Origin of the sequence: Photorhabdus sp. HUG-39 (assembly GCF_963878365.1) — a bacterium.
GTDB classification, from domain to species: Bacteria; Pseudomonadota; Gammaproteobacteria; order Enterobacterales; family Enterobacteriaceae; genus Photorhabdus; species Photorhabdus kayaii.
In genome coordinates this window covers 1-57,671 of record NZ_CAWNWY010000029.1, presented here as the reverse complement: position 1 = coordinate 57,671, position 57,671 = coordinate 1, and the positions used below count along the sequence as shown (strand labels likewise).

The window sequence follows — 57,671 nt, the reverse complement described above, 5'->3', positions numbered from 1 at the left end:
GCACTTAATGTGTGTGGTGGATTAGGTAATTACTAATCATGGACGATATTTCTTTATCATCTGATTTTTTGGATCTTTGGATTATAAAAATCGATGATATTGATTTAGCTTCTATTGAACAGTTAATTCACCGTTCTGATATAGTTCGCCATAACCAAATTTGTTTAGCGGATAGAAGAAAAAAATTTATATTTAGACGGGTTGCGTTACGTTATGTTTTAAATCAATATTTATCTGATTATGAAATCATAACGAATGATAACGGTAAACCTTATATATCCACGGAGCAAGACTTCAAATATTATTTTTCTCTGAGTGCATCAGGAAACTATTGTGTCATCGGTTTTAGCTCAAGGGAAATAGGTGTTGATATTGAAGTCACTCCTTCTAAGATAAAATTTTCTGAAATTATTGAACGTTTTATTAAGGATAAGGAGTTGGAATATATGAAAGGTGTAATGTTAAAGCAACTATCAGGAGTGAGTCCCGGATTTAAACATTATTATCACTTAATGTCATTATACTATTGGGTTAGGCTTGAAGCATATATTAAATTATTTGCTTCGACTCTACATGAGAAATTATTGGCTAATAACTCTGATTCTGTTAAAGATATGAAAGGATTAGAGGCGAGCACATTATTGATTCATCATCAGAAATTTGTTTGTGCCTTATCTCAAAAGAAGATAATTTCTACACCAAATATCAAGGAAATAAACTATTCCGAAATTATAAGGAACAAAGATGAGTAATATTATTGACTTAAGTGTTCCTATAGATTGTGATTTTTGGGAACCTGAGAAAGTAACCAAGGGAGTCGTTGATCATAAAGAGGGTGCTAATAAATTAGGTGAAAGTTATTTATATTTCCATACCAGTGCATGGTGGAAAAGAGCCTTTATAAAACTATTCAAACGCAAAAAGTGGATCATTGATCACAATGATTTTCCTGATGGTATGGGATTATCACTGATGTATTATCAATTGACCACACATACCGGAACGCATATTGATGCTCCCTATCACTATGGGTGGCATAAAGGACAAGATCAGCCAGCAACAATTACTGATATTCCTTTGGATTGGTTTTATAGCCATGGTGTATTACTTGATTTTAGTCATGATAATCAGTCAATTGATAAACAGTCAGTAGAAAATCAATTAAAGAAAATTAATTATAAAATAAAAGAAAATGATATTGTCCTGATCAATACCGGAGCTGATAAATTCATGGGGGAAAAATCCTATTTTACTCACTATAGAGCGATTGAAAGTAGTGCTGTTCAATGGCTAGTAGAGCAAGGGGTAAAGATTATTGGGACAGATGCATTTAGCTTTGATCGGCCATTCATAGAGATGATTAACGATTATAAAAAAACGGGGAATAAAGATTGCTTATGGCCGTCTCATTTTATCGGGCGTGATCACCCTTATTTACAGATAGAACGGCTTTGTAATTTAACCAGTATTCCGAAACCTTATGGATTTAAAGTGTGCTGTTTTCCAATAAAATTAGAGAAAGCAGATGCTTCATGGAGTCGAGTGGTCGCAATATTATAATAATATGTAATTATATGGTAAGGCGGGGAGAATATGAGCAGAAAAGAAATTTCATAGATCATACAATTATACCCTATGGATTTCAAGATGGATCGCGACGGCAAGGGAGTGAATCCCCGGGAGCATAGGTAACTATGTGACCGGGGTGAGCGAGTGCAGCCAACAAAGAGGCAACTTGAAAGATGACGGGTATAAATCTAATGACCAATATGCCTTAAATATTTAAAAGAAGGGGATTAAGGTATAAGTTGTGCATTGCATGATTTAAATTCACAAAAATAAATCTCAGTGTAAATTAATGACTAGAGGTGAGTAGATACGCCGTTTGATCGTAAATTCCCGTGATCAAGGCGATATATACCTTATGGATTTCAAGATGCATCGCGGCGGCAAGGGAGCGAATCCCCGGGAGCATAGAGAACTATGTGACCGGGGTGAGTGAGTGCAGCCAACAAAGAGGCAACTTGAAAGATAACGGGTATATAAGATATAAGTTAGCAAAAGATATACTATCTTGGCTATATTGTTTGGCTATATTGTACTGTGAGCGGGTATGTCGGCTCTATGATAATAAATTTGTCATCTCCTTTCTGGATGATTTTTAAGAATAAATTGAGATATTAATAAAAAGCTTAATTATTCTATCCATGTGCAGAGCGAAGGGAGTTAACTTAGTTTGGTTTAGACTGGAGTATTCATATTATTCTTGCGGTTTAAATAGATGAAAGAACAGTGAAGAACCAAATAAGTATTTAAATAGAGTTATGGTTTGGTGCTTATTTTAAAGAATTTTGGTTAGGAGATGAAAATCAAATATATATGACAAATGTGATTTTATAGATATACCCAATGGATTTCAAGATGCATCGCGACGGCAAGGGAGTGAATCCCCGGGAGCATAGATAACTATGTGACTGGGGTGAGCGAGTGCCGCCAACAAAGAGGCAACTTGAAAGATGACGGGTATAAATAAAGTAGTTTAATATCACTACTTACAGATAATGATTTTCTTAAATGAAAATGGGTAGCTTTTATATTAATAAAACTTGCCTGAGTAAATGTTTATTCTATTTATATCGAGATAATTATTGTGATAATAAATAACAGAAATGAATCTCAACCACGTAGAGTTGTGGTGACAGGGCTAGGTGTTGTTGCACCGACAGGTGTTGGCGTTAATGAATTTTGGAACAATATTCATAACGGGAAATCGGGAGTGAGTAAATATGAGTGGGGAAGAGAAAAATTTGGCTTTAAAAGCGGAGCAATAGGACAAGTTCACGGTAGTGATGGCAATAACAAAGAATTTGTTCTGAAAAGTGAGCGTAAATATCTTGAGTTTGCGCTAGAAGCCTCTGAGATGGCAATGCAAGATGCAAACTTAAAACCCTCAGACATTGATGGCCGGCGTTTTGGTGTTGCGATAGCAACAGCGATTGCCGATGCTGCGGGAATGGAAGAGTGTTTACTCAGGATCACTAAAGGGGGTAAAGAGAATATTCACCCTGATTTAATTAAATCAGAAGATTATGACAGCTTTGATTTCAGCTCTGCCGCAACTTCTGTTGCGAAAAAATATGGTGCGTCTATGTCCGTCAGTAACATATCAACCGGATGCGCGGCAGGACTTGATGCATTAGGCATCGCGATGGAGCATATCCGTTATGGCAGAGCGGATATTATGCTGGCTGGTGCAAGTGAAGCGCCACTTTGTCCACTCTCTATCGGCTCTTTTGAAGCTTTAGGGGCACTATCATCAAGAGAGTTGGAAAATCAGCAAGCAGCGACTTGCCCTTTTTCCCTTGAGCGGGATGGATTTGTGATTGCTGAGGGGTGTGGAATATTAATTTTAGAGTCTTATGAACACGCTAAGCAGCGTGGAGCACACATCTATGCTGAATTAGCAGGGTATGCATCCGTCAATAATGCTTATCATATGACTGACTTACCCGCGGATGGAATGGCAATGGCACGGTGTATTGATATGGCGTTGAAGGATGCCCAGATATCGCCATCAACGGTAAATTATATTAGTGCTCATGGTAGCTCTACAGCGCAAAATGATATTAACGAATCAAATGCGATTAAGTTTGTTTTGGGAGAAAGTGCATTTGATATTCCAATTAACTCATTAAAGTCAATGACAGGTCATGCTTTAGCTGCCGCTAATGCGATAGAGTCTGTAGCATTATGTCTTGAAATAGAAAAGCAGTATGTTCACCCAACAATTAATTATCAAACGCCAGATCCTAATTGCGATTTAGATTATATTCCTAATCAAGGTTGCTCATATCCAATTAAGACCGCGTTAAAATTATCAAGTGGTTTTTCTGGTATTCACAGTGTTATTGTTATGAGGGCAGTAGACAATGCGTAAAAGAGTTGTCGTTACCGGTGTTGGTGCAATACATCCTGATGGCAATGATGTCACCGCTATAAAATCAAAAGTCATTCAGAAGTTATTGGGCCAAGAATCGAAAAATAATACGACCGCAAGTTCTGTAATAAGAACATTGAGTGATTTCGATGGCGCGAAATATATCAATAACCGCTTAAGACGTAAAATTGATGAATTTTCGGTTTATGGTATCGTTGCCGTTGAAATGGCATTAAAAGCGAGTCGATTGGATGTAGATAAGCTTGATCCTAATCGCGTTGGAATATATGTCGGAAACTGTTTTGGTGGATGGCAACATATTGAGGATGAAGTTAAAGCGCTCCATATTGAAGGCATAAAGGGAATGGGACCTTATGTTGCCACGGCATGGTTCCCTGCGGCACTTCAAGGGCAATTGTCACTGCTTTATGGTTTTAGTGCGCAATCTAAAACGTTTTCTACCTCCGATGTGGCAGGGATGCAAGCAATAGGCTATGCGGCGGAAGCAATTTCTAATGGTGTTGCGGAAGTGATGTTATGTGGTGCGTCGGAACATCTTTCCAGCCCATTAGTTAAAAATTTACTGGAGAAAGCGTCAAACCAGAGACACTCTGAGGTTTTTGGCGAAAAACGGCCAGGAGATTTTTCGGAGGGCGCTGCATTTCTGGTGCTGGAAGAGAGACAACACGCTTTAGAGCGTGGTGCTTCGATATTGTGTGAATTAACCGGTTTTGTTGATTATTTTTCACCTGATAAAAATACAAGAAATAATACCTTAGAATATACTGCTGAACTATTCAACCATAATGAGAATGCTGTATTTATTATGGATGGAATATATGATGATGAAAAAGAAATAACGAGTAAGGCTTTCTCAAATAAAGAGATAAAAACATCATTTATAAATCTGAGGCCTTATTTGAATAATCAATTTTCAGTCAGTGGCGTGATTGATTCAGTCCTGGCGTCATCCTTCTTGTCAGAAAATCATGGGGATGGGGAACAACAATCTAATAAAATTAATGAGTTTTCAAATGCTAACCAAATAATAATTCAGCGTTTCAGTAACCAAGGTCATGTATGTGCGTTGAGTTTTTCAGCTATTTAATCTCTAAAATATGTAATTACGCGAGGAAAAATATATGAATAATAATCCAGAAGTAAAAATAAAAACGATTTTGTCTCTTTTTCTTAACATTAATATTGATGATTTCAATATGGATGCAAACCTTGCTGATGCCTATGATATGGATTCTACGGAATTAGCTGACTTGGCAAAAGAGATTGAGAAAGAGTTCGGTATTTCTGTGACGAAAAGTCAATTCAGTCATTGGGAGACAGGAAGAGCGGTTCTTGATTTCGTCTCATCAAGTTTAAACGATAAAAATTAACTGCTAATTAAAGGGAAACAGAAATGAAACTAATCTCTATGTTGTTACATTCAGGGCGTGATAACTTACATCATGATTGTATTATCACTAAGGATTATCACTATACAAGAAAAGAGGTAATATCTTCTGTTTCCCATTTAATTGATGATTTACTTAGTCGAGGAGTTCAAAAAGGTAATAAAGTCATTGTTATATTTGAACATGATGAATTAGGTGTTTTCTTTTTAGCTGCGGCTAGTGCTATGGGGCTGCATTTATTAATGCCCTATAATTTATCATCAGCGACAATCGATGAATGGATTAATTTTACCAATGAAGTGCAATACGATTTTGTGGTTTACCTTAAAAAAGATAAACATTTTGTTGGAAGATTAAAAGAAAATAACATTAATGTGATTGATATTTCAGATCATAAGATCCGGGTCAGTGATGATATCGCGGAAATCCCAATGATAACTTATTCTCCGCAATCTATTGCTAATTTTATTGTCCTGTTCACCAGTGGAAGTACAGGTAAACCGAAAGCCATTAGTATTTCAGAATCATTAGTATGTCGACGAATTTATTCAGTGACAGAGAAATTAAAATTTACTCAAGATGCTAAAATATTCATGTCAGGTTTGTTGAATAATACGACGGGAGTGATTTTTTCTTTCGGTTCATTATTACATCAATCAACACTTTTTATACCGGAAGACAGAAATGTAGAGAGATGGCCTGATTATCTTTCTCGCAATAAAATAACTCATATTATGTTACGCCCAGAGTCGATGAAGTTATTCATTAAATCAACCGCAGAACATAATATCGATCTCTCTGACTTACAGGTTGTTGCTTATGGCGCCGCAGCTATGCCGCCTAGCGTACTGGAAAAAGGGCGTCAATTAATTGGCTGTGAATGGATGCAGGGATATGGGTTAAGTGAGACTTATGGTCCTTTCTGTTGGGTAGATGAGCAAGATCATCGTGATAAAAGATATCTCAATTCAATTTATTGTGTTGGCAAAATTGATAATACATTGGAGGTAGCGGTTAAACCTATTATAGGCTCATCTGATAATATTGGAGAAATTATAATAAGGGGTGAAAGTATTATGGAAGGATATTATGATGTTCTTTCTGGAGAAATAACGCCTCCTGATGAGTGGTTTGCCACGGGTGATCTCGGTTATATAGATGAAGAGGATTATTTAATTTTAAAAGGACGTAAGCAAAATACTTTTATGAGTGCTAACGGACATAGAATTTATCCTGAAGAGATTGAATCTATTTTATCCCGGATACCCAATGTGAATGTAGCTACGGTTGTTGGTTTTTCTTTCCATGAAAATGGTGTTGCGATTGATCAACCGGTTGCCTGTATAAGTGGCGAGATATCGAAGAAATCATTACCTGAAATTGAAGATATTATTTCATCATTTTTAAGTCGTAAATTAAGTCGGGAAAAGTGGCCGGACTGGTTCTATGTTACTGATGAATACTTTCCAAAGAGCCATAATGATAAAATACTGAAAGCAGAGTTAATTAAGTCAATCGATCCTAAAAAACTATTTACATTGAGGAATCAATAATGAATTATGTAGAATCACATTCAATTATTTGTAATGCTCAGGTAGAAAATGTATATCAAATCATTTTAAATTCTGATAAATGGCCGGAAATATTTGAGCCTTGCCAGGAAGTAAAAGCTCTCTTTAGGGATAAAGAGGGTGAAAAAATAGAGGTCAAAGCTTTACTTAACGGTATTTTAATGCAATGGGAATCAAATCGTAAATTTTATCCAGAAACATTCAGCATAAAATCAAAACTGAATCCCTCAATGACATTAGTTAAAGAAATGGAAACGTTATGGCGCGTGGTTAAAATCAATTCTCAGCAATGTGTGCTGTTGTTGGAGCATTTATATGATCTTGAGTCTGAAATAGCCGGGTTAATTGATGGTGTTGAAACAATAGAGCAGGCTCACCAATTTATGAGTAAAGCTATTGATACTAATTCAGTTAAAGAGCTAAATAATATAAAAAATATCGTCGAATCAACAGAGGGAGTGGGAAAAGTATTAAAAGGAACGATTACTCACTCAGTCGTATGTGAGGCGCCGGCACAGCAGGTTTATACTTTGGTTAAAGATGTCTCTTGTTGGACAGATATTTTTTCATTCTGTGATGGTGCAGAAGTTTTAAAGAGATCAGGTAATGAAGAATTAGTTGAAATCAAAGCAAAACAAAATAATAAAGCAGTAAGTTGGCAAACGCAGCGATATTATTTTGATACTATTTACCGGATTGATTATGTTATGCCTACACCGATGCCATTATTAAAAACAATGAATGGCAGATGGAAAATCATTCCTATTAATGATCAACGCTGTATTCTAACAGTACAAAGGAACTGGGGTTTATTAGAAGATGTCAGTGGTATCGTTGATGGTGTTGATAATCATGACCAGGCTAATTCCTTTATTATCTCATTTATCAATGATAATACTCGAATGGAGATGGATAGTATAAAGAGTCAGGTAGAAAGTCATAAAAAATCAAATTTATTAACTTTCTCTGCGGGATATTATATTCCTCACCAAGTTGATGATGTTTATAAGATCTTTTTAAATATCGATGACTGGAACAAGATATTACCGCATTGTGATTTAGTAAAAGTCATTTACAATGATGATAAACATCAAGAATTTAATATGGAAGTATCAACACCAAATGGAAATGAGACTTTCCGTAGTATACGATTCTGTGATGCGGATAATTTATTGATTGAATATTTTCAACCAGAGCCGCCTTTAGTATTAAAGTCCCATAGTGGCTCATGGCGTATATTAAGTAAAGGAAGTGGTTCGTTCATTATTTCTAGTCATGATGTTGAGTTAAATCATGATTTATGTGCAGTTAAATTTGGTACGGAAGATAAAGTGAAACAACGAGAGATAGTAAAAAATGCTATTTCAGAAAATAGTGAGAAAATGGTTTTTGCCTGCAAAGAGTGGTTAGACACTCGTATTTAGTAAATCAAAGGAAAATAAGATGAATAATAAAAATAAACCCAATAGAATTTCGCCAGAACTTCTTGCTACTTGTGGTTATTTTATGCCAAGACTATTTTTCCTAAATTCTCAATATGCTCCCCAGGTTCATTGGGGAGATGTTGTTGCGGCATTGAGTCATTTTCCGGTGGGAAATTTAGACTTATCCTCTGAAGAGTTTTGGTATGAATGGATGATTAATTGGTCAAAAGTGGGTGATAGCTATATTAATATCGCTAACTCGGCTAAGAGTGAAGTCAGTCATGTTCGTGCTTTGAGGAGTGCCGCTGCCTGTTATCATTGGGCGGAATTTATGTATTTTAGTGATAGGAGTAGAAAGATACAGCTCAGAGAGTATATTCGTTCATGTTTTTTATCTAGTATAAAATATAGTGATTTGCTGGTTGATCACCAATATATTGTCGTCGATAAATTTCATATGCCGTTCTTCCTTATATTCCCTAAAGGGTATAAAGAAGAAGAGAATCATCCTTTGCCTTGTGTTATTTTATCCAATGGATTGGATTCAATGACTGAAATTGAAATATTATCTTTGGCCGAATTTTTCTTAGGGAAAAATATGGCGGTAGCTATATTTGATGGACCAGGACAGGGAATAAATCTTGGAAAATCGCCAATAGCTATCGATATGGAATTATATGTTAGATCTATAGTTAAATTATTAGAAGATGATACCAGAATTAATAGTAATCTTCTTTGTTTCTTAGGAATTAGTTTTGGTGGTTATTTTGCTCTACGCGTTGCGCAAAGAATTGGCGATAAATTTTGTTGTATCGTCAATTTATCTGGTGGGCCTGAAATAGCAGAGTTTGATAAGTTGCCAAGAAGGCTTAAAGAAGATTTCCAGTTTGCATTTATGCAAGATAATAGTCGTATGCAGTCTATTTTTGACGAAATTAAACTGGATATCTCTTTACCTTGTAAAACCAAGGTTTTTACTGTTCATGGTGAATTAGATGATATATTTCCGATCGATAAAGTGAAAAAATTAGATCAATTATGGGGTGATAATCATAAGTTATTATGTTATGAATCAGAGGCTCATGTTTGCTTAAATAAAATAAACGAATATATGATACAAGTTTCAGATTGGGTTAGTGAGCAATTTTGGCTAAATGGCTATAAAAAAGGCTAACTTGAAAGATAACGGGTATATACCCTATGGATTTCAAGATGGAGCGCGACGGCAAGGGAGTGAATCCCCGGGAGCATAGGTAACTATGTGACCGGGGTGAGCGAGTGCAGCCAACAAAGAGGCAGCTTGAAAGATGACGGGTATATAAAATTTGCACAGATTCATTAGATTATCCAGGATGATTATTATTGACAGAAAAAATAATTATCAAATCTAAAACATAAAGTTATTAATCAACTGAGGTATTGTTATGGGTAAATATTGGTTTTGCTTTTATCTTTAGTAAACGCAATAGTGTACTTATGTAATATTATCGTTTGACATTAATAATCTGATATTAAAAATAAATTAAAGATAAACTAAGGATTATTCATCTTGTCTAAAGAAATTTATTTTTTCAACAGAAGTTAAGGTTAGACCTATTTGAGTATGCCTTTTAGTTCCGCGGCTCTTTTACATTAGTAATAAAATCAAAACATCTTCCCAGGCATTACGAAGCGATATGTCAGAATAATAAGGCCATACTTTTTCTGCTGAGGTATTAACTGGCAGTATGAGAATTGACTTTAATATTTGTGTTTTCTTATATCATTAATACATAGTAAGAGCCTATCTCAATGGGCGTAATTGTTGCAGGCAGTTTGAACACGGACAGCGCGGAAAAACCGGAGCGTACACGTAGTACGTGAGGATTTTGAGCACTGCCCAGGTTCGCTCTTTATGGCAAAGAAGGGCAAATAAAATAGCCCTATTGAGATAGGCAGTAAGTTTACTTATGATAAGTTATCTTGTTGAGTGTGAATTTTATTTTTTGTATTAATTAATAGTATATTAAACTTTTAAGTATTTACGCTATGTATGATGTTCGACACTTACTTCAACCTTGTTTCGGCGTAATGAATCGAACATTTACTCTTGACAGAGTTTGGTAATTATGTAAGACGGCAATAGTATTTTCGTCAATCCTGACAATTGATGGCTATATTAAATATAGGATTTCGAGTTGATGGTTTTATAGAGAAATCTCGACATTGTTCCATGATAGATAATTAAGAATAAATAGCTATACCCTATGGATTTCAAGATGGATCGCGACGGCAAGGGAGCGAATCCCCGGGAGCATAGATAACGATGCGACCGGGGTGAGCGAGTGCAGCCAACAAAGAGGCAACTTGAAAGATAACGGGTATATATTGGGTAACTGGCTAGTAACTCAATACTATTTATTCAGTAAAGCCTTTCCTATTTGATTTTTATTAAAATGAGGAGTACGGAAATGTCAAGAACCGAAAGACTTATAGTATTATTGCAATACTTGAGACAAAGAAGGTATCCTGTCAGTGGTAAATTACTCGCTAGTGATTTAAATGTAAGCTTGCGCACGCTTTATCGAGATATTGCTTTATTAAATAGTCAGGGAGCAAATATAGAGGGTGAACCCGGTTTGGGCTATATATTACGGCCCGGCTTCATGTTACCTCCTTTAATGTTTACGATGGATGAAATTGATGCCTTAGTTTTGGGCAATAAATGGGTTATTGAACAGAATGATGTTGTTTTGTCTAAGTCTGCTCATAGCTTTATATCTAAGATTGCCGCAGTATTGCCTGAAGAACAGCGTGATCAGCTATATTATTCGCCAATGTTTGTAAAAACAGAAGGTTACAGCAAAGTTACAAATAATAACTTAATGTTATCTGATATCAGAAGAGCGATATACCATAAATCAAAAATAGTGATAACTTTTCTTGACTTAAATAATGCACATACTGTGAAGACGACCTGTCCACTGTCGGTCTTTTTCAATAATGAATTCTTTTTAGTTTCTTGGTGTGAATTCAGCCATAATTTTCTTAAGTTACAAGTAGGAAAAATAGAGAAACTAGAAGTATTGTCTGAAAGATATATACAAGATAGAATATTATTACTAAAAAAATGGAGTGAGAAAGAAGGATTGTCTGATAATAATTTATCCTAAATAAATGATTACGAATGAGTAATTTATATGGGTATTTATCCTATAGATGTTTAATTGTTCTTTCTATTAAGTATATAGTTGCAAATATAGAGTAAATTCTGATGATTATCTGGACTTTCTGCTGAGGGTTCGAAAAATTTAGTGATTTTATTGGGTTTGCTAAGATTCGGTTTTGTTTGCTAAAAATTGGGGACGAGACCTCTTAAGGGATCGAGTGGACAAGAACGATTATTAGGAAAAAGCCGCCCTAGAGTGCCGATTGTGAATGGTAGGATAAATCACTTAATTTGGTAATCTGGGGCAACGAACAATATAGGGCGAGCTTGTGATTGAGGATAATAAAGTTCAAGAATTTTCCCAGGGTAAGATTTTAATTCGATTAAACAAAGATCGTGATGCCATCACGATCTTTGTTTTGTCGACTTACGAGCTTGTCTTTATGTAAGAGTGCTATCGATATTTTCCACATGATGCATTTTTCTTACATAAATAATGAAGTGGAAGAAAAGCTACCATTTCCATGCATCCGGGCTGGTGCCAGTGGGTAATACACTAATGCCAAAATCGCTAATCACAACAGCGACATAGATATCATCGTCATAACAATTTAATTGATATCTTCTCCCTTTTGCCGTCCATTGCCAATAATCATTTTTCCAACTTTCTGGATAGAATTCTTGGATAAGTGAAGCGGTTGCTGGATGTAACCCATCAACATTGAGAGTGCTCGTATTTCCAGAACTGCTCCAAATCACATCACCGATTAAGTTTTCATTGGTAAGATTAATAACGAAAAAATAATGATTATTAATTCCAAGCATTTCACCTTTTTCTTTTTCCTCAGTTTCTCTCATCTTCAACTCCTGGTTAATGAATAAAATGGGTGATTATTATAGAAATAACAATAGTTTCTCTGATATACCCGTCATCTTTCAAGTTGCCTCTTTGTTGGCTACACTCACTCACCCCGGTCACATCGTTATCTATGCTCCCGGGGATTCGTTCCCTTGCCGTCGCGATACATCTTGAAATCCATAGGGTATATTTCTATTTTTATTGTGATAAATTCAATAGACTAACTAATAATTACCGTAGGAATATAACCATAATAAATATATTTTTATTTGATATTGTTTTGTTTGGATGATTTTTATTGATCTGTTAGTTACAGTGTTTTATTACTATTCTGGATGGTTTTTTGCCTATGAAATAATTGCATTTATGAGTAGTAATCAGAAATTATATATAATTTATTTTTATATTAGCGTAAAAATACAGAATATAAAGTATATCATCATGAATATTTTGCATGAACATTAAGTGAAGGTTAATTGTACATTGAAAATATCGAAGAAATAAAATAGGCTATCTCTCTTTTTATATATTTTTAACAGTTTGTTATCTTGGTTTTTTATTCGTGGCAAACATGGTAGGAATGGCATAATCAATATGTCTACTCCTGAGACTGTAATGGGAAAGAATATTTTTAATATTCTTTCCCAGGATGAAGTTATTACCCTACAGAGTATCTACGTGTCATTCTTCTGTAATTTTCTACTCTTCCTGTCATGACATTTTCTATGCCAGACAATATTCCAGAACAATTATGACAAGCAGGGAAGTCTTGATTTGTTGCACCAACGAGTCGTTGTGTGAATATGTAGCTCTGACTCAAATGACTTGATATATTTTCTCCCTTTTTAGCAAGTTCCGTGACCATATAATTTAAGGCTTGTACTTCAGCATGCAGGCCCGCAATACCGGCCATTTTAGGTAAAATGTTTTTGTTTTCCTTAATATGTGCTTTGATCCGCTGTTCAACTAGTGGGTGTAATGCAGTGCCTGATTCTTTATACGCTTTTTGTATACCCGCGATAAATTCTTTTTCATTAACAACACGATAGCTGCCAAGATCCATATTTGGCCTCCAACGTTTGGAAGTTTGAAGTGTATTGGGGTGGTATTGTTCGAAACCGGGCTTCGCTTTTTCGCTGATAAGTTGCACACCGGGGAAGGTATTTTTTGCACCTAAGCTGCCACTCAGATTTAAAAATTTATCTTTATAGGTATCGTGCTCTCTGTTGGTACCATGACCCATAATACCGGCATGGGCGGCATATCCTTTTAATTTTGCATTTGTATACTTCATATCTCTGGATTTTTGCTCTCTATTTTTTGGTTTCATAGGTTTGAGCGTTTCTTCATTTCTTTTTGTTTCTTGTAATATTTCACCGGTGCTTTTGGTGAAATATTTATATCTCTGCTCAACTCTTGGATTTTGTTTATATAAAAGTGGAGAAATATCAGGTTTGTTTTGTGGAATGGCTAGATCAAGCCAGTCTAAACTTGATAGCCCCATATTGTCCGCAAGAGTAATTGGGTTATTCATCACCATACAATAGAGATTTAATCCATCGATAGTGCCTGCTGGGTCCGCACTTAGCCATCTTCCCACCCACGGCTGATAATACCGATAGCCGTAATAATACAGCCCGGTGGCATCCCGTTCTTTACCGGAATACCGGATCGTTTTGTAACTGGCTTCTGTCTGGTTTCTTGCGGCCCATAGCGCTGTACCGCCAAATGGGTAGTACTCCTCTTGACTGATGATTTGCCCGTCGTTATCTAGCTCAAGTTGGCTGGAACCAATCAGATTATCGTAACTGTAACGTATCTGATTATTGTTGATGTTTTCTGGTTTGCCGCTCTCCCAGTGCAGAACCCGCACTTGCGCGCGACCGGCTTCACCCACTGTAATAATCTGCAACTCTTCCGTTGTGGTAGCACCGTTTTGGGTTGTACGCAGTTCCAGTCCCGACAGGTAGACAACTCGTTGTTGTCGGAGGATATTCTGCATTTGCTGTTCACTGACTTTTAACAGCCGCATCCCGTCGTTGCCATAGAGATACCACTCTATGTCGCTGCCACTGTCGGTGTGGTTATCCCGTTTTACCGGTGTCATCTGTTGTAGTTCACCTCGTGCATTCCAGTTTAGGTTTTGTCCCGGTAGTAATGTCTCCTGATGACCACCTGCCTGAAACAATGCATCCACTTTGGTTGGATCAGTGGTTAAGGTATTCAGTACTGCACGGTTGCTGCGGTTCGAGACGGTTATATCTGTGGTGTAGTTGTTTTGGCTCGCGGGTGAGCTATGCCGGATTTGGGTCAGGTTTCCACCACGGTCATAGGCATAAGTACGGGTGTAATTGGTATAAGTGTTGTTATCGGAAGGCAGTGCTGTAGAGGGGAGATTCTGATTCTGCTGGCCGATATTCGCCATTTCGCGCCCTGTTGCGCTAATAAGCTGATACAGGGAATCGTAGGTATAGATATTCTCTGGTACCATTTTCTGATTGCGCCAGAAGCGGGTCGCTTCTGCATCGTTACGGAGACTGATTATGTTGCCAACCGGATCATATTCATAACGTAAGTCTTGCAAAGCCTTGCTATCGCTTGAACGACGGGTTGTGATGCTCATCAGTCGCTGGGTTTCCGGCTCGTAACTATATTCGGTGATGATACCGTTACCGTGTTCTTCGCGTAGTTTTTGTCCTGCGGCTGAATAGGTTAGGGATTTGATGATCACTTGCTCACTCTGGCCTTTCACCGTCAGCCGACTGCCTTTCAATTGTCCAGCGACATTATAGGCCAGATGCTGGATGTTTCCTTTGGCATCGGTTTGTGTCAACAGAGCACCGGTGGCATCCGTTTTGTTTTCGGTGGTGTATACATCACTACTTAATTTCTTATCCCAGATCTTTTTATCATCCCCTAACCAATTTGCTTCTTGACCATCAACCAGTAGCTGACGGGATTGTGATAAAGCCTCTCCGGTCAGGGAAACTCGATTCAGTTGAGTCGCTCCTGCTGTATCGTAGTGATGTACACACTGACCAGCAAGATTTTGGTCTTTTTCTGCCGGTGTGTTTCCAGCCCAGATGAGACGTTCGGTGATATGGGATGCCCTTTTCTCTGGCTCTTGTTCTGTTACGGATAACAGACGACCGGGCAGAGAGTTGTCTTCATATTGTCGGGTCTGTTTGACACCCGTTGCAGTTACAGTCAGGACAAGACGGTTTTCAATATCATGAAGAGTGACAGTATTACCCGCATCGACACTCTCTGTACGTAGGACGTTGCCCGTTAAATCATACTGCCAGAGAAAATTGGGTTTTACCGAATTATCTTTCTGCCAGGCGTCATACAGGCGTGGGTCAATACTTTGGTGCAGGTGTCCGAGAACATCATACTGATGACGGGTGATACGGATATCACTATTTTTTTCTGCGGTAGCTCGGTGATAACGGATTTCACGGACATCCAGCCCACGGTTATCGTGAACAGTGATAGTGGGGGTATGTTGATAAGTTTTGGGGTCAAAGTTGTTCATAATTTCCCTCTTTGTGGTGTTAACTCATTGTAGTGTTGAATAATTTTTTGTCTGCGTAGCAGAGAACGAATGCTAAGTTCAGCTTCTCCACATTAATGAGGATAACCTTTCTATTGAGATACCAGCGGTATGCAAGATTTCAGGAGATAAGTAGGAATAATCTCATTCAGAAGTATGCTGCTCAAAGGTGCTGCTACAACCGAATAACAGTAGCAAGTATAAGTAGAGGAGTACAAGTATTGTAGAAAACAGCGTTAGGATCTTTTGTTATCGCTTATGGCTGTTTTTTCTGTTCTGTCAAAAAGGAGAAATAACCTATCCTTATTTAACATATAGTTACGTGTGGTGAATATTAACTGGAAGTATAGTTATTGGTTATAAATGTGAGTTATTTTATTGGCTAAATAATTTTTGATGTTCGTCCATATACGAAACTCGGATTAGTTAGTCTGGGGTCAATTAATGACGCCAGATAAATCGGATATATCAGATTATTGTGTTAAGCAGATATTCCAATCAGTATCACTGATTTAAACTTCATTTGTACGTCCCTTGCGTTGGAATAAATGCCTATTACGATATCGTAAGACACTTTCAGTGATTATTATCTGGCTGTTTGTTGAATTTCTTAAATAAAAAATTAATTAAAATTAAGAAGCCAGATTTCAATTTGTATGAGGTTTATATTGCATTTATATTTCATTTGTATTTAATTTATATATGAGATAAAACAATAAATTTGGAAAATAATGTAATTATTACATGGGTTAATATTTAAATACATTATGAGTTAGATATTAGTTAATTTGCTATTGTTATTTTAACAAAATAAATAATATTATATTGTGATTCTTGGTTAAATTGTTAAATGAAATATTGGCTTTATGAATTATAAATACAAATATTATATTTTTAGTATTATAAATGGAAATTTAAGGTAAAATTAAGTGTTATATTTTGTATATTTTAGATATTTACAAAATAAAAACTTTTTGTTTTTTATTGAAATATCATTATATATAATATTGCTTATTGGCAATTCTTATTTTTATTGTTATTGAAATATTTTATTCTTCACAAGAGTTATAATATACCCTATGGATTTCAAGATGCATCGCGACGGCAAGGGAGCGAGTCCCCGGGAGCATAGATAACTATGTGACCGGGGTGAGTGAGTGCAGCCAACAAAGAGGCAACTTGAAAGATGACGGGTATAGTTGATAAAGGAATATTAACATGAATGATTAATAAAGTAGGTAAATTAATTATATAAAAGCAAATTTCTATCATGTGTATAGAAATATGTTTTTTATTTTTAACTTTTTGGTGGTTTTTATTTTGATAAAAAATTTGATTGGTATTGGAAATATCATAAATTGCTTACTTTTAGGTATTGTATACCCTATGGATTTCAAGATGCATCGCGACGGCAAGGGAGTGAATCCCCGGGAGCATAGGTAACTATGTGACCGGGGTGAGCGAGTGCCGCCAACAAAGAGGCAACTTGAAAGATGACGGGTATAAATATTGATAATATAAATGTAGATCATTAATCTGTTTTTCTTATTTTGTTGTGAATAATTCTGAAAATTGCTCATCATTGAATGGAAATAGACCATATAATGTTTTACCCGAAATAGCTTTCTCGTTGAAAATAATAAGATGACTACTTTGAATTTGATGGTTTTATTTCAGGTTTAGAGACTTTACCTGTTGGAAAAATTGACGAGAATAAAGAAGTAACGTTGTTGATTATCATGCTATACCCAATGGATTTCAAGATGCATCGCGACGGCAAGGGAGCGAATCCCCGGGAGCATAGATAACGATGTGACCGGGGTGAGTGAGTGCAGCCAACAAAGAGGCAACTTGAAAGATAACGGGTATATACCCTATGGATTTCAAGATGCATCGCGACGGCAAGGGAGAGAATCCTCGGGAGCATAGATAACGATGTGACCGGGGTGAGCGAGTGCAGCCAACAAAGAGGCAACTTGAAAGATGACGGGTATAAATAATGATGTCTAAATTCGTCGATAAGGTTATTAAATATAAATTTGTTATTACATTAGTGTTTATTAAATCATAGTTGTTATGTTTTTATTATTTTTCTTACAAGGAATTAACAAAATTAAATGTTAGTTTTATCAGAACGGTGACCTGTTTTTATTTGGTTAAGGAGTTGTATTCAACATGTCATTATTTTTTCTTCGGCGGAATTTATTTGCCGGAGGTTGAAACAACGTACCTATTATTTTAGGGGCAGTAAATACCCTTTTTTCTTTAATTTCTGGAGACGACTTTTGACCTCTCTTGCTTATGTTGATGCCCTTTGTGCGCTTGATCATCCTTATCGGGTCGATAGCGTTTGCGACCAATTATTTGATGCTGCCATGCGTGAATTGACTCTGTACCACTGTGAAAATACTCCCGGTTATTCTCAGTGGTTGAAGGCTAACGATCTGGAAGTGGAAAGATTGGAGAAACTGGACGATTGGTCGCGTTTGCCGCCTATTTTCGCTAATTATTTCAAACGCCAATTGTTGCTCAGTACCGCTGGTAGGAATGCATTGGAGTTGACTTCTTCCGGGACAACCGGCCAAAAGAGCCGTATGCGTTACGATGCACGTAGTATGCGTGCAGCTCAAAATATGGTTGAACGGATTTTCGAGTATTACGGTTGGAATACGCCGCAGCAGCCCTGCAATTACTTGCTGCTAAGTTATGAGCCTGCCGGTACGGTTACGTTGGGAACCGCGTATACCGATCAGTATCTGTGCAAGTATGCACCGGTAAACCAAGCCTGTTATGCACTGCGCCACAACGGAAAAAGCAATGAGTTTGATCCTTTTGGCGTTATCCGATCCTTACAAGAATTTGCGGCACAAGGGCTGCCGGTGCGTATCTTGGGCTTTCCGGCATTCTTGTGGTTCACACTGGAGCGGATGCAGGAAATGGGGTTGCCGTCGGTGCAGCTGCATCCTGAGTCACTGGTCTTTTTAGGTGGAGGTTGGAAAACGCACGCTGATAAAGCTATTCCAAAATCCTTACTGTATCAGCGTTTGGGGGAACAACTGGGTATTCCTGACGAGCGGTGCCGGGATGGTTACGGTTCGGTGGAGCATCCAGTGCCTTATGTTGAGTGCCGAAATCACCATTTTCATGTGCCGGTCTATGCCCGAACCTATATCCGCGATACAACTAACATGGCGGTTCAACCCTATGGTAAGCCAGGTTTTCTGCATTTGGTATCACCTTATATCACTTCCAGCCCGGCACACAGTATTGTGGTGAGCGATTTGGCGGTGCTGCATCCGGCCGCTGAATGTGGTTGTGAGTTAGCTACCGATTGGTTTGAGTTACTAGGTCGTGCCGGTACCAGTAAAAGCCGCAGTTGTGCGATTGCCGCTTCTGAGTTGATAAAGGAGTCCTGAAATGTATTTAGTGAATGGTAAGGTTATCTCTGACTTGGAGCCCGCTAGCGTATTGGCGGAACTTAAAGGTAATTTGGCTGAGACGCTGGCTTGTCCCCCAAGTGTACAACAGGTATTGGCGTGTGCTGAGCGCTTCGTTGATGATCTCGATACTGTTGCTGTTAAGCTTGCGCTGGATAGAGCCACCATCACCGCGTTACGTCACTTCTGTCATCGCGATGCTTTAGAGGCAAAGTTGCGGCACGAACTGGGAGAACAGCCCTTTTCTCTGCGTCGCTTTGACTATACACAACCCCGTTTTGAAACTTGGCAACCGTTGGGATTGGTGGTGCATATTACGCCGGCCAATGCGCCTTTGCTGCCATTTATGGCCGTGTTAGAGAGCTTGCTAGTGGGTAATGTCAACTGGTTACGTCCTAGTAGCAGTGACCACGGCCTTAATGCGCAGATACTGGCTGAATTCCTACGTCATGACCTGAGCGGCACGTTGGCACCTTATATATCCGTGTTGCCTTTGCCATCTGATCAATTATCAGAATTACTGGCGTGTGCTGATGCAGTATCTGCCTGGGGCAGTCATAGCGCCCTGACCGCTATTCGTAGCCAACTACGACCCGGTTGCCGTTGGATAGATTGGGGACATCGTATCAGTTTTGCTTATTTGGAGCCGATGGCTGCCAGTGATGCTGATTACGATGCATTGGCTGATGATGTTTGCCGTTTTGACCAACAAGCGTGTTCCAGTCCACAGTGTTTGTTGGTAGATAGCGCTGACGAGAACGTTTTACGGGAAGTTGTTGGTGCTGTGGCTGCCGCACTGGCACGACGCGCGTCAATATGGCCAGCTTTACAGACAGACATACAGGAAGCGGCGGAAATCAGCAGTCAGATGGCATTTTTGAAGTTGGATCACACTTTTGCTGAATTCCGCGGTTCGGTAGAAGAGGGCAATGGCTGGCGAGTAGCCTGGATACAGCGTCAAGAGCTTGCTCCATCGCCTCTGTACCGTACTTTGCAAGTCCGTCCGGCACCACGTGCACAATTGGTTGAGATTTTGTTGCCGTGGCGCCCCTATTTGCAAAGTTGTGCTCTGATAGCGAAAGAAAAAGCGCTGCCGATGTTGAGTCGTCAGTTGTTGGCCGCTGGTGTTAGCCGGATATGTCAGGCTGGAGCTATGCATGATGGCTACGAGGGTGAGCCACATGATGGTGTTTATGCATTGACTCGGCTGGCGCGACGTGTCTCCGTCAGTTTGAAAGCTGAACAACTGCCAGGCCATGTCACGTTGGATAAATGGTCGGCCAATCCGCCGGAACTGGCAGGGATTCCAGTGATGGATAAAGCAAAGTTTCAGAGCGGCGGTATGACGGCAAAAGCACAGGTGTTTTTCCGTAGCGGTGGCAGTAGTGGTGAGCCAAAGTTGGCGGGTTTCAGCCATCGAGATTATCACAGTCAAATGCAGGCTGCGGCAGATGGCTTATTTGCTGCTGGCCTGGAGCCATCCCAAGATCGGGTAATGAATTTGTTTTATGGCAGTAACTTGTATGGCGGTCTGATGAGTTTCTTCACTGTGCTGGATAAATTATCCGTGCCGCATTACCCGATGGGGGGGCCAATAGACGATGATTTTAGCCAAATCAGGCACTTTATTGTCACTCAGGGAATCAATACGCTGGCGGGAATGTCAAGCACTATACACCGATTGTTTGAATGTGAAGAGGCTGCGTTACGCGCCTATGGTGGGATACGCAAAATTTTTACCGGTGGTGAGCATATTGGTGAAGAGCGACGTCGGTTTCTGTCCAGTTTTGGTGTACAGATAATTCAATCGGCGATTTACGGTTCCGTGGATGCCGGTCCGTTAGGCCATGCTTGTGCTTGTTGCCAAGAAGGGGAGTTCCATCTGTTATCTGATATTCAATGGCTGGAAATCTTGGCTCTTGATAGTGATCAGCCTGTTCCGACAGGGGAAAGCGGTCGACTGGTGTTTACCCCTCTGGCACGGGAAGGGCAGGTGGTCCAGCGTTATGATATAGGTGACTTAGGTTATTGGCTCCCTGGCCTCTGCGCCTGCGGATTACCAACGCCGCGGTTTAAACTGGAAGGCCGTCATGGTGCGTTATTACGGGTAGGTTCTATTTTTTTGAACCCAACAGAATTATCCGCTGGGCTACCATTTCCGGTGCAGTGGCTGGTAGGGAAAAATTCCAGTGGTTGTGATTATATCTATATATTAGCCGACGGGGATGCTAAGCAGGTACGTATGCATCTGTTGCAACATGGGATGCTGAATCAGGTCGTCAGTGGTGGATTGCTTCAATTGGACGTTATCCCTACACCGGCTGGACAGTTCCATCGTCACCCGCAAAGTGGCAAAACGCCGCTGGTGCTAGATAGCCGATTCTGAGACCAATAATACTACTTTTTGGGTAAATCATGACACTATCATTACACGATCTGGTTGAATACGCCCGCAATCATGCGCCTTTTTTTAAAGATCTTTATCGTGATCTGCCGCGATCTGGTTGGGCGCTAACTGATCTGCCATTGATCAATCCTGCTGACTATTGGCAGCAATCACAATCGCTGGAAAACTGGTCGGTATTAACTGGCCCTGTTAACGGTGGTCATGTTTTTAAAACCGGTGGCTCTACCAGTGATGGTCGATTGTCGGTGTTCAGTCATAGCGAATGGCGTGCTTTTGTGTGCGCATTTGGTCAAGGGCTTGCACAGCAATTACAGCCAGGTGACCGCGTTGCTAATCTGTTTGTGGCTGGTGATTTGTATACCAGTTTATTGTTTATTCACGGTGCCTTGTCCTATTCACCGGTGCCGGTGGTGGAGTATCCGTTTACCTGGTCAGTTGATGATCGAGCACTGGCCGATGCGATTGTCAGCTTGGGGATTAATGTTTTGGCTGGGGTGACGGTGCAACTATTACGTTTTGCCAGTACCTTGCAGCAGTGCGGTCAGTCTATGCCCGGCATTGATCGCCTGTTGTATGGCGGTGAAAGTTTGTTTCCAGAGCAACTGACACTATTGAGTCACGTATTTCCGAATGCGCGTATTGGTTCAGTTGGTTGTGCCAGCGTTGATGCGGGTCTCATTGGGGCGGCGTCTCCCGATTGCTATTACGGCGAACATCGGGTTTTTGATACGGAAACTATTGTTGAAATTATTGACGAAGTTAATGGTCAGCCGATTACGGCGCCCGGCCAAAATGGCCTATTGGTTGTGACCAACCTGCAACGACGCTTGATGCCGGTTATCCGCTACCCGACGGGTGACATGGCCTGTTGGTGTGAAGAGTCAGGACTGCCGCGCCGCAAATTCGCTTTGCAGGGGCGAGCGGGCAGCGCTCACCGAGTGCGAGTTTGCTCACTGTCCATTTTTCCTGACCATATTGCGCGTTTACTGCAACAGCAAGAGGGCATACTGGCTTGGCAGTTATTGCTGAGCCGTCAGGGTGGCATAGATAAGATAGAACTCTTGTTAGCCGGCGATTCATCACTGGCACCATCGACAACATCAGTGCATCAGGCGTTGCTGGTGGCACAACCCGCTATAGCAGAGTTATGTGATCAGGGATTACTGCATATGGAGGTCACTTACTGCGCTTTGGAAAATATGGTCACTCATCCACGCTCCGGTAAATTGATGCGGGTAGTTGATCATCGTGGTTATGGTGTTGAAGAGAAGGCAGCGTGAGCATGAATCCAGAAATGCCATTAATTCGATTATTCCGGGAAGAGGATTCTACCGGTGTTAGTGCGTTATTTCGGGTTGTTTACGGCGAAGATTATGTCTACCCGGAAGTCTATTTACCTACCATGCTTGGCCGTTATAACGCGGCAAAACAGTGGTATTCCGCTGTTGCGGTACAGGATGGACACGTGTTGGGGCATGCCGCACTGTGGCGGGATGAACGCTGCTCATTAAGCGCTGAACTGGCGTTGATCGCAGTACATCCACAGACGCGTGGGCAGGGTATTGCTACCGCTCTTGGGCGATATTTGTGTGATCAGGCCAAAGAAATAGGGTTAAGCATACTCACGATTAAGCAAGTGTCGTCACATAACTACAGTCAGCGTCTGGCCCAAAATCTGGGGTTTCACACCACGGGATTGTTGCCGGACTATGTAACATCACCATTTGATCAGGCGCGACCGGAAAGCATAGTACTGGGTTGTTTACCTTTACAAAGCTGGCCATTTCCAGAGTTACATTGGCCTTCCGGTTGGCAAAGGTGGTTGACATCGGTGACTCAAGTGTTTGGTCAAGAGCCTCTGCAACCGGAGGCGTTGGCTGATGCAGATTTCCGTATAACCAATCATGGACGTCGGTTGGAAGTGTGGATAGAAAAGCAGACAACCGAGCGGGTAAAAGAGGTGGCAGAGTTACCGGCACATAAACTGATATATGTGAAATTGCCGGTAGGGGAAGGGACTCTTCAGGCAATAGAAATTTTGCAGCAGGCAGGATTTGCCTGTACAGGGTTTGTGCCCGGTTATCATCACCATTGGGAAGCTTTACTGGTTCGGGGGCATAGTAGGAAAGAGTTAGCCTTAAATTGTCAGTTTGCTCGCAGTTTGCATCAACAAAGTATGTTTGCTTGTGCAACTGCATAGCCTTTCTGTGATTATCAGAGGTAATCTGGTAAAGCCCATCAAAGCTTGAATAGTTTTGCAGATGATTGACAAAGTGTTGGTCTTTTGGTCAGCACTTTGAACGGATAGTGGTTAACAGTCTGACCATAATTTGAAAAAATCTGCGGTGTACTTCTGCCAATTCGTCACTGCTGCTTAAATTCTCACTTTTGATAATTAATTGTACCAAAAATGTTGCAAAATATGATGAATTACAAGTATCAATCGACATTATTTCTCTAAATTTCAGAATATTCCTATATGTTTTTAAGTGAAATTCATTGCACTATTGATTATTTATTAATCCATAAGTGGCAAAAGCATGATGATGATTTCAGTTAGATTCACTCTTCATGTTGTAAATCATTGGAGAAGTGAATAAATGGCAATAGGGTATTTCCTGCTCGTTGGTGATAAAACAACCTGTGGCGGTCAGATTATTACCGGTGACCACACAATGACATTTAATGGGCGAGCAACCGCTCGTGAAGGGGATAAGGTTACCTGTGGCAAACATCCCGGTACTTACGTGATTGTTGGTGGTGTATCCGATGTGTTTGACATGGGGCGCAAGCTGGCTGGCACGCTGGATAGTGTCAGTACTTGCCCCTGTCGCGCTCGGTTTATCAATTCGGAGATGGACAGCTATGAGATGCAGGATAAGACTGCTGACCGGGTTGTCGCTCCCACGAATATGGCGCAACAGCATTTCTCTTCTCCGGTAAAGGATGTGGGAAGCCCGCCTGCAACGCAGGTACCTCCGCCGCCGATACCGGTGTTTACGAAGTCCTGCCAGCGGGGTAAAGGGTGTACTGACGCTGGAACTGAGCCTGAATCGGCAAATAACTTTGGCAGAATGGCGATATATCAGGTGCCGTCATCTCCTGCTCCGGTCACGGCGCAAAAGCCTGAACCACCTCCGCAGGACAAGAAACACCCGCCGGAACCGGATAAGCCGCGGGATAAAAAATTACCGTGGTATAAGCGGTGGTTTCGTAGTGGAAAAGATAATGCCGAAGCGGCTGCTACCGCTGTGGCCGCCACTACCCGCAGCGCGGTAGCGGAAGGGGAAACGCTGGTAATGCGTTACATTGGTGGTGGCGCTATCAGTGCTGGACGTTGGCTGGCGGCACCGAATCCGGTAACGGTTGGGTTAATGGGGCTGTTTTATTCACCGTCGTTGAATCAGGGGGAAGAGGATTACTTAGATCCGTATCGCCTGAGACAGATAGCGGAACAGTATGGAAAAGCACCAACTCGTGTACGTTTTCGCTGGATCAGAGATGAAAAAAGCGGCAGGATGACGGTTCAGGGATATCACGTCAGCCCGGAAGGCGGTTTGGATAAAGTGCCGGTTCGCATGATGACGCTGAATCGGACCACCGGTAATTACGAGTTTTGGGAACCGGGAGAAACCCGGCCGACGATTTTATGGACGCCGAATGAACAGGAATTCAAGGCTCCAGCCCATACCGGGAATGAAGAACAGCCGTTTATTCCGTCGCAAATAACCGTGTTGCCGATCCCGGATAAAGTGGGCAGCGATATTGAATCGTTGCCGATGCCGGAAGAGAAGGATTTCCGCGATTATATTCTGGTATTCCCCATTCCGAATATGCCGCCGGTGTATGTGTATCTGAGTAAACCGCCGGTGAAATTGTTTGAAGTGGATTTGTATAGGAACTTTGCGGGGCGGCTAAGGAATGGAACACATGCGGATCATATGCCTTCGGCTGCTGCGATTCGGGCTAATTTAATGAAGCTATATCCAAATGCATCACCTACTAAATTAAATGAAGCAAATAAGGATGCTGCTGCCATTATTATTCCGGCAGAGGTACATCAAAAAATCAGTGCTACTTATGGAGGGAGAAATACTCCATATCAAATAGAGCAGGACTCAAGGGATTTACGAGCAGCTGTTGATAGAGACTTTGATACAATAACTCCAGCATTAAAGGATTATGGTGCAACAGAAATGCAACTTAAAGATGCTCGGGCCAAAATTCATAAACTTAATGAAGAACAAGGGGTATACAAATGACAATCAACGTAGAGGCATTAATAAACAGTTTGGGAAAGTCTTATCAGGAAATTTTTGATGAAGGATTAATTCCTTATAAAACCAAACCAACAGGATACCCTGGAGCTCCAGATATTACTTTAAGTATGGCTAAAGAGGGTATTCATTTAGCGTTTAAAAGAGATGGTAAGATTTTATTTGCTGTAGAGCTTTTTCTGCTTGATCAGAAGAGACCTTCATACCAATTCCCTAATGAATTACCTTCTCCTTTGGAGCCTTTGATGATCAGGAAATGGGTTCACGAGCAGTTTGGTGAGCCAGAAAAGGCTCTTCCGCCGCGAAAATTTCTAAAGAAGGATGTTGGTTGGACGGAACTGTATACGCTACTGGATTTTCGGATACCAACCAGTATGCAGGTTGATTATGACCTGTTTGAGCGTGTTGATTCTGTAATGTTTTTACCTACCTCAGAAGTGCGTTGGTAATCAACAATAGGTGGGCGGTTATTTTTAAAAGCCAATTCATTATCGAACAGTTTGGAAAGTTAAATCTTAGATGAATTGGCTGAATCGAGAATAGAGGTTATATGAATAATGGTGATCAACGTTGAAGCCATAATCAATAGTTTGGGGAAAACCTATCAGGAAATTTTTGATGAAGGGCTAATTCCTTATAAAACCAAGCCATCTGGTTATCCCGGAGACTCTGATATATCTCTTGATATGGCTAAAGAAGGGACTTTCTTATCATTTGATCGAGAAACTAAGACATTCATAGAGATGACTTTAACTTTACTTATACCTGAGCGTCCCAGTTTTGTTTTTCCGAACAACATGCCATATCCCTTAATTAAGGAAATGAACCACCAATGGGTAGATAAGAATTTAGGTAAACCAATTAAATCAGCACCTCTATTTGAAGCATTGACATATAGATTTGGTTGGACATATCTTTATTCCTATCAGGGTAAGTCGGAAATTAGTATGCAAGTATTGCACGATGTTCTAGATCGAGTCAGTCGAGTTACATTTCTACCTACAAGTGAAGTGCGTTGGTAGTTAGCAGAAAGGGAAGGTTCTTTTTAACAGCCAATTCATTTGCGAGCAGTTTGGGAAGTTAAATCTCAGATGAATTGGCTTAACCAAGAATAGAGGTCATGTAAATAATGATAGATGTTATTGAAATTATTAATAGTTTGGGGAAGACCGCAGATATGTTAGTTGAAAATAAACTTATTCCAGAGGAAAAGTTTGAGTTTGCTTTCGAAGGTTATTCTAGATTTAGTGTTGAACCAGAGGCGGGTCTTACTTTAGTTTTCGATGCTATATCAAAAGTGTTGATTTCTGTTCAATTCACATTAATCAACACTGTTGATGATACTGGTACATATAGTGGTGATATGCCTGCTCCATTTCTTCACAAAATGAATAAATCTATCGTCAGAGAGTTTATGGGAGAACCCGATTACAGTGGTGGACCGGAGAGAATTCCGGTAATTGGCTTAATAGGCGGATTTGATGCCTATACTCGTAAACTAAATGATCAGTACCCAAATACAGAAATTCGCTTCCTTTATCAAACTGATCTTCGTGTGGATGCACTGTTATTTGAACAGTCGGTAAATAATGATTGATGTTCTTGCAATCATAAATAGTTTAGGACAGACAACCGATATGTTGGTTGAAAAACAATTTATCCCAGATAATAGATCATGAGTATGAATAATGAAAGTCAACGTAGATGCACTAATAAATAGTCTAGGAAAGTCTTATCAGGAAATTTTTGATGAGGGATTAATTCCTTACAAAACTAAGCCATCAGGTTTTTCTGGTGGTGAAGTGGTATGTCTGGATATGGTCAGAGAGGGAGTTTTTCTGGCGTTTTATCGGGAGGGAAAGCATTTAAAAGAAATTACATTGACTCTATTTGATGAAAAGAGACCCTTATATCAATTTCCGAATGAGCTACCATCTCCTTTGGTTTCTCAAATGTCACGACAGTGGATTCATGAGCAGTTTGGGGAGCCTGAAAAATCGCAGCCTCCAGAGGTAATAATGAAGCGTCAATTTGGATGGGCTGATTTATACACTGTGTTGGATTTTCGCATACCAACCAGTATGCAGGTTGATTACGATCTATTGGAACAAGTGAAGTCAATTGCATTCTTGCCTACATCAGAAGTTCGTTGGTAATCAACAATAGATGGGAGGTTATTTTTAAAATCCAATTCATTTGCGGATAGTTTGAAAAATAAAGTTGTAGATGAATTGGCTGAGTCAAGAATAGAGGTTATATAAATAATGACTATTAACGTTGAAGCGTTAATTAATAGCTTAGGGAAAACCTATCAGGAAATTTTTAATAAAGGGTTGAACCATTATAAAATTAAACCAAGTGGTTTTTCGGGTGATGAGGTTATTTTCTTGGAAATGGTAAAAGAGGGGGGCTGGCGTTTTATCGTGAGGGGATGAATTTAAAATAAATTACATTAACCCTATTAAAGCTTTTATATCAAGGATGGATTTAACTCAATAAATGCAACTTTTCAAATGGAAGAATTAATTGCATTTAATCGAAAATCATTAACCATTAATAGCGAATTGAAAAGAAATCCGCGCGTAAAATAATACTATCCGAGCAGATAGGTATTAAATCGCTTTCTCGCCGGTTATTTTATGAAGAAAACGATAAAAATAACCCAATAAAAAAAGGATAAAACGGTTAATGTGGCAGGATTTAAGCCCTGGGAAAAGGGGGATGATTATCGGAATATGTTCCCGGGGATTCACTCCCTTGCCGTCGCGATGCATCTTGAAATCCATAGGGTATATATTGTTTAAAAAATAATGAAAATACACCAAGAATATTAATTATATTAATTTTTTTGTAAATTAATTATAAATATACGTAAATGTTTATTCTAAATAATTATATAAAGGTAAAGTTATTTTATTGTCTGTATTTTGTTTTTTAATGTAAGCAAGTTTTGTGATTTATTATATTTTTCCTCACACATCATCATCGTGTATGGCGTCTTTAGAAGGCAGGGCGACCTGATTTTCTTAACACATAAGATGATGATTGTTTTTTGCGCGAAAAACCTGTTCCTCATGATAAACCTCAATTCAGGAGTCCGTATGAATCAACTCGCCAGTCCCCTGATTTCCCGTACCGAAGAGATCTACAACCTGCCCGGTAAATTGACCAATCTTGGTTATACCTCAGTGTTTGATGTGGTACGTATGCCGCGTGAGCGTTTTATTCGTGAGCATCGTGCTGATCTCGGGCGCAGTGCTGAAAAAATGTATGACCTGGCAGTGGGCTATGCTCATCAGGTGTTACACCATTTTCGCCGTAATTCTCTTAGTGAAGCGGTTCAGTTTAGCCTGAGAAGTCCGTTCTCCGTATCAGGTCCGGATTACGCTAATCAGTTCCTTGATGCAAACACGGGTTGGAAAGATAAAGCTCCGAGTGGGTCACCAGAAGCGAATGATGCCCCGGTAGCTTATCTGACTCATATTTATCAATTGGCCCTTGAACAGGAAAAGAGTGGTGCTAGTGCCATTATGAATACGCTGGTGGAGCGCCGACCCGATATCGGGGCTTTGTTAATTAATGATAAAGCGATCAATGAGGTTGTACCGCAATTACAATTGGTTAATGAAATTCTGTCCAAAGCCATTCAGAAGAAACTGAGCTTGGCTGATCTGGAAGCGGTAAACGCCAAACTCTCCACCACCCGTTACCCGAATAATTTGCCATATCATTATGGTCACCAGCAGATTCAGACAGCTCAGTCGGTATTGGGTACTACGTTGCAAGATATCACTCTGCCACAGACGCTGGATCTGCCGCAAAACTTCTGGGCAACAGCAAAAGGAAAGCTCAGCGATGCGACTGCCGGTGCTTTAACTCGACTACAAATTATGGCGAGTCAGCTTTCGCCAGAGCAGCAGAAAATCATGGTGGAAACCGTCGGTCAGGATTTCTATCAGCTAAATTATGGTGATAGTTCGCTTACGGCGAACAGTTTCAGCGATATGACTATACTGACCGGCCGAACAAGTTTGACTGTACCCCAGGTAGAACTGATGTTGTGTTCAACTGTCGGGGGTTCTACGGTGGTTAAGTCTGATAATGTGAGTTCTAGTGACACGACAGCGACGCCATTTGCTTACGGTGCCCGCTTTATTCATGCCGGTAAGCCGGAGGCGATTACCTTGAGCCGCAGTGGTGCGGAGGCTCATTTTGCTCTGACGGTTAACAATCTGACAGATGACAAATTGGACCGTATTAACCGCATCGTGCGCCTGCAAAAATGGCTGAATCTGTCCTATGAGGATATTGACCTGTTGGTGACTTCTGCTATGGATGCGGAAGCAGGAAATACTGCGCTGTTGATGAGTAACAATACGCTGCGTATGTTGGGGGTGTTCAAACATTATCAGGCGAAGTACGGTGTGACCGCCAAACAATTTACTGGCTGGCTGCGCGTGGTGACCCCGTTTGCCATTACACCAGCAATACCGTTCTTAGATCAGGTGTTTAACTCCGCTGGCACCTTTGATACACCTTTTGTGATAGATAATCAGGATTTTGTCTATACATTGACCACCGGGGGAGATGGGGCGCGTGTTAAGCATATCAGCACTGCACTGGGCCTCAATCATCGTCAGTTCCTGTTATTGGCGGATAATATTGCCCGTCAACAGGGGAATATCACGCAAAGTACACTCAACTGTAATCTGTTTGTGGTGTCAGCTTTCTACCGTCTGGCTAATCTGGCGCGTACATTGGGGATAGATCCTGAGGCTTTTTGTGCCTTGGCGGATCAATTAGATGCAGGTACAGGCATCGTCTGGCAGCAACTGGCAGGAAAACCGACAATCACGGTACCGCAAAAAGATTCCCCGCTGGTGGTGGATATCCTGAGTTTGCTGCAAGCGCTAAGTGCGATCGCTCAATGGCAACAACAGCACGATTTACCCGTTGAAACCTTACTTTTACTGTTGAGTAGCGGTTCTACCTTTACCGGGCAGGGCACTGACGATCAATTGAACTTTATCCGTCAAGTGTGGCAGAACTTGGGCAGTACATTGGTGGATGCAACATTGTTATCCCGTAGTGGTGCGCCATTAGTTGATACCAGCGGCCACGTTATTGACTGGTTTGCTCTGCTCTCGGCAGGTAATAGCCCGCTTATCGATAAGGTTGGTCTGGTGACTGATGCTGGCATAGAAAGTGTTATAGCCACGGTGGTTAATACACAAAGTCTGTCTGATGCAGATAAGAAGCTGGCAATGACTACTCTGACGAATACGCTGAATCAAGCGCAGCAAACTCAGCAAGGTGTCGCTGTCAGTCTGTTGGCGCAAATTCTGAATGTGAGTCAGTCACTGCCTGCGTTGTTGTTGCGTTGGAGTGGGCAAACAACCTATCAGTGGCTGAGTGCGACTTGGGCATTGAAGAAAACCGTTAAAACTGCGGCTGATATTCCCGCTGACTATTTGCGTCAATTACGTGAAGTGGTACGCCGTTCCTTGTTAACCCAACAATTCACGTTGAGTCCTGCAATGGTGCAAACCTTGCTGGACTATCCAGTCTATTTTGGCGCTTCCGTAGAAACAGTGACCGATATCAATTTGTGGATGCTCTATACCTTAAGCCGTTACAGTGATCTGTTGCTCCAGGTGGGTAAAGCCGGTGGCGGGTCGGAAGATGATGTACTGGCCTACCTGTGCGCGGCTAATGCTGCTACGTCGTTGAGTCAGGCGGATGCTGCGCAGACGTTGGCAACTCTGTTGGGTTGGGAGGCTAACGAACTGCAAGCCGCTTGGGCGGTATTAGGTGGGATTGCCAAAACCACTCCGCAACTGGATACGCTTCTGCATCTGCAACAGGCACAGAACCAGACGGGTCTTGGCGTTACACAGCAACAGCAAGGTTATGTCCTGAGCCGTGATAGTGATTATACCCTTTGGCAAAGCACCGGTCAGGCACTGGTGGCTGGCGTATCCCATGTCAAGGGTAGTAACTGAGTGCGTTCACTATCTGAGTGGATTTGATTTTTCCGTACGGCCCAATGAGGCTGTTTCTAAACCGCCATTTAAGTAAGGCAGATAATTATGTTATCGACAATGGAAAAACAACTGAATGAATCCCAGCGTGATGCGTTGGTGACTGGCTATATGAATTTTGTGGCACCGACGCTGAAAGGCGTCAGTGGTCAGCCGGTGACGGTGGAAGACTTGTACGAATATTTGCTGATTGACCCGGAAGTGGCTGATGAGGTTGAGACCAGCCGAGTTGCTCAAGCGATTGCCAGCATACAGCAATATATGACTCGTTTGGTCAACGGCTCTGAACCGGGGCGCCAAGCAATGGAACCCTCTACCGCTAACGAATGGCGTGATAATGATAACCAATATGCTATTTGGGCTGCGGGGGCTGAGGTTCGAAATTACGCTGAGAACTACATTTCCCCCATCACCCGGCAGGAAAAAAGCCATTATTTCTCGGAGCTGGAGACCACGTTAAACCAGAACCGACTCGATCCGGACCGGGTGCAGGATGCTGTTTTGGCGTACCTCAATGAGTTTGAGGCAGTGAGTAATCTGTATGTGCTCAGTGGTTATATTAATCAGGATAAATTTGACCAAGCCATCTATTACTTTATTGGTCGCACTACCACTAAACCGTATCGCTACTACTGGCGTCAGATGGATTTGAGTAAAAACCGTCAGGACCCGGCGGGAAATCCGGTAACACCGAATTGTTGGAATGATTGGCAGGAAATTACCTTGCCGTTGTCTGGTGATACGGTGCTGGAGCATACAGTTCGCCCGGTATTTTATAACGACCGGCTGTATGTGGCTTGGGTTGAGCGTGACCCGGCAGTGCAAAAGGGAGACGACGGCAAAGATATCGGTAAGACCCATGCCTATAGCATAAAGTTTGGTTATAAACGCTATGATGATACTTGGACGGCGCCGAATACTACCACGTTGATGACGCGACAAAATGGAGATGGTGATCAGGATATATCACGCACTAGTTTGTCGATTGATGAAAATGACATTGTGCTACGAGATGTGAATTTGTTGGCTACCACCGACTTTAGTATTGATCCGACGGAGGAAACTGACAGTAACCCGTATGGCCGTCTGATGTTGGGGGTGTTTGTGCGCAATTTTACGGGAAGCCCATCTCAGAATCGCCCTACTGTGTATGGCTACTTGTATTGTGATTCAGCCTTTAATCGCCATATTCTCAGGCCATTGAGTAAGGATTTTTTGTTTAGTACCTATCGTGATGAAACAAATGATCAAAACTGCTTGCAATTCGCGGTATACGATAAAAAGTATGTGATCACTAAGGTTGTTCCGGGCAAGCCAACAGAAGATCCTGAAAATACGGGTTGGGTAAGTAAAATTGATGATCTGAAACCGGGTACCGCCGGTGCCTATGTGTATATCGATCAAGATGGTCTGACACTCCATATCCAAACCACGACTAATGGGGATTTTATTAACCGTCATACGTTTGGTTATGATGACAGAGAAAGCAATTCTACGTCTGGTTATGGCTTTTCATGGACAGGAAACGAGGGTTTTTACCTGGATTACGATGATGAAGACTATTACAGCTTCCATAATGCAGTAATTACCTATTATCCCCAGGGTTATGGTGGAGGGTCTACTCCTAATGGAACATGGGATATAAACCAGCCCGTTAATGATGCATGGAATTCCATATTCCTGCTTTATGGACACCATTCCGTTACTGTGAAAAATGGCGGTATCGCTTGGGTAGGGGATGATCCTAGCAGTTATAACCTGTATATTCCGGATGGTACACGTTTGGGGGATTGGGCCGGTGCAATAAATTACGCTATTAGCATTGATACCTTGATTGCCTTTTTTGCAGGCGCTGGTCATCTCACTTATATCAAAAACTTCAAGAAAATCGCCGATAACCGAAAATTCTATCAAGAAATCAATGTTGACACTGCGGATAACCGCAACCTGTTCAGACATTATGGTAGCCAAAATTTCCAACTTGCCAGCGGTGCAGCCTATTCTACAACTTATACTTTGTCCGAAGCGGATTTCTCCACTGATCCGGATAAAAACTACCTACAGGTTTGTTTGAATGTCGTGTGGGATCATTATGACCGCCCATCAGGGAGAAAAGGGGCCTATTCCTGGGTTAGTAAGTGGTTTAATGTGTATGTTGCGTTGCAAGACAGTAAAGCTCCGGATGCCATTCCGCGATTGATTTCCCGTTACGATAGCAAGCGTGGTTTGGTGCAATATTTAGACTTCTGGACCTCATCATTACCCGCGAAAACCCGTCTTAACACTACCTTTGTACGTACCTTGATTGAGAAAGCCAATTTGGGGTTGGATAGTTTGCTGGATTACACCTTGCAGGCGGATCCTTCGCTGGAGGCCGATCTGGTTACTGATGGCAAGAGTGAACCAATGGACTTTAACGGTTCAAACGGTCTCTATTTCTGGGAATTGTTCTTTCACTTGCCGTTTCTGGTTGCTACACGCTTTGCCAACGAACAGCAATTTTCGCCAGCACAAAAGAGTTTGCATTACATCTTTGATCCAGCGATGAAAAACAAGCCACATAATGCGCCGGCTTACTGGAATGTACGTCCGTTAGTTGAAGGACACAGCGATCTATCACGTCATTTAGGCGATCCTATCGATCCGGATACTCAGGCTTATGCCCATCCGGTGATATACCAGAAAGCAGTGTTTATCGCCTATGTCAGCAACCTGATTGCTCAGGGAGATATGTGGTATCGCCAGTTGACTCGTGATGGTTTGACTCAGGCTCGTGTCTATTACAATCTGGCCGCTGAATTGCTAGGGCCTCGGCCGGATGTATCGCTGAGTAGCACTTGGACGCCGCAAACCCTCGATACTTTGGCTGCCGGGCAAAAAACGGTTTTACGTGATTTTGAGCACCAGTTGGCTAACAGTAATACCGTTTTACCCGCATTACCGGGCAATAACATTAGCCACTTGAAACTGGCAGATAATGGCTATTTTAATGAACCGCTCAATGTTCTGATGTTGTCCCATTGGGATACGTTGGATGCACGGTTATACAATCTGCGTCATAACCTGACCGTTGATGGCAAGCCGCTTTCTCTGCCGCTGTATGCTGTGCCTGCTGATCCGGTAGCGCTGTTGGCTCAGCGTGCTCAATCCGGCACCTTAACGAATGGCGTCAGTGGTGCCATGTTGACGGTACCACCATACCGTTTCAGCGCTATGTTGCCGCGAGCTTACAGCGCCGTGGGGACGCTGACCGGTTTTGGTCAGAACCTGCTTAGCTTGTTGGAACGTAGCGAACGGGCCGGTCAAGAAGAGTTGGCGCAACAGCAACTGTTGGATATGTCCAGCTATGCCATCACGTTACAACAACAGGCGTTGGATGGATTGGCGGCGGATCGTCTGGCGCTGCAAGCCAGTCAGGCGACGGCGCAACAGCGTCATGACCATTATTACACCTTGTATCAGAACAACATCTCCAGCGCGGAACAACTGGTGATGGATACCCAAACGTCAGCACAATCCCTGATTTCTTCTTCCACCGGCGTACAAACTGCCAGTGGCGCGTTGAAAGTGATCCCGAATATCTTTGGTTTGGCTGATGGTGGCTCGCGCTATGAAGGGGTAACGGAAGCGATTGCCATCGGATTGATGGCTGCCGGTCAAGCTACCAGCGTGGTGGCCGAGCGTCTGGCAACCACGGAGAACTACCGTCGCCGCCGTGAAGAGTGGCAAATTCAATACCAACAGGCACAGTCTGAGGTCGACGCATTACAGAAACAGTTGGATGCGTTGGCAGTGCGTGAAAAAGCAGCGCAGACTTCCCTGCAACAGGCGAAGGCACAGCAGGTACAAATTCGAACCATGCTGACTTACCTGACCACTCGTTTCACCCAGGCGACTCTGTACCAGTGGCTGAGCGGTCAATTAGCCGCGTTGTACTATCAAGCGTACGACGCTGTGGTTTCTCTGTGTTTGTCCGCCCAGGCTTGTTGGCAGTATGAATTGGGTGATTACGCCGCCACTTTTATCCAGACCGGTACCTGGAATGACCATTATCGTGGTCTGCAAGTGGGGGAGACACTGCAACTTAACTTGCATCAGATGGAAGCGGCCTATTTGGCTCGTCATGAACGCCGTCTTAATGTGATCCGTACTGTGTCGCTCAAAAGCTTATTGGGCGATGGTGGTTTCAATAAGTTAAAAACCGAAGGCAAAATCGACTTTCCATTAAGCGAAAAGCTGTTTGACAACGACTATCCGGGGCACTATTTGCGCCAGATTAAAACTGTGTCAGTAACACTGCCGACGTTGATCGGACCGTATCAAAATGTGAAGGCAACACTTACCCAGACCAGCAGCAGTACATTGTTAGCAGCAGATATCAATGGTGTTAAACGTCTCAATGATCCGACAGGTAAAGAGGGTGATGCGACGCATATTGTCACTAACCTGCGTGCCAGCCAGCAAGTGGCGCTCTCTTCTGGCATTAATGATGCCGGTAACTTTGAGCTGCGTCTGGAAGATGAGCGCTATCTATCGTTTGAGGGCACGGGTGCAGTCTCCAAATGGACGCTTACCTTTCCACGTTCAGTGGATGAACATATTGATGGCAACACATTGAAGGCGGATGAGATGCAGGCGTCACTGTTGGCGAATATGGATGATGTACTGGTGCAGGTACATTATACCGCTTGCGATGGCGGTGCCAGCTTCGCGAGCCAAGTCAAGAAAACACTCTTTTAAATTAACTTTTAACTAAGACTTCCCACTCTGGTAGCCAGAGTGGGAGAGGATCTGTCATACCTAAAATCAATCTTGCGATCTTTCTCCATTTCATTGGAAGGGAAGCTGTAAAACAAAATAGAAGGAATATGATATGAGTACGTCTGATACCACTCTTTATACTCAAACCCCAGCGGTCAGCGTGTTAGATAATCGCGGTCTGTCCATTCGTGATATCGGTTTTCACCGTATTGTAATCGGCGGGGATACTGATACCCGCGTCACCCGTTACCAGTATGATGTCCGTGGACACCTGAATCACAGCATTGACCCACGCTTGTATGATGCAAAACAGGCTGATAACTCGGTGAAGCCTAATTTTGTCTGGCAGCATGATTTGGTTGGTAATGCTTTGCGGATAGAGAGTGTCGATGCTGGCCGTACTGTTGCATTAAATGATATTGAAGGTCGTCCGGTAATGACGATGAATGCGGCGGGTGTTCGTCAGACTCGTCGCTATGAAGGCAACACGTTGCCCGGTCGCTTGTTATCTGTGAGCGAACAAGTTTTTGATCAGGAAACTTCTCAAGTAACAGAGCGCTTTATCTGGGCTGAGAATACTACAGAGGAGAAAGAGTATAACCTCTCTGGCTTGTGTATACGCCACTATGACACAGCGGGCGTTACTAGGTTGATAAGTCAGTCACTGGCTGGGGCTATTTTATCCCAATCTCACCAGTTGCTGGTTGAAGGGCAGGAGGTGAACTGGAGCGGTGACGATGAAACTGTTTGGCAGGGGATGCTGGCAAGTGAGGTTTATACGACACAAAGTACAACCAATGCCATAGGGGCTTTACTGACCCAAACCGATGCGAAAGGCAATATTCAGCGTCTGGCTTATGACATTGCCGGTCAGTTAAAAGGGAGTTGGTTGACCGTGAAAGGCCAGAATGAACAGGTGATTGTTAAGTCTCTGAGCTGGTCAGCCGCAGGTCATAAATTGCGTGAAGAGCATGGTAACGGCGTGATTACCGAGTACAGTTATGAACCGGAAACTCAACGTTTGATTGGTATTACCACCTTCCGTGCCGAAGAGAGTCAATCAGGAGCCAGAGTATTGCAGGATCTACGCTATGAGTATGATCCGGTGGGGAATGTCGTCAGTATCCATAATGATGCCGAAGCCACCCGCTTTTGGCGCAATCAAAAAGTGGAGCCTGAGAACCGTTATGTTTATGATTCTCTGTATCAGCTTATGAGTGCGACAGGGCGCGAAATGGCCAATATCGGCCAGCAAAGCAACCAACTTCCCTCACCCGCCATGCCTGTGCCTACAGACAACAACACTTATACCAATTACCTTCGTACCTATATTTATGACCGTGGCGGTAATTTGGTTCAGATCCGACACAGTTCACCCGCGACTCAAAATAGTTACACCACAGAGATGACCGTTTCAAGCCGCAGTAACCGGACGGTATTGAGTACATTAACGACAGATCCAACCCGAGTGGATGCGCTATTTGATTCCGGCGGTCATCAGAAAACGTTAATACCAGGACAAAATCTGGATTGGAATCTCCGTGGTGAATTGCAACGAGTAACCCCGGTGAGCCGCGAAAATAGCAGTGATAGTGAATGGTATCGTTATAGCAGTGATGGCGTGCGGCTGCTAAAAGTGAGTGAACAGCAGACGGGTAACAGCACTCAAGTACAACGGGTGACTTATCTTCCGGGATTAGAGCTGCGCATAACTGGAGTTGTAGATAAAACAACTCAAAATTTGCAGGTGATTACAGTCGGTGAAGCGGGTCGCGCACAGGTAAGGGTATTACACTGGGAAAGCGGTAAACCGGCAGATATCGATAACAATCAGGTGCGCTACAGTTACGATAATCTGCTCGGCTCCAGCCAGCTTGAACTGGATAGCGAAGGGCAGATTCTCAGTCAGGAAGAGTATTATCCGTATGGCGGCACCGCGCTATGGGCAGCGAAAAATCAGACAGAAGCCAGCTACAAATTTGTTCGTTACTCCGGTAAAGAGCGGGATGCCACCGGATTATATTATTACGGCTACCGCTATTATCAGCCTTGGGTGGGCCGATGGTTGAGTGTTGATCCGGCGGGAACCGTGGATGGGCTGAATTTGTACCGGATGGTGAGGAATAACCCCATCACATTGACTGACCATGACGGATTAGCACCGTCTCCGAACCGAAATCGGAATACATTTTGGTTTGCTTCATTTCTGTTTCGTAAACCTGATGAGGGAATGTCTGCGTCAATGAGACGGGGACAAAAAATTGGCAGAGCCATTGCCGGCGGGATTGCGATTGGGGGGCTTGCGGCTGCCATTGCCAGTACGGCTGGTGCGGCTATTCCCGTCATTCTGGGGGTTGCGGCCGTAGGCGCAGGGATTGGCGCATTGATGGGATATAACGTAGGTAGCCTTCTGGAAAAGGGTGGAGCATTACTTGCTCGACTCGTACAGGGAAAATCGACGTTAGTACAGTCAGCGGCGGGCGCGGCTGCCGGGGCGAGTTCAGCCGCGGCTTATGGTGCGCGGGCACAAGGTGTTGGTGTTGCATCAGCCGCCGGGGCGGTAACAGGGGCTGTGGGATCATGGATAAATAATGCTGACCGTGGGATAGGTGGCGCTATTGGGGCCGGGAGTGCGGTAGGCACCATTGATACCATGCTGGGGACTTCCTCTACCCTTACACATGAAATCGGGGCAGCGGCGGGTGGGGCTGCTGGTGGGATGATCACTGGTACGCAAGGGAGTACCAGAGCCGGGATTCATGCCGGTATTGGCACCTATTATGGCTCTTGGATTGGTTTTGGTTTAGATGTCGCCAGTAACCCCGCCGGACATTTAGCGAATTACGCGGTGGGTTATGCCGCGGGTTTGGGGGCGGAAATGGCGATCAACAGAGTAATAGGTGGCGGATTTTTGGGTAGGCTCTTAGGCCGGGCTGTCAGCCCATATGCCGCCGGTTTAGCCAGACAATTAGTACATTTCAGTGTAGCCAGACCTGTCTTTGAGCCTATATTTAGTGTTCTCGGCGGGCTTGCCGGTGGCATTGGAACTGGTCTGCACAGAGTGATGGGAAGAGACAGTTGGATTTCCAGAGGGCTAGGTGCTATCGGCAGTGGTATAGATAATATTGCTGGCATGATTGGTAATCAGATTAGAGGCAGGGTCCTGACCACCACAGGGATCGCCAATGCGATAGACTATGGAACCAGTGCGATAGGAGCTGCACGACGGGTTATTTCTTTGTAGTCAATATATTGTAGTAAACATTGCCAGAAATCTCCGTCCAATATTGGGCGGAGATTTCGAGTTAGGATGCGGTTACTTTAATATCAAAAACAATTTAATTTTTTAATGCGTTTATAATGCTCGTAGCTTGTTCTTTATCTTCTACCCCCATTCTGAATGAAGGACTTAAAGAAGTTTGAATAGTTGCCGTGACAAGATGAGTACCTTTAAATGATATTGTCATTTGGGTGCCGATGTTTTTATTGATTAAAGCATCAAAGTGAGCAAAACATTGTTTATCGTTTTTTATCGTTATCTCTATCTGGTCATTCCCCCCTTCATCTGGCCCTAAATAATCGATTTTATCGGTACAATCGTGAGTTAAGATAAAATTGCCACCGGATGAAAAGGCAAATTTCAATCCCTCTTCTGCTTGTGTTTGTCTGTTTGAGTTATGTTTACCGGAGCACCCGGTTATTACGGAGAGAAGTAACATAATAACAAATAAATTTTTCATGATTCCAACCCTGTTATATTGAATAATCACCTTCAATATAATCTATACCCGTTATCTTTCAAGTTGCCTCTTTGTTGTCTGCACTCGTTTTTTGAATTTCGTATCATCTGTTGCTCCATTTTACTTAATCATCATCAATTTCATGTTATCACCTGATGTTCTGCTCAGATCTTTAAGGTTTATTATCGCCTGAGAAGGTCAGCGTGAGTATTGCTCCCTGACAGTGAGACAAGTCTGTTTTATTGGAGAAGATTATGGTGAGTCATACATCCGATTATCGTACAGATGTCCGCATTGTGGCGCATATACCGCTTAATAGGTCTGATAGCAATAAATTGCATTTCAGAAAATTAACTGGCAGTGAATCCTTGTCGCAACTGTATCAGTTTAAAGTAGAGTTTCTTTGTCCATGTCATGATCTCGATATGAAGTCATTGTTGGGTAAAAGTATGGCTTTGGAGATCCCTCTAATACAGGGTGGTTCCCGTTTCCTACATGGTGATATTACCCGTATTGAATATGTCGGACATCATTTACAGGAAGAAAATGATAAGTTATATATTTTCACGCTGCATCCTTCGCTCTGGTATTTGACACAAAACCGTGACTGCCGTATTTGGCAGGGGCAGAGTGTGCCGGATATTATTGCCGGTCTGTTGGCAGAATATCATGTTAATATAGAGAATCGTCTTAGTAGCCATTATCGTCAATGGGAATATTGTGTCCAATATCAGGAAAGTACTTTTGACTTTATCAGTCGATTAATGGAACACGAAGGCATCTACTATTATTTCAGGCATCATGAAAAGGGACATACTTTAATTCTAGCTGACTCGCCAAATGCCCATCAGCCATTTAATGATGATTATGTCCAAATCCCCTATTTAGCAACACGACCCGGTGTGGTTGATCACCAGGAAGGTATTATGTGCTGGCGCACAGCACAGGAAATTACGCCACGAGTTTATACGCTGGATGATTATGATTTCCGTAAACCTCGGGCGCATTTATTGGAAATATGCAGTAATCCAGCATCATGTGCGGTTAATAAGGCTGATGTTTTTGAATGGCCGGGACGCTATATCGACAATCAGCATGGTCAGTTTTATGCGCAAGTTCGCCAACAGGGATTTGAAGCGCGGCAACAACAGATGTACGGCAAGGCAACAGCATGCGGATTAGCGCCGGGATGTACTTTTACTTTACAAAACAGCCCTTGTCCACCGGATACACAGCCCTTTCTGGTGACGCATGCGGAATATGAATTATATGACTGTACGTTGTATGACGAATTGGATGGGAGTTGTTGGGACCAAGGACCGTTCCGAGCCGCATTTCACGCAATACCCGCTAATGTTATTTGGCGTCCGCAACGGACAACGCTTTGGCCGAAAACCTATGGTCCACAAACGGCGGAAGTCGCTGGTCCGGCGGGGGAAAGTATCTGGACCGACAAATATGGTCGCGTCAAATTGAAATTCCGTTGGGACAGATATAGCCAGCCGGATGATAGAAGTTCTTGTTGGGTGCGGGTTTCTAGCAGTTGGGCTGGTTGGAAATATGGCAGCTTACAAATTCCACGTATTGGTGAAGAGGTAGTGGTTGATTTTATCAACGGCGATCCGGACCGCCCGTTGGTGACTGGGCGAGTTTACAATGAGGAGTGCATGCCACCCTGGCAGTTACCCAATGATGCAACCCGAATGGGGTTTATGAGCCGCAGTAAGAAAGGCGGAGTAGAAAATGCCAGTTTTCTGTTCCTCGAAGATGCGCCGGGACGTGAATCATTCACCATGCACGCCGAACGCGACATGAATATCTCCGTTGAGCACGATAAAAATATCACCGTTGATGGTGTCTTAGCTCAGGAGATAAAAGGCGAAACTCATCTCAAGCATCATGGTGTGTGTCATACCCTGAAAATGATGCCGGATATACAAACTTTCCAATTGGGGAAGACTGCGATTATCGGCGCCGGTGGACGCGCAGATTTTATTGCGGGTGGCAGGTATGAACGTATTCAAGGTAAATCAGAAACGCAGGTCAGCCAGAGTATTAACCAGCACGCGGGAGAAGATATCAGCCATCATGCCTTGGGTAATATTCTGTTCGATGCCGGCAAGCAGATCATCTATGGCGACAGCCTATATCTCAATCGAGAAAGCAACGATCCCAATAATCAGGCACAGCAGAAGCTGATGACATTGCAGACATTAACCCCTGAAGAAATAGCGGAACGGGCATCCTTCATCGCCACAGTCGTTCGAGAAGATGCACCTCGATTGGCAAAATGCCTTTGGCGGTCACTGTACCGCAGAAAACCCGTTGGGTAAGGGAGATGAACCTGTTACTCGTGAGGGGGTATTGTGGCACCCATTACCTAATGTTGAACATCCGGATCAACTGCTACATTCACTGCATCAGCGTGTGCAGCCAGCTAGTTTCTCCCCCCTTGATTTTAGCTGGCCGCAACGTAGTCGCATGATGGGAAAAAAATACGATAAGCAGTGGCTGGCGCATGAATTCCCCGGTTTTGCCCGCGATACAGATTGGCACCTGTTCAATATGGCCGGATCGGATCAATGGCTGAGCGGACAACCCTGTCTGCCGTCGGGCGCCACTTGGTGTATCTGGAATATGCATCCCACTCAAGCCGTACAACAGGGAACGTTACCTTGCTGGCAAGCACGCTGTTTTATCACGCGTCAGCGTGGTGGAGAAATGCGCTTTGAGGAGCTTCACTTACGTGCTACCACGGTATGGTTTATTCCTCATCGGGAACGTATGGCACTCATTTGGCACGGTGCTTGTCCAATTAATGAAGATGATGCAGTGGATGTGCATCAAATGCTGGTGGCGATGGAGTTGGCACAGGCTGAGCGGCCGGTTGCTCATTACCAACAGGTGATGGCGCAACGGGCAGAGAAAGAGAAGGGGGCGCTTTTTACCCTGCGAGAACAGGATTTGATGGATGAAAGCCTGATTGCGCCTTGGATAGATAATGACGTACAGGTTACCCCCAGTGCGCTGGCAGAGACGATGACAAGGCGTGAAACTTATTTGCGTCGGCGGCATCAGACGAGAAGTGAGAAGCAAGAGCAGGATATTAATCAACTGCTTGCAGAATTGCCTCAGAAAGAGGGAAAAGCGCTCACTGCCGATAAGTTACCGGAGCTGGTTGCCAGCTTGGAACGACAGGCAGAACGGATACAACAGCGGGTTCAGAAGAAAAGTGCTGCATATGCAGCGGCTGAACGTGCCAGTGCTTCCCCGACTGGCCCGGCGAGTTACTACCGTATGCTGGACTTGTTGCATAAACAGTCACAGAAAACACCGGAAGGCCAAACACCAGAGGTGTTGAAACGTACGCAGCGTAGTTTACATCAGATGTATTTGCTATCTGCGGATACACGTCCGCCGGCAGGCAGATTACAGGGTGAACAGGCTGAGGTGTTACGTCGTCATGTGATGGCTTGCATGGCAACAAAACGCGATCTCAGTGGGATGGATCTAACGGGTGCTGATCTTTCTGGTTTGGATCTGCGGCGAGCTAATCTACAGCATACTCTGTTGGAAAATGCCAATCTGGATAACTGCTGTTTAGATGAAGCTGATCTCAGTGAAGCCATGCTGGCTTATGCCTCATTGAATAACACTTCGCTAAATGCGGCTTGTCTGAATAATGCTTCCCTGACCGGAGCGAAGTGCCACAACGGTTATTTTATCGGGGCACGTCTTGGCGGTGTGTTGTTGGAACAGGCAGAACTGGTCATGTGTGATTTTTCCCAAGCTGCTCTAAGTGATATTACGTTACGTCAGTGTACGTTGCATCATTGTCGTTTCCCTCAGGCGCGGTTGGAAAACTGCCTGTTTATGGATCTCATACCGGAAGCGCTGGATTTTAGCCATGCCTATTTAACGCGTGTGACGGTCATCAATGGTGGCTTTACCGCAGTTCGTTTCAACCATGCGGTGATGGAAAGTTGTACTTTTCTAAACAGCGCGTTAGATCATGCTCAGTACCAGCATGCCCATTTAGACAGTTGCGTGTTTACCGGTACAACGCATATTCGTGCTGGTCTGTTTCAGCATGCGCGGCTGACCAGTTGTAATTTTCGTCTCATTCTGCTTGAAGCGGCTGACTTTTCAGAGGCGGTACTACAAAACTGTGATTTCAGCGAAGCGGATCTCAGTTTTGCGCAAATGAGCGCCGTCAATGGCAGTCATTCACTGTTTATTCGCACCTTATTGACCAATAGTCATTTGCAGGACGCTAATCTGATGGGCGCGTTACTGCAAAAATCCCATTTAGCGGGCGCGGATTTGCGTCGTGCCAATCTGTTTCGTGCCGATATTTCTCAATCCAGTGTTGATGTGAATACGCAATTGCAGGGGGCTTTGCTTGATCAGTGCAAAACCCTGCCATGTGCCGGAGGCAAATTGATATGAAAACCTTAACGCCGGAACAATTGAGCGCGCTGATTTCCCAAGGGGAAATCATTCAGGATGTATCTCTGACGAGTGAGTTGCTGGCAGAGAGGGATCTGGCTGGTATGGTGTTTGTTAATGTTACCTTTGAAGGCGTTGAGTTCCGTTGTTGCAGACTTGATGAGACCGTTTTTCAGCAGTGTCAGTTATCATATACCTCTTTTCAGGGGATGACGCTGAAAGGGTGTTCATTTCAGCAATGTAATTTGTCGCAAGCCTGCTTTGATCGCACTCATCTGGATAACTGTATATTTCACGATTGCCAACTGGAACAGTTCTCTTTGCAAGATGCTGCACTAAATTCTACCTATTTCATCTCTTGCCAGCTTAATCGTGCACGTTTTGTCAACAGCACACTTGATAAAGTCACTTTGTACGATAGTGATATTCATAACGGTACTGTACATAATTGCCATTGTCAGAGTTTGACTTTGTTCGGTATGGATCTACGCAACGTGACCTTTACAGGCAGCCGGTTTGAACGAGGGGTGTTTGCCCATTGTGATCTGCGCGAAGGGAAGTTTCAAGGGCTCACCTTTTTGGCTTGCCAATTTACTGATAATCCGTTGGATCGTGCCGATTTTCGGCAGGCGATACTGACGCAAAGCTGCTTTAAAGGCGCATCACTGCGTGGCGCCTGTTTAGATGAGATAGAGGCCGAAGGGGCGCTATTTATTGAAAGTGATTTACGTGAAGCGCAGTGCCGGCAGGCAAAAATCAATCATGGCCAGTTTATTGCGGCCTGTCTACATCAAGCAGATTTCTCCCACAGCATGTTAGTCCAGAGTCAATGGCGCTATGCGCAAGCGAATAGCTGCTCTTTTGTCGCCTGCGATTTGAGTTATGCCGATTTCAGTTGGGCGGATATCAGTCATGCGGATCTGCGCCAGGCGCGTTTTAAACGCACATTGATGCATCGGGCCTGTCAGCAGGGCAGTCGCTTCTCTGATCGTCGGGGGATTCTGGCGCGAGATGAGGCACTGTTTGCGGCAGAAACATGGAATGCGCGTGGTTAGCGCTTAACGGGATATCGGGATTTTTATTTATGAACGCAACGCAAAAATCATTTCTATTGGAGGTTAATCTTCCTCAACAGGCTGTCGGGCAAGTTGTTAATACTTTGCCAACAGGGGAAGTGGTCGTGGAGTATCAGCAGCGTGGCTGGCAATGTGGTGTCGCCATCAGTTGTTTGTTAATACCGCAAATCGGTGATGAGGTGCTGATTCATGGTGATGATAACCATCGGCTATGGGTGCTGGCGGTGTTAAGTCGGGCAGATGAACAGCAACCGGTGACGCTCACTGTTCCGGGAGATTTGCATATTGCTCCGCAAGGAGAATTGATGCTCCACAGTGCTGAACAGATCACTATTGATAGTCAATCTGTGCAGATTAGTGCGCAACAGAGTGATTGCCATATCACCCATATGCGTTACAGCGGTGATGAATTGACGGCTTGGGTCAATGTGGCCTGTCTGCTTGGCCGGCGTGTGGAAGCATTGTGGAAAACCGTGGTTCAAATCAGCCAGCGCGTATTGCGTAAGGTCGAACAGGCAGAGCATGTACGTGTTGGGCAACTGGATTGTCAGGCCCGCGATTATGTACGCTTACATGCACGTAATACCATCATTACGTCGCAGGCAGTGACAAAAGTGGATTCTGAACAGATTCATATGGGTTAAATAATGAGCAAAATACCAGAGAAAAACGCCGAGGTATGCCGTTCTCCTGCAATCTATGGCGGTTATCAGACTTGTCCTATGTTGCTTGAGCGTCTGACTGAGAATAGCAATGATGGGGAACAGGTATCATTTGGTAATAGCGCTCAACAGCTTCGTCTTTCGGTACTGCATAATTTGCAGGCTCTGCTTAACTGCGATCATTACTCCTCTGGAGTCGATCTTTCATCCTGGCCGCATGTTAGTACCAGTACGTTAAATTTTGGCATCCGGGCGCTGGCCGGAAAGTTTATTTCTCAGGTGAACTGGGAAAGTATTGAGTACGCGATACGTGAAGCCATTATCCATTTTGAACCGCGCATTATTCCGCAGGAATTAATCATCACGGGAATGCGGGGTGATCAGCAACTGAATGCTCACAATATTCTCTGTTTTGAAATCCGAGGACATCTGTTGGGTTTTTCTCGCCCATTAGCCTTCACTTTCAGTAGCCATGTTGATCTGGAAAACGGGCATTTTGAGCTGGTGGATGGAGGGTAAATCATGAATGAAAAATTACTGGAGTATTACAATCGCGAGTTGGCATGGCTGCGTGAAATGGGAGATGAATTTGCCCGTTATTATCCTGGCATTGCCGGGCGGTTAGGGATGCAGGGCAATGACATTACCGATCCTTACGTTGAGCGTTTGCTGGAGGGCGTTGCTTTTTTGACTTCGCGTATTCAACTCAAGATGGATGCTGAATTTCCTCGTTTCTCTGCCCAGTTGCTAGAAGCGCTTTATCCTAACTATCTTGCTGGCTTGCCTTCAATGGCAATTGTTGAATTACAACCAGATCCCACTAAGGGGGATTTGAGTAAAGGTTTTCTTGTGCCGCGTAGTTCATTGATGGAAAGTCAGGCACTGAAAAAGAAGGGGATCAGTTGCCGCTATCGTACCGCGCAGGATGTGACTTTGCAGCCGTTGCGTTTATTACAGGTGGAATTGGGGGGCGTATCCGCGGATATTCCTTTTTCTGCCCTTGGCGGTGCTGAGGCGCAGGGCACTTTGCGTATTCAGTTATCGTGCTTTGACAATGTGTCATTGGGTGAATTGCAATGTGATGCGTTGATGTTCTACCTCAGTGGCGGTGATATTCCCGCTTTACAACTATTAGAGTTACTGATGGTGCATTGTCAGGGGGTATTGTGCCAAATCCCCGGCAGTACTGTACAACGGTTATTGTTGCCTCCTCAGTCGCTGCGTCATGAGGGGGTTACTGCCGAGCAGGCGTTGTTGCCCGTTGATTTGCGTAATGTCGAAGCGTATCGCCTGTTGCAGGAATATTTTGCCTTTCCGGCCCGTTTCCAGTTTTTCAGCATCAGTGGCTTGCAGCCGTTGCTGGCGCAGGCCGGTAAACAACAGCGATTGGAAATTCAGATCCTGCTGGATGTACGTTCGCCACAGTTGGAAAAGGTGGTGGATGTTAGCCACTTGGCTCTACATTGTACCCCTGCTATCAATCTTTTTCCCCGTACCGCTGAACCGATGACGCTCAATGAACAGCAACATGAATACCATGTTGTGGTCGATAATATGCGTCCGCTTGATTATGAGGTTTTTTCTGTCACAGCATTACGTGGTATTGGTACTCAGCATGACAGCGACGACTATATTTTCCATCCTCTTTATCGCACCCAATGTAGTGATGCGTTAGTTAATGCGGGGTATTTTTCTATCCGCCGTGAATCGCGTCTGTTGCCACAACATGTGAACCGTTATGGCATGCGTTCTGATTATCTTGGCAGTGAGGTCTATCTCTCTTTGGCTGATGAGCATCATCCGCCTTGGCGCAGCGATTTGAAATATCTCAGTGCGGAAGTTCTGTGTACCAACCGTGATCTACCTTTATTACTGCAACGACAGGCGCAAGAGGGGCTGGTGATGCAGGATTCAGTTCCCGTTGCTGCTGTGCGGTTGCGTAAAGGCCCTACTGAACCTCGTCCGGCATTGGCAGAGAGTAGTGCCTGCTGGCAGTTGATCAATCAATTACAGTTCAATTATTTCAGCTTGCAGAATTGCGCCACTGAACAAGGTGAAGCGGAATTACGGCGGTTATTACGTTTTCATGCCAGTCAGGTTCACCTTATCCACTGGGGCGTTCACCTTTACTGCATTATGAACCCTTACGTTTGGGGCAACAGCCAGCATTATGCTTTGCGCCAGCAGAAATTGCGGCCATCGTCCCTTATCCAGATGGCACTTGTTATCAGATTAATATCAATAACTTTGGCCTGTTTGGCCCGAATGGGCCTCTGCCTTTACATGTCACCGAGTTTGCCTGGCAACGTCAGAAGCAACATAAAGATCATGCGTTGAGTGCCTTTTTCAATCTGTTTCAGCACCGTCTAATCACTCTGTTTTGGCGTGCATGGGCGGATGCTCAACCTTGCCTCTCTTTTGATCGCAGTGATAACCGCCGCTTCGATTATTTTTTTGCCAGCCTGATCGGCAGGGGCCATTGCCTCCGGCACCAGCGGACACACCACTATATGGTGGGGCATCTGACCCGCCAGTCGCGTAACTAAAGATGGCCTGTTGTGTCTGCTACGTTACCACTTTGGCTTGCCGGTGACATTGCATGAAAACCAGTTTCATTGGTTGACGATAAAGCGTGATGATCAGTTGCGGTTGCACAATGGTCATGCTGGTGCTCGGTTAGGCAGTACTACTCGTCTCGGTATTGCGGTGGCTGATGTGCAATATGCATTTTGTCTGGAACTTGGGCCGCTCTCTTGGCTGGTATATCAGCGTTTCTTACCGGCTTCACGGTTTGCAACATCCTGTTGTGATGAGCTGCGGCAATTGTGTGACTGGGTTCGGTGTTATGTCGGCCTTGAATATGCCTGGAAGCTCAGAGTTACGCTGGATCATCAACATTATCAAGGATGTTCGCTAGGAAGCGCTCAGTCTCTAGGGCAGAGCTGCTGGCTAGGGCTGAATATCCACCATCACGATCGCAGTGATTTCTGTTTTAGCCCAGATAACCCTGCGCAGTCATAGCAGACTGTACTTGTTTTCTTTATCTACCAATATGGACGAGGATGTTATGTTGGATATCAATCGCCAGTCACTGTTTAATAAACTGAATGCGCCGTTATTTCGAGCTTTGGACAGAGCCAGCACGTTTTGTAAATTGCGGGGCAATCCTTATGTGGAACTGGCGCACTGGTTGCATCAACTGATGCAGCAGGCAGCGGGTGATCTGCAACAGATCATGGGCTATTTTGCGCTGGATGAACAGCAAATGGCGCTGGATATTGTACAAGCGCTGGATACATTACCGCGTGGAGCCAGCGCGATTTCCGATCTCTCTACCCATATTGATGAAGCCGTGGAACGGGCTTGGGTATGTAGTTCTGTGACCTTTGCGGCAAGTGAGATCCGAGGGGCGCATCTATTGCTGGCACTGTTAACCACCTTTAATCTACGCCAACATCTATTGGCGATTTCTGCTCAGTTTGCTCAGATTAATGCGGAGAGTCTGGCACAGGATTTTACCCATATCCTGTGCGACAGTACGGAAAACAGCCTAATGAAAACCGCAGCGGCAGAGAGTGGGGAGAAGCAGTTTGCGTCCGACAGTGCGCTGCAATGTTATGCACAGGATATGACCGCACTGGCGCGAGCTGGACAAATTGATCCGGTCGTCGGACGGGATAAAGAGATCCGCCAACTGATTGATATTTTGTTACGTCGTCGGCAAAACAATCCGTTGATTACTGGTGAGGCGGGAGTGGGTAAAACGGCGCTGGTAGAAGGGTTGGCGCTACGGATTGCATCGGGTGATTTACCACCGTCATTGTGCCATGTTCAGCTCTGGTCGTTGGATATTGGCCGTTTAGAGGCAGGGGCCGGCATGAAGGGAGAATTTGAAGCACGTTTGCAGGCGGTGATTAACGAGGTTCAACAAAGCCCAGTTCCCATTATTCTATTTATTGACGAGATTCACATGCTAATTGGCGCCGGTGGCGCACAAGGAATAGGTGACGCGGCGAACCTGTTGAAGCCGGCTCTGGCGCGTGGACAGTTGCGTACTATTGGGGCGACCACTTGGGCAGAATACAAAAAGCACATTGAAAAAGATCCGGCGTTGACGCGACGTTTTCAGGTGTTGCAGGTTGCACAGCCGGACGAAGCATTAGCTTTACAGATGGTACGTAGCCTGTCCAGACAACTGGAGCGACATCATGGCGTGTTATTGCTGGATGAAGCGTTAGAAGCTGCGGTATCGCTCTCTCATCGTTATATTCCGGCCCGCCAGTTGCCCGATAAAGCAATAGCGCTGCTTGATACCACTTGCGCGCGGGTAGCGGTCAGTCAGCACAGCCAGCCGGCGGTATTGGAAGATTACCGCCGTCAGCTTGATGCACTTCAGATTGAATATGAGATTGTTTGCCGTGAACAGCAACTGGGTGGCGATGGCGATCATAGTGCACGTTTAGCACAGCTTGATGATCAACGTCATGAATTGCAGGCAGAGCAGCAGGTTGCACAGCGTTGGCAGGATGAAATGCGGTTGGCTCAGCAGATTATCAGCTTATGCCAGCAACTCATTGCTGATGATGAAATGTCGGCAGATGATGCGCCGCGTTTGTCTTGGCAGACACAATTACAGAATTGCCGACAACAATTGAGTTTATTGCAGGGGGAACAGCCATTAATTACGGTCGCAGTGGATGCCCACAGTGTTGCAGCCGTGGTTGCGGATTGGACTGGAATTCCTCTTGGCCTGATGGTGAAAAATGAAATCAGCATTGTCCAGAATTTGGAACATAGCTTGGAGCAACGGGTTATTGGTCAGCAACATGCGTTAAGTATCATCAGTGAACGGGTACGTACGGCGCGTGCACACTTGGGTGATCCCAATAAGCCGGTGGGGGTATTTCTGTTATGTGGCCCTTCTGGGGTAGGGAAAACCGAAACAGCGTTGGCATTGGCTGAAAATCTGTATGGTGGTGAGCAGAATCTGATCACTATCAACATGAGTGAGTTTCAGGAGTCACACAGTGTATCAACGTTGAAAGGGGCGCCGCCGGGATATGTTGGTTATGGTGAAGGTGGCGTGCTGACGGAGGCTGTTCGACGGCATCCATACAGTTTGGTGTTACTGGATGAGGTGGAAAAAGCACATCCTGATGTACATGAGCTGTTTTTTCAGGTGTTCGATAAAGGCTGGATGGAAGATGGAGAAGGTTGTCGCATTGATTTCCGCAATACGTTAATCATACTGACCTCGAATGTGGGTAGTCAGGAGGTTATCAGTGCCTGTACCCGGCAGGATGGTTTGCTGGATGTGGAAATGTTGACGCAGCAGTTACGTCAACCGCTGCTACGGATATTTCCTGCCGCTCTACTTGGCCGTCTGACGGTCATTCCTTTCTTGTCATTGAGTGATGAAATGCTGGAAAAGATTGTACAATTGCAATTGACGAGGGTAGCCCAACGCCTGTGGGAAAATTATGGTATTGAAGCGCAATTTGATCGCCGAGTGACACAACAGATTATGGCTTGTTGTATGGAACAGGAATCTGGTGCTCGCAGGATTGATTCCATTATTACTAATATTTTATTGCCGCAGATGAGTCGTAAATTGCTGACGGCAACGATGGAGAATCAACGTTATTCGCAATTGAAAGTCGCTTGGGAGAATGCGGCATTTCAGTGTTATTTTTGTTGAGATTGCCATATGTGCATAAAAACTTAAGCCTATATATCCGTTATCTTTCAAATTGCCTCTTTGTTGGCTGCACTCGTTCACCCCGGTCACATCGTTCGCTATGCTCCCGGGGATTTGCTCCCTTGCTATCGCGATGCATCTTGAAATCCATAGGGTATAATACAGTTAGAAAACTGATGAGAAACTTACCTGAACCAATATATCGGCTGAGATCTTTTCAAAGGTTGCAAAACAGGTTTTAAAGTCGTGGGGTTGTTGATTGTAAACCATGGAGCTACATAAGCCTCAAAGCGTTGAGCGTACTTTTTATTGTTTTTTAGTTGTATTTTTCATTTATTACTTTAATAATTTATTATATATAAGTGAGATGATTAATTTTCATAGAAAATGATCTGTTGAGAAAAATAGTTGTGAGCTATGGTGAGCAATTGCATCACGAGCAAATTTGAAGTTAATAGTGATATTGGTTTGGCGGGCTAAAATAATGAGTAGGAAAACTGTGTATATTGAGCTGATAGAATTTTTGGGTAGTGAATATTGAGATCAACCTGTCTGTTATATAATCCATTATTACGCAAAGTGCTAACCCAGAAGTCGGCACTTTGTTATTAACTGGTTTATACCCGTTATCTTTCTCCAAAAGTTCTTTGGTTTTGTTATTAATCATCACTGCTGTCGAAAACAGCATTTAATTTTTGTTGGTAAACGCTAAGGAAAAAAGCGTTGAATAACGTTGACGATTGTTGGCGTATCTCTTCGGTGGTTTGTTGATAACGGTCAGTAAAGTTATCCCATAACCTTGCTTTACGGTGTTGTGTGTTATTCAGGGGCCAGAAGTGGGCTGCCGGGACACTGTTTTCGTCGTAGGACGGATCAAAGCGATTTATTATGGTGTTAAGACAATAGAAAAGTGCTTCTTTCATTGCCTGTTCATGTCCGCCTAACATGGGGTATGTTTGTGGTGTGGTCATGTCGTTGGTTGTAGATGCGGAGGGTTCTGTTTTGAATAGGCATAATGGATCGAGTTGTTTTATCTGCTCTTCCCATAGCTGTAGCGGTGTGGTAGAGCGGTAGGTATTTGGCTGAAACAGGGCATGACTGTTGGTGCGTTGGCATTGAGTGGTAAAGAGTTCTATTGGATCAATAGGGCGGGTAGCGAGTTGATCAAGAGTTTGCAGGATCTCTGTTTCTGGTGACGAAAAATTGGCCGCAGAGAGTTGATCACTCGCTTTTTGGTTTTCTTTGGCGGGTAATGTTGTATTTAATTCATCCCATACCGCCTCAGAAAGATCGGCTTTTGTTATTTCCTGTTTGACGGAATGATATTTTTCCATTTCTATTTCGTTCACAGTTAGATAATAATCACCAATTTTGAGCTTATTATTTTCTTGCAGAGATGCGGTTTCTCCACGCGCTAATGGAATATTGTTAATCATCATGAAGGCCGTTCCAATATTAGTAATAGTGCAGACACCTTGGGCAGAAATATTTATACTGGCTTGTAATGCCGAAATACAACTATTTAGATCTGGCAACACAAAATGATTATTTTCGCTGGTGCCGATAGTTCCTCCGGGAGGATAAAAAATATGACTGCTATTGGCTGCCATATTGCCTGATGGAGGATTGATAAGGGTTATTTTCATAACAACGTTGCTTATTATATTGAGTAATAATTTACCCTTCCGCCACGAAAAAGGGATGCAGCATCCTAAAGGATACGAACATAGCGTATTCCGGGCGGAAGGTTATTTTTTACTGATTTAGTTATCAGTGCGTGTTTTCTTATTTACTGGTGTTCTTTTGGGTATCCCAATTAAATTCTACATTGGCACCACTTTTTCCTTGGTTATCTTGTTCTTTATAAACCACTTTGGCGATATTTGGTGAAAAGCTGTATTTCACGCCAATAGTGCCGGGTATAATGGCTGTTGAACCTTCTGTTAAATGTGGAATATCGCGGTTAAAGTCAACCAGTTCAATGCTGTCAAGCAATGCACTACCAAGCGTAATCGTGGTGAACTCTTGTTGTTCGCCTCCTGCTTTACGCATGGTTAGCTTTACTTCCGGCAGATGAACGCCTTGTGCTAATTTCTGCATTAACGTTGGCATTGCCTTATCCATCCGGGCATAGACCACCAGAGAGTGTACTTTGGCGCGTCCGCTGCCACCACCACCGCCACTACCGGTTTCTACTGGTTGTGATAGTTTCCATTCAAAGGTATGCACATCAATACCGTTAGGATGATTGCTATCTTTACATTCACCGGAGACATCTTTGATATCCAAATAGATGCTGTTGTTCATGATCACATTCCTTATTTAGTCATTTTCAGAATTAACCACCACTCTGTTTTAGAGAGGGCAGTTTTGATACCAGCCGCAGGGAAACCGTTAATCCCTCCAGTTGATAGTGGGGACGCAGGAAGAATTTGGCTTGATAATATCCGGGGTTATCTTCCTGTTCGATGACCTGTACTTCAGCCGCTGCTAGTGGTTTGCGCGCTTTGGTCTGTTGTGAGGAGTTGGCGGGATCGCCGTCAACATAGTTGATGATCCATTTATTTAGCCAGCGTTCAATGTCGTCGCGGCTCTGAAATGATCCCACTTTGTCACGCACAATACATTTCAGATAGTGTGCAAATCGGCAGCAGGCAAACAGATAAGGTAAGCGAGCGGCCAGATTAGCGTTTGCTGTGGCGTCGGCATCCATATATTCCGCAGGTTTTTGCAGTGATTGTGCGCCGATAAATGCCGCAAAATCGGAGTTTTTACGGTAAACCAACGGGATAAAGCCGTTTTTTGCTAACTCAGCTTCACGACGATCACTGATAGCAATTTCCGTTGGGCATTTGATATCCAAACCACCATCATCTGTCGGAAAAGTGTGACAGATCAGTTTATCCACTGCTCCGCCTGATTCGACGCCCCGGATGGATGCACACCAGCCATATTCTTTAAAGGAACGGTTAATGTTCACCGCCATCGCATAGGCTGCATTGCTCCAGACATAGTTACTGTGGGTAGCTCCTGCGGTTTTTTCTTCAAAATCGAATCTTTCAACGGGATTAGTGCTGATACCGTAAGGTAAACGTGCCAGAAAACGTGGCATGACCAAGCCAATGTAACGAGCATCTTCCGATTCGCGCAGACTACTCCAGGAAGCATATTCCGTGTTGCTGACTAAATAGAGCAGACCACGCCATGCACCCTCCAGTGCTTGAAAATCAGCGTGATGGAGAATTTCGTTGATTTGTTGCGAAAGTTTGTTGTCAATGGCGGCAATCAGTACCTGAATGGTGCTGAAAGTGTCGCTCGATAAGGTCAGACTGTTTTCCAGCGCTTGATGTGCCAGAGTTTTAACGGCGTTTTCCACGGCGAGGCGTGCCTGATCTGTTTTAGGGCGAAATTCTTTCCTGAGTAACGCATTAAGTTCACTCTGATTGTAGTGAGTCGTTTGGCTGGAGTTTTCACCAGCTAAGTGGATTTCAGGCTGGCTCATGGCTGTCTCCCTGCTCTTGTTTTGCTGCTGGATTTGTGGATTCTGTGTTGTTCAGCGGTGCAGTACTTAACGATTTCAGTAATGCCGGATCTTGTAGGATAGTCGCGATTAGCTCTTCGGCTCCGCTTTTGCCATCCATATAAGACAGTAGGTTAGCCAGTTGAGTACGTGCTTCCAGGAGCTGATTAAGTGGTTCAACCTGACGTGCTATCGCATCAGGTAGAAAATCATCCATTGTGTTGAAAGTGAGAGCGACTTGAATTTTCCCTTCACCGCTCAAGGTGTTGTCCACCGGAAAGGCAACGCTTGGGAGTAGTGATTTCATGCGGTCATCGAAATTATCAACATCAATGTCGAGAAACTTTCGCTGACTGAGTGGAGGAAGTTGATCAGCAGATTTTCCAGCTAAGTCCGACATCACTCCCATGACAAAAGGGAGTTGAACCTTACGTTCATCACCGTATAGTTCGACGTCGTATTCAATTTGTACTCGTGGTGCACGATTACGGGCGATGAATTTTTGCCCGCTGTTTGATCCTGACATAGTATTCTCCATCGACAAAATCAGTAGTTATGAGTCATTGACGGAGTAACAGCGGCTTTTCCAGCGTATTACCCCCCATTTTGCTGTCTCCTCAGCTCGCGTTATGTCTGCTTTTTACAGCCCAAAAAGTGTTCAAGTTGATCGACAGCCTCTGGAGCAAGATTGCGCATAATATTCATAAAATCCTGGTTAATGAGATGTTTCACTCGTGCAATCATCAATGGTGCTGGATGACTGGATTCATGTAATAGAAAGTACTGCCGTACCGCTTCCAGCGCTTGTTGAGCCTGTTCACGATTCTGGATACTGGATGGCTGCCAGCTATTGGATAGGCTTGGTTGGTGCGTATTGTTACCATTGCCCGGTAGGGGATGTTGGCTATCCTCCTCAATTTGAGCAGTATCGGGTTGCGGGGCGAGAAGCTGTACCAGATGGTGAAATATTGCCATTTGACGGCGCATATCTGGCAGACCACTGTCACCAAGATGGCTACGTAATGTGTTAATCAGGCATTGCAGGGTGGCGGCTATTTGTGGGATTAGCTTTATCACCGGTGCTTCACCTTGCTGTAATTCAGCAATCAGAAGATCTATCCCACCGGGAAATGGACTCTCTTCCGTGTTACTGCCATCCAGACATTTCATGATATCTGCCACGGTGAGGATTATCCCATTCCTGCGGGCGAATTCGCACAGACGCACCTGTTTAGCCAGCGCAAAACCATCACCTAGCCCCTGTAATGCGTTAATACGCATCAGTGGGTCTGGTTCACCATCTTGTTTTACGGCGGGCCACAAGGTTTCCCAATAACGCGCAACTGTCTGTTCCAATAACATCAGACCTTGTGCATATCCAACCAAGCCGTATTGGCGGCACCAGGCTTGCATGAGCAGGATAATAATGTGCAGATCTTTGCTGCGTGCTAGCAGAGCAAGTGCGCTTTTCTCTATCTGTCGCCAGTCAGGTTCCTGTGTCGGAATGATAAAGTCGCCGAATTGCTGTTCAGCTTTTCCCTGCGACAATTGAATCAGATGTATGAATTCAGCGCTTGTAGTGGTCAACTAATTCCGGACAGTAAATTAGAGAGAGCCTCAGCTTTTGCCGGTGGCACCCCCTCGTTGAACTGATGTGGCCGACTCCAGTTGTCATAATCCATCAGGTAAAAACTTATATCCC

At 43.6% G+C, this 57,671-nt stretch carries 39 protein-coding genes and 2 pseudogenes (1 of these 41 running past the window's edge); 33 read left to right on the top strand and 8 right to left on the bottom strand.

From position 1 onward, the window contains the following. The 11 genes from AAC155_RS17355 to AAC155_RS17305 form a co-directional block, all read left to right on the top strand. Positions 1-36, top strand: the 3' end of a protein-coding gene (locus AAC155_RS17355; RefSeq protein ID WP_113043509.1) for an SDR family oxidoreductase. 741 nt of this gene lie to the left of the window's left edge; 36 of the gene's 777 nt are visible here — the last part of the coding sequence; the start codon falls outside the window, past its left edge; it ends in the stop codon at positions 34-36. A 2-nt stretch (positions 37-38) separates the two neighbouring features. Next, positions 39-752 carry a 4'-phosphopantetheinyl transferase family protein gene (locus tag AAC155_RS17350; protein WP_113043508.1) on the top strand — a complete coding sequence of 238 codons (714 nt, stop codon included), beginning with the start codon at positions 39-41 and terminating at the stop codon, positions 750-752. Then, the gene (locus tag AAC155_RS17345) at positions 745-1,560 is read left to right on the top strand and encodes a cyclase family protein (RefSeq protein WP_113043507.1); all 816 of its coding nucleotides are present in this window, start codon (positions 745-747) and stop codon (positions 1,558-1,560) included. Before AAC155_RS17350 ends, AAC155_RS17345 begins: the two co-directional genes overlap by 8 nt. Positions 1,561-1,901: 341 nt before the next feature. Further along, positions 1,902-2,165 carry a hypothetical protein gene (locus tag AAC155_RS17340; RefSeq protein WP_158536595.1) on the top strand — a complete coding sequence of 88 codons (264 nt, stop codon included), beginning with the start codon at positions 1,902-1,904 and terminating at the stop codon, positions 2,163-2,165. Between the two features lie 485 nt (positions 2,166-2,650). Then, the gene (locus tag AAC155_RS17335; RefSeq protein ID WP_113043506.1) at positions 2,651-3,937 is read left to right on the top strand and encodes a beta-ketoacyl-[acyl-carrier-protein] synthase family protein; all 1,287 of its coding nucleotides are present in this window, start codon (positions 2,651-2,653) and stop codon (positions 3,935-3,937) included. Next, entirely contained in the window at positions 3,930-5,045 is a 1,116-nt protein-coding gene (locus tag AAC155_RS17330; protein WP_113043505.1) for a beta-ketoacyl synthase N-terminal-like domain-containing protein, read from the top strand. The genes AAC155_RS17335 and AAC155_RS17330 overlap by 8 nt, the downstream gene beginning before the upstream one ends. A 34-nt stretch (positions 5,046-5,079) precedes the next feature. After that, positions 5,080-5,328 (top strand): acyl carrier protein, encoded by a 249-nt coding sequence (locus AAC155_RS17325; protein ID WP_113043504.1) that lies wholly within the window; start codon positions 5,080-5,082, stop codon positions 5,326-5,328. Positions 5,329-5,351: 23 nt separating this feature from the next. Next, complete coding sequence (locus AAC155_RS17320) at positions 5,352-6,899, top strand: class I adenylate-forming enzyme family protein (protein WP_113043503.1); 1,548 nt, start codon at positions 5,352-5,354, stop codon at positions 6,897-6,899. Next, a complete protein-coding gene (locus AAC155_RS17315; protein ID WP_113043502.1) occupies positions 6,899-8,341 on the top strand; it encodes an SRPBCC family protein in 1,443 nt (480 codons plus the stop codon). Before AAC155_RS17320 ends, AAC155_RS17315 begins: the two co-directional genes overlap by 1 nt. Positions 8,342-8,360: 19 nt before the next feature. Beyond that, complete coding sequence (locus AAC155_RS17310) at positions 8,361-9,515, top strand: alpha/beta hydrolase family protein (RefSeq protein ID WP_113043501.1); 1,155 nt, start codon at positions 8,361-8,363, stop codon at positions 9,513-9,515. Positions 9,516-10,791: 1,276 nt separating this feature from the next. After that, entirely contained in the window at positions 10,792-11,493 is a 702-nt protein-coding gene (locus tag AAC155_RS17305; RefSeq protein ID WP_113043500.1) for a helix-turn-helix transcriptional regulator, read from the top strand. 509 nt (positions 11,494-12,002) lie between these two features. On the opposite strand, the gene AAC155_RS17300 is transcribed toward AAC155_RS17305, so the two are convergent. Next, complete coding sequence (locus AAC155_RS17300) at positions 12,003-12,347, bottom strand: hypothetical protein (protein WP_112878032.1); 345 nt, start codon at positions 12,345-12,347, stop codon at positions 12,003-12,005. A 659-nt stretch (positions 12,348-13,006) separates the two neighbouring features. Then, positions 13,007-15,883, bottom strand: coding sequence for an RHS repeat-associated core domain-containing protein (locus AAC155_RS17295; RefSeq protein WP_113043499.1), 2,877 nt, complete (start codon positions 15,881-15,883; stop codon positions 13,007-13,009). Between the two features lie 2,303 nt (positions 15,884-18,186). On the opposite strand from AAC155_RS17295, the gene AAC155_RS17290 reads away from it, so the two are divergent. From AAC155_RS17290 to tccC, 13 genes and pseudogenes are all read left to right on the top strand, one after another. Then, a complete protein-coding gene (locus AAC155_RS17290; RefSeq protein ID WP_113043497.1) occupies positions 18,187-19,317 on the top strand; it encodes a LuxE/PaaK family acyltransferase in 1,131 nt (376 codons plus the stop codon). A 1-nt stretch (position 19,318) separates the two neighbouring features. Continuing rightward, positions 19,319-21,724: an acyl-CoA reductase gene (locus tag AAC155_RS17285; protein WP_113043496.1), complete on the top strand. Its 2,406-nt coding sequence runs from the start codon at positions 19,319-19,321 to the stop codon at positions 21,722-21,724. Positions 21,725-21,753: 29 nt separating this feature from the next. Continuing rightward, positions 21,754-23,025, top strand: coding sequence for a phenylacetate--CoA ligase family protein (locus AAC155_RS17280; protein WP_113043495.1), 1,272 nt, complete (start codon positions 21,754-21,756; stop codon positions 23,023-23,025). A 2-nt stretch (positions 23,026-23,027) separates the two neighbouring features. Then, positions 23,028-23,945: a GNAT family N-acetyltransferase gene (locus AAC155_RS17275; protein WP_229015610.1), complete on the top strand. Its 918-nt coding sequence runs from the start codon at positions 23,028-23,030 to the stop codon at positions 23,943-23,945. 400 nt (positions 23,946-24,345) lie between these two features. After that, on the top strand, positions 24,346-26,007 hold the full coding sequence (locus tag AAC155_RS17270) for an S-type pyocin domain-containing protein (protein WP_113043493.1): 1,662 nt from the start codon (positions 24,346-24,348) through the stop codon (positions 26,005-26,007). Beyond that, on the top strand, positions 26,004-26,471 hold the full coding sequence (locus AAC155_RS17265) for a DUF6392 family protein (protein ID WP_113043492.1): 468 nt from the start codon (positions 26,004-26,006) through the stop codon (positions 26,469-26,471). The genes AAC155_RS17270 and AAC155_RS17265 overlap by 4 nt, the downstream gene beginning before the upstream one ends. A 108-nt stretch (positions 26,472-26,579) precedes the next feature. Then, on the top strand, positions 26,580-27,044 hold the full coding sequence (locus tag AAC155_RS17260; protein ID WP_113043491.1) for a DUF6392 family protein: 465 nt from the start codon (positions 26,580-26,582) through the stop codon (positions 27,042-27,044). Positions 27,045-27,151: 107 nt separating this feature from the next. Beyond that, positions 27,152-27,619, top strand: a complete 468-nt coding sequence (locus AAC155_RS17255) for a DUF6392 family protein (protein ID WP_113043490.1) — start codon at positions 27,152-27,154, stop codon at positions 27,617-27,619. A gap of 91 nt (positions 27,620-27,710) precedes the next feature. Then, positions 27,711-28,178 (top strand): DUF6392 family protein, encoded by a 468-nt coding sequence (locus AAC155_RS17250; RefSeq protein WP_113043489.1) that lies wholly within the window; start codon positions 27,711-27,713, stop codon positions 28,176-28,178. A gap of 108 nt (positions 28,179-28,286) precedes the next feature. After that, positions 28,287-28,430 (top strand): annotated as a pseudogene (locus tag AAC155_RS17245) (DUF6392 family protein); the annotation flags it as partial. A 693-nt stretch (positions 28,431-29,123) separates the two neighbouring features. Continuing rightward, on the top strand, positions 29,124-32,024 hold the full coding sequence (tccA, locus tag AAC155_RS17240; RefSeq protein WP_158536594.1) for an insecticidal toxin complex protein TccA: 2,901 nt from the start codon (positions 29,124-29,126) through the stop codon (positions 32,022-32,024). A gap of 87 nt (positions 32,025-32,111) precedes the next feature. Further along, entirely contained in the window at positions 32,112-36,803 is a 4,692-nt protein-coding gene (gene tccB / locus AAC155_RS17235; protein WP_113043487.1) for an insecticidal toxin complex protein TccB, read from the top strand. 133 nt (positions 36,804-36,936) lie between these two features. Beyond that, positions 36,937-40,068 carry an insecticidal toxin complex protein TccC gene (gene tccC, locus AAC155_RS17230; RefSeq protein ID WP_113043486.1) on the top strand — a complete coding sequence of 1,044 codons (3,132 nt, stop codon included), beginning with the start codon at positions 36,937-36,939 and terminating at the stop codon, positions 40,066-40,068. A 94-nt stretch (positions 40,069-40,162) separates the two neighbouring features. Here the strand turns inward: tccC and AAC155_RS17225 are convergent, their stop codons facing one another. After that, entirely contained in the window at positions 40,163-40,564 is a 402-nt protein-coding gene (locus AAC155_RS17225) for a hypothetical protein (protein ID WP_113043485.1), read from the bottom strand. Positions 40,565-40,821: 257 nt separating this feature from the next. Between AAC155_RS17225 and AAC155_RS17220 the strand changes: the two genes are divergently transcribed. The 9 genes and pseudogenes from AAC155_RS17220 (at position 40,822) to tssH (ending at position 52,449) form a co-directional block, all read left to right on the top strand. Continuing rightward, positions 40,822-42,897 (top strand): type VI secretion system Vgr family protein, encoded by a 2,076-nt coding sequence (locus AAC155_RS17220; protein WP_205068571.1) that lies wholly within the window; start codon positions 40,822-40,824, stop codon positions 42,895-42,897. Then, the gene (locus AAC155_RS17215) at positions 42,836-45,013 is read left to right on the top strand and encodes a DUF2169 family type VI secretion system accessory protein (protein ID WP_113043483.1); all 2,178 of its coding nucleotides are present in this window, start codon (positions 42,836-42,838) and stop codon (positions 45,011-45,013) included. The genes AAC155_RS17220 and AAC155_RS17215 overlap by 62 nt, the downstream gene beginning before the upstream one ends. Beyond that, positions 45,010-46,068, top strand: a complete 1,059-nt coding sequence (locus AAC155_RS17210; protein ID WP_158536593.1) for a pentapeptide repeat-containing protein — start codon at positions 45,010-45,012, stop codon at positions 46,066-46,068. The genes AAC155_RS17215 and AAC155_RS17210 overlap by 4 nt, the downstream gene beginning before the upstream one ends. 29 nt (positions 46,069-46,097) lie before the next feature. Further along, positions 46,098-46,733: a DUF3540 domain-containing protein gene (locus tag AAC155_RS17205; RefSeq protein ID WP_113043481.1), complete on the top strand. Its 636-nt coding sequence runs from the start codon at positions 46,098-46,100 to the stop codon at positions 46,731-46,733. A gap of 3 nt (positions 46,734-46,736) precedes the next feature. Next, on the top strand, positions 46,737-47,270 hold the full coding sequence (gene tssE, locus AAC155_RS17200) for a type VI secretion system baseplate subunit TssE (RefSeq protein WP_113043480.1): 534 nt from the start codon (positions 46,737-46,739) through the stop codon (positions 47,268-47,270). A 3-nt stretch (positions 47,271-47,273) separates the two neighbouring features. Beyond that, positions 47,274-48,845, top strand: a pseudogene (gene tssF / locus AAC155_RS17195) (type VI secretion system baseplate subunit TssF); the annotation flags it as partial. 56 nt (positions 48,846-48,901) lie between these two features. After that, complete coding sequence (locus AAC155_RS17190; protein WP_262405166.1) at positions 48,902-49,297, top strand: type VI secretion system baseplate subunit TssG; 396 nt, start codon at positions 48,902-48,904, stop codon at positions 49,295-49,297. Between the two features lie 10 nt (positions 49,298-49,307). Next, complete coding sequence (locus AAC155_RS17185; RefSeq protein WP_158536592.1) at positions 49,308-49,772, top strand: type VI secretion system baseplate subunit TssG; 465 nt, start codon at positions 49,308-49,310, stop codon at positions 49,770-49,772. 46 nt (positions 49,773-49,818) lie between these two features. Next, entirely contained in the window at positions 49,819-52,449 is a 2,631-nt protein-coding gene (tssH, locus tag AAC155_RS17180) for a type VI secretion system ATPase TssH (protein ID WP_113043477.1), read from the top strand. A gap of 659 nt (positions 52,450-53,108) precedes the next feature. Here the strand turns inward: tssH and AAC155_RS17175 are convergent. The 5 genes from AAC155_RS17175 to AAC155_RS17155 form a co-directional block, all read right to left on the bottom strand. Continuing rightward, positions 53,109-54,095 carry a type VI secretion system-associated FHA domain protein gene (locus tag AAC155_RS17175; RefSeq protein WP_113043476.1) on the bottom strand — a complete coding sequence of 329 codons (987 nt, stop codon included), beginning with the start codon at positions 54,093-54,095 and terminating at the stop codon, positions 53,109-53,111. Positions 54,096-54,234: 139 nt separating this feature from the next. Continuing rightward, on the bottom strand, positions 54,235-54,756 hold the full coding sequence (locus AAC155_RS17170) for an Hcp family type VI secretion system effector (RefSeq protein ID WP_113043475.1): 522 nt from the start codon (positions 54,754-54,756) through the stop codon (positions 54,235-54,237). A 31-nt stretch (positions 54,757-54,787) separates the two neighbouring features. Continuing rightward, on the bottom strand, positions 54,788-55,951 hold the full coding sequence (gene tssC, locus AAC155_RS17165; RefSeq protein WP_113043474.1) for a type VI secretion system contractile sheath large subunit: 1,164 nt from the start codon (positions 55,949-55,951) through the stop codon (positions 54,788-54,790). Then, on the bottom strand, positions 55,938-56,495 hold the full coding sequence (tssB, locus tag AAC155_RS17160; RefSeq protein WP_113043473.1) for a type VI secretion system contractile sheath small subunit: 558 nt from the start codon (positions 56,493-56,495) through the stop codon (positions 55,938-55,940). Before tssB ends, tssC begins: the two co-directional genes overlap by 14 nt. Positions 56,496-56,596: 101 nt before the next feature. Continuing rightward, a complete protein-coding gene (locus tag AAC155_RS17155; RefSeq protein WP_113043472.1) occupies positions 56,597-57,556 on the bottom strand; it encodes a type VI secretion system protein TssA in 960 nt (319 codons plus the stop codon). Positions 57,557-57,671: the final 115 nt, after the last annotated feature.

Coding starts and splice junctions, on each gene's coding strand:
- AAC155_RS17205 (WP_113043481.1), top strand. CDS start 46,098: ATGAACGCAACGCAAAAATCATTTCTATTGGAGGTTAATCTTCCTCAA.
- AAC155_RS17350 (WP_113043508.1), top strand. CDS start 39: ATGGACGATATTTCTTTATCATCTGATTTTTTGGATCTTTGGATTATA.
- AAC155_RS17330 (WP_113043505.1), top strand. CDS start 3,930: ATGCGTAAAAGAGTTGTCGTTACCGGTGTTGGTGCAATACATCCTGAT.
- AAC155_RS17310 (WP_113043501.1), top strand. CDS start 8,361: ATGAATAATAAAAATAAACCCAATAGAATTTCGCCAGAACTTCTTGCT.
- AAC155_RS17320 (WP_113043503.1), top strand. CDS start 5,352: ATGAAACTAATCTCTATGTTGTTACATTCAGGGCGTGATAACTTACAT.
- tssB (WP_113043473.1), bottom strand. CDS start 56,495: ATGTCAGGATCAAACAGCGGGCAAAAATTCATCGCCCGTAATCGTGCA.
- AAC155_RS17315 (WP_113043502.1), top strand. CDS start 6,899: ATGAATTATGTAGAATCACATTCAATTATTTGTAATGCTCAGGTAGAA.
- AAC155_RS17170 (WP_113043475.1), bottom strand. CDS start 54,756: ATGAACAACAGCATCTATTTGGATATCAAAGATGTCTCCGGTGAATGT.
- AAC155_RS17175 (WP_113043476.1), bottom strand. CDS start 54,095: ATGAAAATAACCCTTATCAATCCTCCATCAGGCAATATGGCAGCCAAT.
- AAC155_RS17325 (WP_113043504.1), top strand. CDS start 5,080: ATGAATAATAATCCAGAAGTAAAAATAAAAACGATTTTGTCTCTTTTT.
- AAC155_RS17285 (WP_113043496.1), top strand. CDS start 19,319: ATGTATTTAGTGAATGGTAAGGTTATCTCTGACTTGGAGCCCGCTAGC.
- AAC155_RS17275 (WP_229015610.1), top strand. CDS start 23,028: ATGAATCCAGAAATGCCATTAATTCGATTATTCCGGGAAGAGGATTCT.
- AAC155_RS17255 (WP_113043490.1), top strand. CDS start 27,152: ATGATAGATGTTATTGAAATTATTAATAGTTTGGGGAAGACCGCAGAT.
- AAC155_RS17300 (WP_112878032.1), bottom strand. CDS start 12,347: ATGAGAGAAACTGAGGAAAAAGAAAAAGGTGAAATGCTTGGAATTAAT.
- AAC155_RS17295 (WP_113043499.1), bottom strand. CDS start 15,883: ATGAACAACTTTGACCCCAAAACTTATCAACATACCCCCACTATCACT.
- AAC155_RS17345 (WP_113043507.1), top strand. CDS start 745: ATGAGTAATATTATTGACTTAAGTGTTCCTATAGATTGTGATTTTTGG.
- AAC155_RS17280 (WP_113043495.1), top strand. CDS start 21,754: ATGACACTATCATTACACGATCTGGTTGAATACGCCCGCAATCATGCG.
- tssC (WP_113043474.1), bottom strand. CDS start 55,951: ATGAGCCAGCCTGAAATCCACTTAGCTGGTGAAAACTCCAGCCAAACG.
- tssH (WP_113043477.1), top strand. CDS start 49,819: ATGTTGGATATCAATCGCCAGTCACTGTTTAATAAACTGAATGCGCCG.
- tssE (WP_113043480.1), top strand. CDS start 46,737: ATGAGCAAAATACCAGAGAAAAACGCCGAGGTATGCCGTTCTCCTGCA.
- AAC155_RS17210 (WP_158536593.1), top strand. CDS start 45,010: ATGAAAACCTTAACGCCGGAACAATTGAGCGCGCTGATTTCCCAAGGG.
- AAC155_RS17250 (WP_113043489.1), top strand. CDS start 27,711: ATGAAAGTCAACGTAGATGCACTAATAAATAGTCTAGGAAAGTCTTAT.
- AAC155_RS17225 (WP_113043485.1), bottom strand. CDS start 40,564: ATGAAAAATTTATTTGTTATTATGTTACTTCTCTCCGTAATAACCGGG.
- AAC155_RS17215 (WP_113043483.1), top strand. CDS start 42,836: ATGCACCTCGATTGGCAAAATGCCTTTGGCGGTCACTGTACCGCAGAA.
- tccA (WP_158536594.1), top strand. CDS start 29,124: ATGAATCAACTCGCCAGTCCCCTGATTTCCCGTACCGAAGAGATCTAC.
- AAC155_RS17260 (WP_113043491.1), top strand. CDS start 26,580: ATGGTGATCAACGTTGAAGCCATAATCAATAGTTTGGGGAAAACCTAT.
- tccC (WP_113043486.1), top strand. CDS start 36,937: ATGAGTACGTCTGATACCACTCTTTATACTCAAACCCCAGCGGTCAGC.
- AAC155_RS17270 (WP_113043493.1), top strand. CDS start 24,346: ATGGCAATAGGGTATTTCCTGCTCGTTGGTGATAAAACAACCTGTGGC.
- tccB (WP_113043487.1), top strand. CDS start 32,112: ATGTTATCGACAATGGAAAAACAACTGAATGAATCCCAGCGTGATGCG.
- AAC155_RS17265 (WP_113043492.1), top strand. CDS start 26,004: ATGACAATCAACGTAGAGGCATTAATAAACAGTTTGGGAAAGTCTTAT.
- AAC155_RS17305 (WP_113043500.1), top strand. CDS start 10,792: ATGTCAAGAACCGAAAGACTTATAGTATTATTGCAATACTTGAGACAA.